This window comes from Achromobacter sp. UMC46, from assembly GCF_014170335.1.
GTDB lineage: Bacteria > Pseudomonadota > Gammaproteobacteria > Burkholderiales > Burkholderiaceae_B > Achromobacter.
Genome location: NZ_LZZS01000042.1, coordinates 55,515 through 110,584 on the forward strand (window position 1 = coordinate 55,515; position 55,070 = coordinate 110,584).

56 protein-coding genes (1 of these 56 only partly in view) are annotated in these 55,070 nt (G+C 64.8%); 22 read left to right on the forward strand and 34 right to left on the reverse strand.

The annotated features are described in order from the left end of the window. Nucleotides 1–458, forward strand: partial view of a MetQ/NlpA family ABC transporter substrate-binding protein gene (locus tag A9973_RS30470; protein WP_183011901.1) — the 3' portion only. Its footprint begins 331 nt before the window's first position; the window shows 458 of its 789 coding nt (coding positions 332–789); its start codon lies off the left edge, out of view; it ends in the stop codon at nt 456–458. A gap of 74 nt (nt 459–532) precedes the next feature. On the opposite strand, the gene A9973_RS30475 is transcribed toward A9973_RS30470, so the two are convergent. The 4 genes from A9973_RS30475 to A9973_RS30490 all read right to left on the reverse strand — a co-directional run bounded on the left by A9973_RS30475 (nt 533) and on the right by A9973_RS30490 (nt 2,952). Next, nucleotides 533–1,027: a peroxiredoxin gene (locus A9973_RS30475; protein ID WP_183011900.1), complete on the reverse strand. Its 495-nt coding sequence runs from the start codon at nt 1,025–1,027 to the stop codon at nt 533–535. Next, nucleotides 1,024–1,764, reverse strand: coding sequence for a BON domain-containing protein (locus A9973_RS30480; protein ID WP_183011899.1), 741 nt, complete (start codon nt 1,762–1,764; stop codon nt 1,024–1,026). Before A9973_RS30480 ends, A9973_RS30475 begins: the two co-directional genes overlap by 4 nt. After that, on the reverse strand, nt 1,761–2,354 hold the full coding sequence (locus tag A9973_RS30485) for a phosphoheptose isomerase (RefSeq protein ID WP_169274276.1): 594 nt from the start codon (nt 2,352–2,354) through the stop codon (nt 1,761–1,763). The genes A9973_RS30480 and A9973_RS30485 overlap by 4 nt, the downstream gene beginning before the upstream one ends. A gap of 115 nt (nt 2,355–2,469) precedes the next feature. Then, nucleotides 2,470–2,952: a YraN family protein gene (locus A9973_RS30490; RefSeq protein WP_183011898.1), complete on the reverse strand. Its 483-nt coding sequence runs from the start codon at nt 2,950–2,952 to the stop codon at nt 2,470–2,472. 65 nt (nt 2,953–3,017) lie between these two features. Between A9973_RS30490 and rsmI the strand changes: the two genes are divergently transcribed. Further along, nucleotides 3,018–3,953, forward strand: coding sequence for a 16S rRNA (cytidine(1402)-2'-O)-methyltransferase (rsmI, locus tag A9973_RS30495; RefSeq protein ID WP_183011897.1), 936 nt, complete (start codon nt 3,018–3,020; stop codon nt 3,951–3,953). A gap of 3 nt (nt 3,954–3,956) precedes the next feature. Then, nucleotides 3,957–4,541 (forward strand): methylated-DNA--[protein]-cysteine S-methyltransferase, encoded by a 585-nt coding sequence (locus A9973_RS30500; RefSeq protein ID WP_183011896.1) that lies wholly within the window; start codon nt 3,957–3,959, stop codon nt 4,539–4,541. Between the two features lie 18 nt (nt 4,542–4,559). On the opposite strand, the gene A9973_RS30505 is transcribed toward A9973_RS30500, so the two are convergent. Both A9973_RS30505 and rapZ read right to left on the reverse strand, forming a co-directional pair. Next, nucleotides 4,560–5,519 carry a septal ring lytic transglycosylase RlpA family protein gene (locus A9973_RS30505; RefSeq protein WP_183011895.1) on the reverse strand — a complete coding sequence of 320 codons (960 nt, stop codon included), beginning with the start codon at nt 5,517–5,519 and terminating at the stop codon, nt 4,560–4,562. Then, nucleotides 5,516–6,388, reverse strand: a complete 873-nt coding sequence (gene rapZ, locus A9973_RS30510) for an RNase adapter RapZ (protein WP_183012271.1) — start codon at nt 6,386–6,388, stop codon at nt 5,516–5,518. Before rapZ ends, A9973_RS30505 begins: the two co-directional genes overlap by 4 nt. Before the next feature lie 184 nt (nt 6,389–6,572). On the opposite strand from rapZ, the gene A9973_RS30515 reads away from it, so the two are divergent. Further along, entirely contained in the window at nt 6,573–7,331 is a 759-nt protein-coding gene (locus A9973_RS30515; RefSeq protein WP_183011894.1) for a c-type cytochrome, read from the forward strand. A 12-nt stretch (nt 7,332–7,343) separates the two neighbouring features. Next, a complete protein-coding gene (locus A9973_RS30520) occupies nt 7,344–8,627 on the forward strand; it encodes a cytochrome c (protein ID WP_183011893.1) in 1,284 nt (427 codons plus the stop codon). 18 nt (nt 8,628–8,645) lie between these two features. Here the strand turns inward: A9973_RS30520 and A9973_RS30525 are convergent, their stop codons facing one another. The 9 genes from A9973_RS30525 to A9973_RS30565 form a co-directional block, all read right to left on the reverse strand. Further along, entirely contained in the window at nt 8,646–10,079 is a 1,434-nt protein-coding gene (locus tag A9973_RS30525; RefSeq protein WP_183011892.1) for a PLP-dependent aminotransferase family protein, read from the reverse strand. A gap of 22 nt (nt 10,080–10,101) precedes the next feature. Continuing rightward, nucleotides 10,102–11,028, reverse strand: coding sequence for an HPr(Ser) kinase/phosphatase (hprK, locus tag A9973_RS30530; protein WP_006216298.1), 927 nt, complete (start codon nt 11,026–11,028; stop codon nt 10,102–10,104). A gap of 20 nt (nt 11,029–11,048) precedes the next feature. Then, nucleotides 11,049–11,504 (reverse strand): PTS sugar transporter subunit IIA, encoded by a 456-nt coding sequence (locus A9973_RS30535; RefSeq protein WP_183011891.1) that lies wholly within the window; start codon nt 11,502–11,504, stop codon nt 11,049–11,051. A gap of 379 nt (nt 11,505–11,883) precedes the next feature. Further along, nucleotides 11,884–12,222 (reverse strand): ribosome hibernation-promoting factor, HPF/YfiA family, encoded by a 339-nt coding sequence (hpf, locus tag A9973_RS30540; protein WP_006216296.1) that lies wholly within the window; start codon nt 12,220–12,222, stop codon nt 11,884–11,886. Nucleotides 12,223–12,443: 221 nt separating this feature from the next. Further along, entirely contained in the window at nt 12,444–13,238 is a 795-nt protein-coding gene (gene lptB / locus A9973_RS30545) for an LPS export ABC transporter ATP-binding protein (protein ID WP_183011890.1), read from the reverse strand. A gap of 33 nt (nt 13,239–13,271) precedes the next feature. Continuing rightward, the gene (gene lptA / locus A9973_RS30550) at nt 13,272–13,922 is read right to left on the reverse strand and encodes a lipopolysaccharide transport periplasmic protein LptA (RefSeq protein WP_183011889.1); all 651 of its coding nucleotides are present in this window, start codon (nt 13,920–13,922) and stop codon (nt 13,272–13,274) included. Beyond that, a complete protein-coding gene (gene lptC, locus A9973_RS30555; RefSeq protein ID WP_183011888.1) occupies nt 13,919–14,551 on the reverse strand; it encodes an LPS export ABC transporter periplasmic protein LptC in 633 nt (210 codons plus the stop codon). The genes lptA and lptC overlap by 4 nt, the downstream gene beginning before the upstream one ends. 37 nt (nt 14,552–14,588) lie before the next feature. Next, a complete protein-coding gene (locus tag A9973_RS30560) occupies nt 14,589–15,197 on the reverse strand; it encodes an HAD family hydrolase (RefSeq protein ID WP_183011887.1) in 609 nt (202 codons plus the stop codon). Continuing rightward, entirely contained in the window at nt 15,194–16,183 is a 990-nt protein-coding gene (locus A9973_RS30565; RefSeq protein ID WP_183011886.1) for an SIS domain-containing protein, read from the reverse strand. The genes A9973_RS30560 and A9973_RS30565 overlap by 4 nt, the downstream gene beginning before the upstream one ends. Nucleotides 16,184–16,287: 104 nt before the next feature. On the opposite strand from A9973_RS30565, the gene purT reads away from it, so the two are divergent. The 8 genes from purT (at nt 16,288) to A9973_RS30605 (ending at nt 25,428) form a co-directional block, all read left to right on the forward strand. Next, entirely contained in the window at nt 16,288–17,505 is a 1,218-nt protein-coding gene (purT, locus tag A9973_RS30570; RefSeq protein ID WP_183011885.1) for a formate-dependent phosphoribosylglycinamide formyltransferase, read from the forward strand. Nucleotides 17,506–17,820: 315 nt separating this feature from the next. Continuing rightward, a complete protein-coding gene (locus A9973_RS30575; RefSeq protein ID WP_105555912.1) occupies nt 17,821–18,366 on the forward strand; it encodes a GbsR/MarR family transcriptional regulator in 546 nt (181 codons plus the stop codon). A 129-nt stretch (nt 18,367–18,495) separates the two neighbouring features. Continuing rightward, nucleotides 18,496–20,067: a cytochrome ubiquinol oxidase subunit I gene (locus tag A9973_RS30580; protein WP_183011884.1), complete on the forward strand. Its 1,572-nt coding sequence runs from the start codon at nt 18,496–18,498 to the stop codon at nt 20,065–20,067. Between the two features lie 13 nt (nt 20,068–20,080). Then, entirely contained in the window at nt 20,081–21,235 is a 1,155-nt protein-coding gene (gene cydB, locus A9973_RS30585) for a cytochrome d ubiquinol oxidase subunit II (protein ID WP_183011883.1), read from the forward strand. A 16-nt stretch (nt 21,236–21,251) separates the two neighbouring features. Further along, nucleotides 21,252–21,377 carry a cytochrome bd-I oxidase subunit CydX gene (gene cydX, locus A9973_RS30590; RefSeq protein WP_105555915.1) on the forward strand — a complete coding sequence of 42 codons (126 nt, stop codon included), beginning with the start codon at nt 21,252–21,254 and terminating at the stop codon, nt 21,375–21,377. A 77-nt stretch (nt 21,378–21,454) separates the two neighbouring features. Continuing rightward, nucleotides 21,455–23,131 carry a thiol reductant ABC exporter subunit CydD gene (gene cydD, locus A9973_RS30595; RefSeq protein WP_255468988.1) on the forward strand — a complete coding sequence of 559 codons (1,677 nt, stop codon included), beginning with the start codon at nt 21,455–21,457 and terminating at the stop codon, nt 23,129–23,131. Further along, a complete protein-coding gene (gene cydC, locus A9973_RS30600; RefSeq protein WP_183011881.1) occupies nt 23,128–24,822 on the forward strand; it encodes a thiol reductant ABC exporter subunit CydC in 1,695 nt (564 codons plus the stop codon). The genes cydD and cydC overlap by 4 nt, the downstream gene beginning before the upstream one ends. A 54-nt stretch (nt 24,823–24,876) precedes the next feature. Next, nucleotides 24,877–25,428: an adenine phosphoribosyltransferase gene (locus tag A9973_RS30605; protein ID WP_183011880.1), complete on the forward strand. Its 552-nt coding sequence runs from the start codon at nt 24,877–24,879 to the stop codon at nt 25,426–25,428. Between the two features lie 31 nt (nt 25,429–25,459). Here A9973_RS30605 and A9973_RS30610 read toward each other — a convergent pair whose 3' ends face one another. Next, nucleotides 25,460–26,350, reverse strand: a complete 891-nt coding sequence (locus A9973_RS30610; RefSeq protein WP_183011879.1) for a LysR family transcriptional regulator — start codon at nt 26,348–26,350, stop codon at nt 25,460–25,462. A 383-nt stretch (nt 26,351–26,733) separates the two neighbouring features. Here A9973_RS30610 and A9973_RS30615 point away from each other — a divergent pair, with 383 nt between their 5' ends. Both A9973_RS30615 and A9973_RS30620 read left to right on the forward strand, forming a co-directional pair. Further along, nucleotides 26,734–27,117: a DUF4148 domain-containing protein gene (locus A9973_RS30615; protein ID WP_183011878.1), complete on the forward strand. Its 384-nt coding sequence runs from the start codon at nt 26,734–26,736 to the stop codon at nt 27,115–27,117. Between the two features lie 447 nt (nt 27,118–27,564). After that, the gene (locus A9973_RS30620; protein ID WP_183011877.1) at nt 27,565–28,677 is read left to right on the forward strand and encodes a porin; all 1,113 of its coding nucleotides are present in this window, start codon (nt 27,565–27,567) and stop codon (nt 28,675–28,677) included. A gap of 179 nt (nt 28,678–28,856) precedes the next feature. Here the strand turns inward: A9973_RS30620 and ilvA are convergent, their stop codons facing one another. After that, nucleotides 28,857–30,431 carry a threonine ammonia-lyase, biosynthetic gene (gene ilvA, locus A9973_RS30625; protein WP_183012270.1) on the reverse strand — a complete coding sequence of 525 codons (1,575 nt, stop codon included), beginning with the start codon at nt 30,429–30,431 and terminating at the stop codon, nt 28,857–28,859. Nucleotides 30,432–30,473: 42 nt separating this feature from the next. Between ilvA and A9973_RS30630 the strand changes: the two genes are divergently transcribed. Continuing rightward, nucleotides 30,474–31,019 (forward strand): YqaA family protein, encoded by a 546-nt coding sequence (locus A9973_RS30630; protein ID WP_183011876.1) that lies wholly within the window; start codon nt 30,474–30,476, stop codon nt 31,017–31,019. Nucleotides 31,020–31,150: 131 nt separating this feature from the next. Beyond that, on the forward strand, nt 31,151–35,110 hold the full coding sequence (locus tag A9973_RS30635) for an FAD/FMN-binding oxidoreductase (protein WP_183011875.1): 3,960 nt from the start codon (nt 31,151–31,153) through the stop codon (nt 35,108–35,110). A gap of 82 nt (nt 35,111–35,192) precedes the next feature. Here the strand turns inward: A9973_RS30635 and A9973_RS30640 are convergent, their stop codons facing one another. Continuing rightward, a complete protein-coding gene (locus tag A9973_RS30640; RefSeq protein ID WP_183011874.1) occupies nt 35,193–36,161 on the reverse strand; it encodes a tripartite tricarboxylate transporter substrate binding protein in 969 nt (322 codons plus the stop codon). A 167-nt stretch (nt 36,162–36,328) separates the two neighbouring features. Further along, nucleotides 36,329–37,048: a YggS family pyridoxal phosphate-dependent enzyme gene (locus A9973_RS30645; RefSeq protein ID WP_183011873.1), complete on the reverse strand. Its 720-nt coding sequence runs from the start codon at nt 37,046–37,048 to the stop codon at nt 36,329–36,331. A gap of 198 nt (nt 37,049–37,246) precedes the next feature. Here A9973_RS30645 and A9973_RS30650 point away from each other — a divergent pair, with 198 nt between their 5' ends. Together A9973_RS30650 and A9973_RS30655 are read left to right on the forward strand one after the other, a co-directional pair. Beyond that, entirely contained in the window at nt 37,247–38,488 is a 1,242-nt protein-coding gene (locus tag A9973_RS30650) for a PLP-dependent aminotransferase family protein (RefSeq protein ID WP_183011872.1), read from the forward strand. Between the two features lie 100 nt (nt 38,489–38,588). Further along, complete coding sequence (locus A9973_RS30655; protein ID WP_183011871.1) at nt 38,589–39,605, forward strand: amino acid ABC transporter substrate-binding protein; 1,017 nt, start codon at nt 38,589–38,591, stop codon at nt 39,603–39,605. Nucleotides 39,606–39,694: 89 nt separating this feature from the next. Here the strand turns inward: A9973_RS30655 and A9973_RS30660 are convergent, their stop codons facing one another. The 3 genes from A9973_RS30660 to dprA all read right to left on the reverse strand — a co-directional run bounded on the left by A9973_RS30660 (nt 39,695) and on the right by dprA (nt 42,297). After that, entirely contained in the window at nt 39,695–40,168 is a 474-nt protein-coding gene (locus tag A9973_RS30660) for a hypothetical protein (protein WP_183011870.1), read from the reverse strand. Beyond that, nucleotides 40,165–41,073, reverse strand: a complete 909-nt coding sequence (locus A9973_RS30665; RefSeq protein ID WP_183011869.1) for a hydroxymethylglutaryl-CoA lyase — start codon at nt 41,071–41,073, stop codon at nt 40,165–40,167. Before A9973_RS30665 ends, A9973_RS30660 begins: the two co-directional genes overlap by 4 nt. Nucleotides 41,074–41,184: 111 nt before the next feature. Then, entirely contained in the window at nt 41,185–42,297 is a 1,113-nt protein-coding gene (gene dprA / locus A9973_RS30670) for a DNA-processing protein DprA (protein WP_183011868.1), read from the reverse strand. Between the two features lie 224 nt (nt 42,298–42,521). Between dprA and def the strand changes: the two genes are divergently transcribed. Continuing rightward, nucleotides 42,522–43,034, forward strand: coding sequence for a peptide deformylase (def, locus tag A9973_RS30675; RefSeq protein ID WP_183011867.1), 513 nt, complete (start codon nt 42,522–42,524; stop codon nt 43,032–43,034). A gap of 31 nt (nt 43,035–43,065) precedes the next feature. Next, the gene (fmt, locus tag A9973_RS30680) at nt 43,066–44,007 is read left to right on the forward strand and encodes a methionyl-tRNA formyltransferase (RefSeq protein ID WP_183011866.1); all 942 of its coding nucleotides are present in this window, start codon (nt 43,066–43,068) and stop codon (nt 44,005–44,007) included. A gap of 4 nt (nt 44,008–44,011) precedes the next feature. On the opposite strand, the gene A9973_RS30685 is transcribed toward fmt, so the two are convergent. Genes A9973_RS30685 through A9973_RS30705 form a run of 5 tightly spaced genes read right to left on the reverse strand, consistent with a single transcriptional unit; the run spans nt 44,012 to nt 47,040 of the window. Further along, nucleotides 44,012–44,530, reverse strand: coding sequence for a class IV adenylate cyclase (locus A9973_RS30685; RefSeq protein WP_183011865.1), 519 nt, complete (start codon nt 44,528–44,530; stop codon nt 44,012–44,014). A gap of 22 nt (nt 44,531–44,552) precedes the next feature. Then, a complete protein-coding gene (locus A9973_RS30690) occupies nt 44,553–45,179 on the reverse strand; it encodes a pyridoxamine 5'-phosphate oxidase family protein (protein WP_183011864.1) in 627 nt (208 codons plus the stop codon). Nucleotides 45,180–45,193: 14 nt separating this feature from the next. Then, nucleotides 45,194–45,820, reverse strand: coding sequence for an HAD hydrolase-like protein (locus A9973_RS30695; RefSeq protein ID WP_183011863.1), 627 nt, complete (start codon nt 45,818–45,820; stop codon nt 45,194–45,196). Nucleotides 45,821–45,850: 30 nt separating this feature from the next. Further along, a complete protein-coding gene (locus A9973_RS30700; protein ID WP_183011862.1) occupies nt 45,851–46,417 on the reverse strand; it encodes a hypothetical protein in 567 nt (188 codons plus the stop codon). A gap of 35 nt (nt 46,418–46,452) precedes the next feature. After that, nucleotides 46,453–47,040, reverse strand: a complete 588-nt coding sequence (locus A9973_RS30705) for a TIGR00730 family Rossman fold protein (protein ID WP_183011861.1) — start codon at nt 47,038–47,040, stop codon at nt 46,453–46,455. Nucleotides 47,041–47,272: 232 nt separating this feature from the next. Between A9973_RS30705 and A9973_RS30710 the strand changes: the two genes are divergently transcribed. Further along, entirely contained in the window at nt 47,273–47,833 is a 561-nt protein-coding gene (locus A9973_RS30710) for a bacterioferritin (RefSeq protein ID WP_183011860.1), read from the forward strand. A gap of 80 nt (nt 47,834–47,913) precedes the next feature. Here A9973_RS30710 and rimO read toward each other — a convergent pair whose 3' ends face one another. The 7 genes from rimO to A9973_RS30745 all read right to left on the reverse strand — a co-directional run bounded on the left by rimO (nt 47,914) and on the right by A9973_RS30745 (nt 54,882). Next, the gene (gene rimO, locus A9973_RS30715) at nt 47,914–49,263 is read right to left on the reverse strand and encodes a 30S ribosomal protein S12 methylthiotransferase RimO (protein WP_183011859.1); all 1,350 of its coding nucleotides are present in this window, start codon (nt 49,261–49,263) and stop codon (nt 47,914–47,916) included. A gap of 301 nt (nt 49,264–49,564) precedes the next feature. Next, complete coding sequence (locus tag A9973_RS30720) at nt 49,565–49,771, reverse strand: antitoxin VbhA family protein (RefSeq protein ID WP_183011858.1); 207 nt, start codon at nt 49,769–49,771, stop codon at nt 49,565–49,567. A 92-nt stretch (nt 49,772–49,863) separates the two neighbouring features. Beyond that, nucleotides 49,864–50,115, reverse strand: a complete 252-nt coding sequence (locus A9973_RS30725; protein WP_183011857.1) for a HigA family addiction module antitoxin — start codon at nt 50,113–50,115, stop codon at nt 49,864–49,866. Between the two features lie 156 nt (nt 50,116–50,271). Then, entirely contained in the window at nt 50,272–51,306 is a 1,035-nt protein-coding gene (locus tag A9973_RS30730; RefSeq protein ID WP_183011856.1) for a hypothetical protein, read from the reverse strand. Between the two features lie 127 nt (nt 51,307–51,433). Next, nucleotides 51,434–53,302 (reverse strand): hypothetical protein, encoded by a 1,869-nt coding sequence (locus A9973_RS30735; RefSeq protein WP_183011855.1) that lies wholly within the window; start codon nt 53,300–53,302, stop codon nt 51,434–51,436. A 163-nt stretch (nt 53,303–53,465) separates the two neighbouring features. Next, nucleotides 53,466–53,960: a hypothetical protein gene (locus A9973_RS30740; protein ID WP_183011854.1), complete on the reverse strand. Its 495-nt coding sequence runs from the start codon at nt 53,958–53,960 to the stop codon at nt 53,466–53,468. Continuing rightward, a complete protein-coding gene (locus A9973_RS30745; RefSeq protein WP_183011853.1) occupies nt 53,953–54,882 on the reverse strand; it encodes a hypothetical protein in 930 nt (309 codons plus the stop codon). Before A9973_RS30745 ends, A9973_RS30740 begins: the two co-directional genes overlap by 8 nt. Nucleotides 54,883–55,070 lie beyond the last annotated feature (188 nt).

A 55,070-nucleotide genomic window follows, 5' to 3' on the forward strand; every position in this document is an offset into this window, starting at 1 on the left:
CCAAGAAGATCAAGAGCCTGTCCGAATTGAAGGACGGCGCCACGGTCGCCATCCCGAACGACCCGTCCAACGGCGGTCGCGCGCTGGTGCTGCTGCAAAAGCAGGGCGTGATCAAGCTGAAGGATCCGTCCAACATCCTCGCGACCGCTGCCGACGTGGTCGAAAATCCCAAGAAGCTGAAATTCCGCGAACTCGAAGCCGCGATGCTGCCGCGTTCACTAGACGACGTGGACCTGGCGCTGATCAACACCAATTACGCGCTGGAAGCCGGCCTGGTGCCGACGAAAGACGCGCTGTTCATCGAAGGCGCCGATTCGCCCTACGCGAACGTCCTGGTCACCCGCTCCGACAACAAGGACGCGCCGGGCATCAAGAAGCTGGTCGAAGCGCTGCACTCGCCCGCCGTGAAGACGTTCATCCAGGAAAAGTACAAAGGCGCCGTGGTGCCCGCGTTCTGAATCCGGCCGGTCTCCGGCCAAGCATGAAAAAACCGCCCATCGGGCGGTTTTTTCATGGGGCGGCGGCGGTGCGTCTAGCCTGCCGCCAGCGCCTTTTCCACGGTGGCGTGGAATTCGGCCACATCGTATTCGCCCAGATAGCGCTTGATGATGTGTCCCTGCTTGTCGATCAGGAAGGCCGTGGGCGTCAGGCGGATGTCGCCGAAGGCGCGGGCAATGTCGCCCTTGGTGTCCAGCGCCACGGGGAAGGGCAGCTTGCGTTGCTCGGCGAAGTTCAGCACGAAGTTGGGCGGGTCGTAGTCCATGGCGACCGCCACGGCCTCGTAGCCCTTGCCCGCGTACTGTTTATAGGCGGCGATGGTTTCCGGCATCTGCTTCACACAGGTCACGCAGCTGGTCGCCCAGAACTTGACCAGCACGACCTTGCCGCGCAGGTCCTGCATCGAGAAGGACTTGCCTTCCAGCGTGGTGAAGGTGACGTCGGGCGCGGTCTGGGCAGGGCGCCAGACGAACCATGCGCCGATGCCGACCGCGACCAGCACGGCCAGGGCTACGATGGCTTTTTTCATTTGATGGGCATGGCCTCTACGCCGTTGCTCGTGCCGGCTGCGTTGTTGCTGGGTGCCGCGCCGGCGCCGCTTTCAATGGGCGCCTTGGTTTCCGTGGATTGGTCCCGGGTGCTGCTGTTGGACAGCCGGATTGCTTCTTCCCGGCTGATGGTCTCGAACAGTTTAACCACCTTGGCGACCCCGCCGACGTCGGCGGTGGCGTTGGCGGCGTAATCGCCCTCGGCCTGGGTGACCTTGCCCATCAGGTAGACGACGCTGTGGTCCGTCGTGAGCGCGATGGTGCCGGACGGCACGTACTTGGTGTTGATCAGCGCCGTCTTCACCTTGGAGGTCAGCCAGGTGTCGTTCGAGCGGGTGCCGAAGGAGGCGATTGGGCCGACGTTCAACTGGTTGACGACCTGTTTGACGTTCTCGATGCCCTGCGCGATGGTGGTGGCCTGGGCCTTGGCTTCTTCGGTGGGCACGTCGCCCGTCAGCAGCAGGTGGCCGCCGTAAGCCATCGCGTTGACCCGGGCGGTGTCGCCCAATTTCTGCGAGATCTGGCTTTGCGCCTTGAAGGCCATGTTCTGGTCTTCAAGCTGGATACCGGATGTGCGGCGGTCCGTGACCACGACTGCCGTGGTGGCGGCGGCGCCGCCTACGATCAGGGGCGCGCAGGCCGTCAGCGAAAGCGCCGCGGTGGACATCGCGGCCGCGAGCATCAGGGGGCGGACGGCGGTTCTGACGTCAGAAATCATTCGGTGTCTCCAAGCAGAAGAGCGTCGATGCCATCGCACAGCGCGTGCAGCAGCAGAATATGGACTTCCTGGACCCGCATCGTGCGGTCGCTGGGAACACATAGATGGACGTCCATCGGCGTAATGAGTTCCCCCATGACGCCGCCGCCCTTGCCGGTCAGGGCAAGAACGTGCATTTCGCGCGCGCTGGCGGCTTCCATGGCGCGGACCACGTTGGGGGAATTGCCGCTGGTGGAGATCGCCACCAGGACGTCGCCGGCCTGGCCGAAGGCGTTGACCTGGCGCTCGTAGATTTCATCGAAGCCGTAGTCGTTGCCGACGGCCGTGAGGATGGCGGTATCCGTATTGAGCGCGATGCCCGCCAGCGGCAGGCGTTCGCGTTCGAAGCGGCCCACCAGTTCGGCGATGAAATGCTGCGCGTCAGCGGCGGATCCGCCGTTGCCGCAAGCCAGAATCTTGCCGTTGTTCGCCAGGGCGCCGAATAGCACGTCCACCGCCACTGCCAGCGGTTCGGCCAGGACGTTCATACTTTGTTCGCACGCAGCCATGGCGTCGCGAAAGTGCGACGTCATACGAGAGGTCATATCCATGGCCGCGATTATCTCACGGGGCGGTCATGCTGTTCTGTCGATCCGTAACGATGCTGCGGCAGGTCGTTACGGCGGCGTCCCGCCGGGGCCGGACCGGGGCGGACGCATGCGCAAATCAAGCCAGCAGGAACGCGCCGCGCAGCCATTGCGGCTGGCCGTCATCGAAGACCACGGCGTCGAAGCGGGCCGCGGGCGGCGTGCCGTGCCAGTGCCGCCGGGCCAGTTCCGGCAGCCATTGCGCCGCGGCGCGGGCCAGCCGGGCCTGCTTGTCGCGGCCGATGCTGGCCGCGGCGCCGCCGTATCGGGTGCGGCCGCGCGCCCGGACTTCCACGAAAACCAGCGTGTCGCCATCGCGCATGGCCAGGTCGATCTCGCCCGCCCGCGTCCACAGGTTGCGCGCCAGCAGCACGAGGCCCTGGGCCAGCAGCAGGCGCAGCGCGGCGTCTTCGTGGAAATCGCCGCGGCGTTGCATGGGCGAACGGCGCACGGGCGTGTCGTCCGGTGACGCGCTCGGCCGGGCGCGGCGGCGGCGCTTGTCCGCGCGGCGCCGGGCCACCAGCGCCAGTTCACAGGCCAGGCGCAGGGTGTCGTCCGTCATGGGGGCTCCGAAAGGGCGGGCATTGGCGGCTACACTGACATGGTTTTCCGTGTCAGTAGGCTGCAATGAATCAAAATGTCTCACCCCCGCCTGCCGGCGATGCCTGGAGCCGCGTTTCCGAACGCGTGGCCGGGCAGCATTGGCCCGCGTCGACCTTGTACGTCGTGGCCACGCCGATCGGCAACCTGGGCGACTTGGGGCTACGGGCCTGGCATGCGCTGCAACGCGCCGATGTGATCGCCGCCGAAGACACGCGGGCCAGCCGCACGTTGCTGGACGCCTGGGGCGTCAGCACGCCGCTCATGGCAGCCCACCGCCACAACGAGGCCGCCGCCGCCCAAGCCATCTGTGAACGCCTGGCGCAAGGCCAGCGCGTGGCGCTGGTGTCGGACGCGGGCGCGCCCGCCGTCAGCGACCCGGGCGCCCGTGTGGTGCGCGCGGTGCGCGAAGCGGGGTTCACCGTCGTGCCCGTGCCCGGTCCCAGCGCCGTCATCACGGCCTTGATGGGCAGCGGCGTCACGACCGACGAAAACCCGGCCTACGCGTTCGCCGGCTTCCCGCCGCCCAAGGCCGTGGCCCGCCAGCGCTGGCTGCGGTCGTGGTGCGCGTTGCCCGCGCCGGTCGTCATGTTCGAATCGCCGCATCGGTTGGCCGCCACCCTGGCCGACCTGCTCGAAGTCTGCGGCCCCGACCGCCAACTGACCGTGGCGCGCGAACTCACCAAGCGCTTTGAAGAGATCGCCACCTTCACGCTGGGCGAGTCCGCAGCCTGGCTGGCGGCCGACTCGCACCGCGAACAGGGCGAATTCGTGCTGATCGCTCACGCGCAAGCTGGACAAGACGTCGACGAGGACGCCGACCCGCGCACGGACGTGCTGCTGGACGCGTTGTTGGAATCGATGTCGGTGCGCGACGCCGCCCGCGTGGCCGCCAAGGTCACGGGCGTGGCGCGCGACGTGTTGTACAACCGGGCGCTGGCCCGCAAGAAGTCGTCGGAGTAAGGCATGGTGTATTCAACGGTCGTGTCGAACAAGCCCGCCGACCCCCTCGAACCGATCACCTATCGCGACATGGCCACGCCGCTGGGCCAGATGCGGCTCGTCGCCAGCCCCAAGGGCCTGCGCGGCGCCTGGTTCACCGACCAGGAACTGCTGCCGTCGGCCGATGGCTGGACGCAGACCGAAACCGACCCCATCCTGGAGCAGGCGCGGCGCGAACTGGAAGAATGGTTCGCGGGCCAGCGCCAGGGGTTCGACGTGCCGCTCGACCCCGTCGGCACGACGTTCCAGCATAAGGTCTGGCACGCGCTCTGCGCGCTGGATTTCGGCAAGCTCGCCAGCTATGGCGATCTGGCGCGCACCGTGGGACGCCCGAAAGGGGCGCAGGCGGTTGGCGGCGCGGTGGGCCGCAATCCGATCATCATCATCATCCCTTGCCACCGTGTGATCGGCGCCGATACGTCGCTGACGGGATTCGGCGGGGGCTTGCCGCGCAAGCAGGCGCTGCTGGCGCACGAAGGCAACCGGTACGTCAGCCGCAACCCGCGCGCGCGCCGCGTCTGCGACGGTCAGGCCGAATTGCCCTGGTAAGCCGTTGGCCCCCTGCGCTTATTGCGTGGCGATGCTCGGCAGGATGCCGATGCGGTCCGATACCCGCTGCACGGCGTTCAAGGCGCTTTGCCGGTCGGGGTAGGGCCCGATCCTGACCCGGTACAGGTTGTTGGATTGCTCTACCTGAGCAGGCGGCGCGCCTGCCGCACCCAACTGCGAATTGATGCGGGCGACCAGCGATTGCGCGTTGGCCGGCTGGCTGAAGGCGCCCACTTGCAGATACACGCTGCCTGCGCCGGCCACCGGGGCCTGGCGTACCGGGGCCGAGCCGGGCGCGGGGCCCGGCAGCGGTTCAGCGGTCAGCGCGACGGGCAGGGCGGCCACCGGCGCCAGAACGGGCATCGAGCCCGTGGCCGATGCGGGTTCCGGCGCCGCGGCCGGCGCGCCTTGCGAGGCCAGGCGGCGGATCTCGGCTTGCGGAATGCTCTCTACGACCACCTGCCCGCTGCCCGGCCCGATGATGCCCAGCTTGTACGCCGCGACGTACGACAGGTCCATGATCCGGTCGCTATGGAACGGCCCGCGGTCGTTCACGCGCACGACGATCGTCTTGCCGTTGACCAGGCTCGTGACGCGCGCATAGCTCGGGATCGGCAGCGTCGTGTGGGCGGCCGTCATGGCGTACATGTCGTAGGACTCGCCGATGGACGTGGAGTTGCCGTGGAATTTCTTGCCATACCAGGACGCCGTGCCGCGCTGCTTGTACGGCTGGCCGCTGGTGTCTGGCACATAGCGCTGGCCGAACACCACGTAGGGCCGGTTGGCGCCGCTGGCGTAGGGTTCGATGCGTGGCACCGCGTCGGGCACCTGGTCCAGGTTGGACGGCGGGTTGGCGTCCGGGCCGTCGTCCTTGTAATAGCCGCCGCCCTTTTTACGTCCACCGCTGGAAGAGCATCCCGCCACGGCAATGGCCAGGAACAGCATCAGGATCAGGTGGAGCGGGCGGGACAGGGTCATGCGGATTCGGCGGGCAATTGGTTGCGGTGGCGCACCAGCAGGGGATCGTGGTCGGCGAAGCGCAGCGCCAATTGTTCGACGACATAGACCGAGCGGTGCTGGCCGCCCGTGCAGCCGATCGCCACGGTCAGGTAGTTGCGGGTGTCTTGCGTGTACTGCGGCAGCCAGCGGTTCAGGAAGCCGGCGATGTCGTCGATCATCTGCCCGACCTGCTCGTACCCGGCCAGCCATGCGGCCACGGGTTCGTCGCGGCCGGTCAGCGGACGCAGGTTGCGGTCGTAATGCGGGTTGGGCAGGCAGCGCACATCGAACACCAGGTCGGCGTCGCCAGGCACGCCGCGCTTGTAGGCGAAGGATTCGAACGTCAGCACCAGCGGCGCGCGGTCCGCCTGGATCAGGTCGCGGACCCAGGCGCGCAGCTGGCCGGGCGTCAGGTCAGACGTGTCGATCACATGCTCTTGCTCGCGCAGCGGCGCCAGCAGTTCGCGCTCCAGCGCGATGCAGTCGGTGAGCGACGGCGGGGTGCCGCCGCGCTGCAGGCGGTCGGTCAGCGGATGGCGGCGGCGGGATTCGGAGTAGCGTTGCACCAGCGTCGAGGTGTTGGCGTCCAGGAAGACCACGCGCAGGCTGGTGCCCATGGCGCGCAGCGCCGTGACCACGTCGGGCAGTTCCGCCAGTTCGCCCGGGGACCGCACGTCGATGGCCACCGCGACGCGCTCCAGGCCGTCATCCCGCGCGTTGGCGATGAATTCGGTCAGGAACCGGACGGGCAGGTTGTCGACGCAGGTGTAGCTGGCATCCTCGAGCATGCGCAGGGCGACCGATTTGCCTGAGCCAGAGATACCGGTGACAAGGACGACTTTCAACATGGACATGATTGTGGCACGCTTTTCCAGGACGATGCCGGCGGGATGGCATCTGATATGGCCGTAAACTGGGAATCTGCGCCTGTACCGTTTCGGTGGCCCTGGCGTAAGCTTGGGCCCGGATACTTGATCGATTCACTTACGCGCCCCGCCGTCATGCGTTTCGGGGGATTGGAATTCGACCTAGATGTTAGCCCTCATTTCGTTTTGTAGTGTTTCACTGCCGCGGTTTGGGGCGATTTTCCGCGTGATGGCGGCAGCCGTTGTTGCCTTTATGGCAACGTCCGCGCTGGCGCAGCCGGCGGCCCAGGACACCTTGCGCCCCGACACCATGGCGGCCCGGGTCGCGGCCTGTACGGCCTGTCATGGGGCGCAGGGCAAGGCCGGCTCTGACGGCTACTACCCGCGCCTGGCGGGCAAGCCGCAGGAATACCTCTATCACCAACTGCTGAATTTCCGCGATGACCGTCGCCAGTACCGCCCCATGGCGCATCTGCTGGCCGGCTTGCCCGACGACTACCTGCGCGAGATGGCCGCGTATTTCTCCGGGCAGCATGTGCCGTATCTGCCGCCAGCGCGTGCGCCGGTATCGGGCGCCACGATGGAAGCCGGGCGCGCGCTGGCCTTGCATGGCGACGCCGCCCGCGGCCTGCCCGCCTGTGCCGCCTGCCACGGCACCGCCCTTGGCGGCCTGATGCCGGCCATTCCCGGCCTGCTGGGTCTGCCCCGCGACTACATCGGATCGCAGATCGGCAGCTGGAAGAACGGGCTGCGTCACGCCGCTGCGCCGGACTGCATGGCGGACATCGCCGACAAGCTCACCCCCGCCGACATCGGCGCCCTGGCGGCGTGGTTGTCGTCGCAGCCGGTCGTCGAGCCCTATGCGCCCGAGGCCGCCGGATCGCTGCGCCTGCCCGCCGAGTGCGGCAGCCAGGCGCAACGCTGACAGGGGGCCCCGATGAAACTGCTGAAGAAGATCCTCTGCGTATTGCTGTTGGCGGTGGTTGCCGCCGTGGGCATCCTGTATTGGCTGGGCACGCGCGACGACGCCAGCACCGGGCCCGCCGCGGCGTCCGCCGATGCCTCCACGCTGATCGAGCGCGGACGCTACCTGGCGCTGGCGGGCAACTGCATGGCCTGCCATACCAGCCGTGGCGGCAAGGCGCTGGCGGGTGGCACGCCGATCCCGACACCGTTCGGCACCGTGTTCGGCCCGAACATCACCCCCGACGACAAAACAGGCATCGGCACCTGGACCGCCGACGACTTCTGGCAGGCGCTGCACAACGGCAAGTCGAAAGACGGCACGCTGCTGTATCCGGCCTTCCCGTACACGGAATACACGCGCGTCACGCGCGCCGACGCCGACGCGCTGTATGCCTATCTGCGCAGCGTGGCGCCCGTCAGCCAGCCCAACCGCCCGCCAGAAATGGAGTTTCCCTACGACCAGCGCGCATTGCTGGCCGCGTGGCGCGCGCTGTACTTCAAACCCGGCGTGCAGGAGACCGACGCCGGGCAGTCGGTGCAATGGAACCGCGGGCGTTATCTGGTCGAAGGCCTGGGGCATTGCGCCGCTTGCCATACGCCGCGCAACAGCTTGGGCGCGACGCGCGCGTCGGAATCATTGACCGGCGGCGTCATCCCGGTGCTGGACTGGTACGCGCCGCCGCTCACCAACGACATGCAGACGGGCATGGGCCGCTGGACGGCGGCCGATATCGCGGCCTTGCTCAAGACGGGCATTTCCGCGCATTCCAGCGCCAGCGGCCCGATGGCCGAAGTGGTGCTGGGCAGCACGCAGCACCTGACGGACGACGACGCGTTGGCGATCGGCGTCTACATCAAGACGCTGCCCGCCACGCCGGCTTCCACGCCGAGGCCGAAGGTGGCGGCGGCGCCGGCCGCGATGGAACTGGGCAGCAAGATCTATGAACAGCAATGCGCGCAATGCCATCAGTCGAAAGGCGAGGGAAGCGGCACGGCCTGGCCCGCGCTGGCCGGCAACCCCACGGTGACGGCGCCGTCGCCGCTCAACGTGATCCGGATGGTGCTGGACGGCGGCTATGCGCCGGCGACGGCCGCCAATCCCCGGCCTCACGGCATGCCGCCGTTCGGGCAGATCTTGAATGACAACGACATCGCCATGCTGGTGTCCTACCTGCGCAACAGTTGGGGCAACGAGGCCGGCGGCGTCACCGCGCTTGAGGTCAAGCGGGCGCGCGCTGCGTCGACGCTGAACTGACGTTGCGCTGATGTCGCGCTAGCGCGGCCGGGTTGCCCGCGAAGAAGCCTGCCGCGCCAGTTCGCCCAGCACGCGAATGGCCGTGTCGTGGGCCGCGTCCCAGGGGTGGCCGTAGTTCAGGCGCAAGGCGCTGGTGAACTGGCCGCTTGCGGAAAATATCGGACCCGGCGCCACGCTGATGCCGCGCGCCAGCGCATCGCGATGCAAGGCCAGCGCATCCACTGCCGCAGGCAACTCCAGCCACAGGAAAAATCCCCCTTGCGGACGCGTCACGCGCGTGCCGGCAGGGAATTCGCGCGCAATCGCATCGGCCATGCGTTCTTGCTGCGATTGCAGCGTTTCGCGCAGCCGGCGCAGATGGCGGTCGTAGCCGCCCTGTTCCAGGTATTCGGCGATCGCGCCCTGCGCGGGGCCGGAGGCGGACAGCGTGGATGTCAGCTTCAAGCGCTGGACGCGCTGCGCGTAGCGGCCGGCCGAAGCCCAGCCGATGCGGTAGCCGGGCGCCAGGCATTTCGAAAACGATGAGCAATGCAGCACCAGCCCCTGCTTGTCGTAGGCCTTGGCGGGTACCGGCCGCGCGGCGCCGAAATATAGTTCGCCGTAGACGTCGTCTTCGATCAGCGGAATGCCGTGGCGCGCCAGCAATTCGACCAACTGCCGCTTCTTGTCGTCCGGCATCAGGCAGCCCAGCGGATTCTGGAATTGCGTCATCAGCCAGCAGGCTTTGGGGGCGTGCCGCTGGATGGCGGCTTCCATGGCGTCCAGATCGATGCCGGTGCGCGGATGCGTCGGCACTTCCAGCGCCTTCAGACCCTGCCTTTCAAGCGCCTGCAACGCGCCGTAGAACGTGGGCGCTTCGACCATCACGGTGTCGCCCGGCTGCGTGACCGCTTGCAGGCACAAGTTCAGTGCTTCCAGCGCGCCGTTGGTCACGACGATATCGCTGGCGGGCACGTTGATGCCGCCGATCAGGTAGCGCAGGGCGATCTGCCGGCGCAGGGCGGGATTGCCGGGGCTCAGGTCTTCGACGGTGTCCAGCGGATCGTGGCGTTTCAGGTGCACGGCCATCGCCTGCGCCAGGCGCGCCAGCGGAAACAGCAGCGGCGAGGGGAACGCGGACCCCAACGGCGTCACATCGCGGTTGCGCACCGAGCCCAGGATATCGAAGATGCGTTCGCTGATCGCGAGTTCGGTGGACTCGCCGCCGGGGCTTGACGGGCCGGGTTCGGGGGGCAGGGATTCGGCCGGGGCGTGCACGTAGTAGCCCGAGCGCGGCTGGGCGCGGATCAGGCCGCGCGCTTCAAGCAGGTAGTACGCCTGGAACACCGTGGAGGGGCTGACGCCTCGGGATGCGCAGGCATCGCGCACGGACGGCAGTTTGTCGCCCACGCGCAGCACGCCGTCCGCGATCGACTTGGCGATTTCGGCGGCCAGGGTTTCGTACAGGCTCACGGTGACGCGTGGCGACGCGCGTTCATTTGCTGCTTTGCAGGATCGCCATGGCTTGGCGTTCCATGAACTCGCCCAGCGTGTCGATGCCGCGCAGCTTGAGTATCGTGTTGCGCACGGCGGCTTCGACCAGGACCGCCAGGTTGCGGCCGGCGGCCACTTGCAGCATCACCTTGCGCACGGGCAGGCCCAGCATGTCTTGCGTGATGTCTTGCAGGGGCAGGCGCTCGAACTTGTCTTGCGCGGTGGCGCGCACCAGATGCACGATCAGCTTCAGGCGCATCTTCCGGCGCACCGAGGTCTCGCCGAAGATGGTGCGGATATCGAGCAAGCCCAGGCCGCGCACTTCCAGCAGGTTCTGCAGCAACTGCGGGCAGTGGCCTTCGATCATGTTGGGGGCGGTGCGCGAGAATTCCACGGCGTCGTCGGCCACCAGGCCGTGTCCGCGCGAAATCAGTTCCAGCGCCAGTTCGCTTTTGCCCAGGCCGGATTCGCCGGTGATCAGCACGCCCAGGCCCAGCACGTCCAGGAAGACGCCGTGCACGGTGGTGGTGGGCGCAAGCTTCTTGCCCAGGTAGATGCGCAGCAGGTCGATCAACTGGGCCGCGGCCACCGGCGTGGACAGCAGCGGCACCTGGTGCTGGTCGCATTGGTCGACCAGGTCTTGCGGCGGCGTCAGCCCGTCGGCCAGCAGAATGGCCGGCACGCCGCCAATCAGCAGCTCGTCCATGTGGTGCATGCGGCGGCGCAGGTCGAACCGCGTGTAGTACGCCAGTTCTTCCTGCCCGAACACCTGGATGCGCGACGGGTGGATCAGGTTCAAGTGGCCGACGAGGTCGGCGGCCGCCATGCCGTCATCGGGAATTGCGCGGTCCGCGGCGCCTTGGCCAGAGATCCAGTTGAAGGGGATTTTGTCGGCGTTGTCGTCGACGAGTTCCTGCACCGTGAGCATGGCAGCGTTTCCGCGGAGGGTCAGAGTTGGCCGGTCGTGAGCATCTTGTGGACGATGGCCGGGTCGGCCTCCGTGGCCAGGGCCTCGCGCAATGCCTTGTTGGACATGAGTTGAGCGAGTTCGGCCAGGATGTCCAGGTGCTGCTGGGTGGCCGTTTCCGGCACCAGCAGGCAGAGCAGCATCGACACCGGTTGCCCGTCGGGCGCGTCGAAGGTGATGGGCTGGGCCAGGCGGATGAATGCCGCCAGCGCCTGCTCCAACCCCTTCACGCGGCCGTGGGGAACGGCAACGCCCTGCCCAAGGGCAGTGGAGCCTAGACGTTCCCGGGCAAACAGGCTGTCGAACACGAGCGCGCGTGCCAAGCCATGGTTGTTTTCAAAAAGAAGGCCAGCTTGTTCGAACGCACGTTTCTTGCTCGTTGCGAGCATTTCGAGCACGACGTTGCCGGCGGGTAGGATGCGCGACAAATGATTCATCGGATCATTATATGGTTATATGACGCAGTGCAATAAATTGGCCTCGCGCCGCGCCCATTGTGTGGGCGGACGACAGCACGGCAAGAGCGACAGCATAGACTGATCGCGCCGCATTGTGGGCATTCCGGGGGCCAACGCCGCCTTCAAAAGCCGTTTGGGCGCGAAAAGCCGGGAAATCCACGACGCAACGACGCTTCTCCGGCGAAACCGGAAATTCAGGGACAAAGCTTGGGGTGGGGGTGATGCCAGGAGGGGGGCAGTGCGGGGAGTTTGCCGATGCCCCGGCTGGACTGACGTCTAGCGGGACACCGGGACTTAGGCAGGATTTTTACAATCGCTGTTTAGCTTGATCGCCCAGGGCGAGTGGTCATGAAGCGCATTACTGCTGGGGTGGCGAGAGGCTCGCCGCTTGCCGCTTCACGGACTCCGCTGAGTGACTTCGTACCTTGTCCTTGTGCTTGATGACCTGACGGTCGACTTTGTCAGCAAGAAGGTCTATGGCTGCATAGAGGTTTTCATCGGTTGCTTCACAATGAATGTCCTTACCGCTTAGACGCATGGTGATTTCGGCTCTATGCCGCAGGGGCTCTACTGAGAGCATGACCTGGGTATCGATGACGTGATCGAAATGCCGCAGCACTCGCGCCAATTTGTTCATGACATATTCCCGGATTGCCGGGGTGACGTCGAGGTGACGACCGCAGATGCTCAGGTTCATAGTGTGCTCTCCTTCTAAAAGAGAAAAATGGGTGCGCAAAATGCGCGATGAGGTCGTTAGGCGTTCTCCTTGATTGGGTGGCTTCGTTAAGTACTAGTGTATAGACTCGGGCCGATAAAACAAGCTGACCTAGCGCAAGAACATGGCATTTTTATGGCGGAGTCCCTGGGGCGTATCCCCCCTTGCCCGCAGGGGGCTAGGGGTCTTCCCCAAGGTGCCTGTTACATGCGGAAGTGCTCGCCCAGATAGACGCGGCGCACGGCCGGATCGCCCACGATTTCGTCGGGGTGGCCGTCGGTCAGCACCTTGCCCTCGCTGATGATGTAGGCGCGGTCGCAGATGCCCAGCGTTTCGCGCACGTTGTGGTCGGTGATCAGCACGCCGATGCCGCGGCCCTTCAGGAAGCGGACGATGCGCTGGATTTCGATGACGGCGATGGGGTCCACGCCGGCGAAGGGCTCGTCCAGCAGGATGAAGCGCGGGCTGGTGGCCAGCGCGCGCGCGATTTCCACGCGGCGGCGTTCGCCGCCCGACAGCGAAATCGCGGCATTGCTGCGGATGTGGCCGATCTGGAGCTCTTCCAGCAAGGACTCCATCTGCTCGTTGATCTTGGGCGTGGACAGCGGGCGTCCGTCCGCGCCGACCTGCAGTTCCAGCACGGCGCGGATGTTCTGCTCGACCGTCAGGCGGCGGAACACGGAGGCGTCCTGCGGCAGGTACGACAGGCCCATGCGCGCGCGCTTGTGGATCGGCATCGCCGTGATGACGGAGCCGTCGATTTCGATGCGGCCGGCGTCCGCGGGCACCAGGCCCACGATCATGTAGAAACTGGTGGTCTTGCCGGCGCCGTTGGGGCCCAGCAGGCCGACGACTTCGCCGCTGACCACGGACAGGGACACGTCCTGCACCACGGTCCGGCCGTTATAGGTCTTGCGCAAACCGGTTGCGCGCAGGCTGCCCTGCTTGACCCCCGAGGGGGTGGAGGTCACGGGTGTCGGCACAGAGGGTTGGTTCATCGTGGCTGCGAGTGGTGTGGCATGGGGGGCGGGTTAACGCCCTTTCTTGGCGGCTTGCTGCTTGCGGCATTCGGCGACTGCCGCATCCGACTTGGCGCGCGGTTCCGCGACCGAGCGGACCCGTCCGCCGGCGGCGGCGGAATTGGGGCCGCCCTGGGCTTCGTAGGTGCCGGTTTTCTCGTTGTAGCGTACCCGTTCGCCGCGAATCGTGTCGAACGGTTTGCCACAGACGTAACGGACCACCACGGCTTGGCCGATCAGGTCGAAGGTGCTCTTGGTGCCGTCGTATTCGGCGCGCAGGCCCTTGCCTTCGATCAGTTCGAACGTGTCGGGGCGTTCCTGGCGGATGGTCACGACCTTGCCTTTGGTGGCGGTGGCCGTGCCGTACTGGCCGCCCTGGGCGTCCTCGTGCATTTCCAGCGTATCGGAGGTCAGCGTCATCAGGCCGCGCGTCATGTTGACGTTGCCCGTGAAGACGCTTTGTTTTTTCACGTCGTCATAGTGCAGAGTGTCCGACAGGATCAGCGTGCTGGGCTCCTCGGCGGGGGTCGCCGCCTTGCTGGCGCCGGCCGCGGGCTTGGGCGCGGCGTCCTGCGCGTGCGCCGGCGCAAGCACCGAAGCCGTCAGCAGGACCGCGCCGAGCAGGCGGGTCGTCGGGGCAAGGAGAATCCGGAGGTCGGTCATGGTTTCTTCTGGTCAGAGTTGTTGGCGGGTATCTCGGTCTGGCGCTGTTGCTTGCCTTCGGAACCGGCGATCTCGACGTCCGTTGACGCGAATACCTGCAATTGGCGTGTTTTGTTGTTGTAGTGCATGCCCTTGCCGTTCATGCGCGAACGGCCCTTGATCACTTCGGCGGGCAGGTCGGTGAACACCACGTCTTCGTCGGGCATGATGATCAGTTGCTGGCTGCGCACGTCCAGCACGTCGTTGTTGGCGTCGGGCTGGCGATGCACGTGGGCGTCGCCGTTCATGACGATGCGCTTGCCGCCTTGCTCCATCACGGCGGTCTTCGAGACGCCCACCGTGATCGGGTTGGCTTCGCGCTGGCCCACCGCGCGTGGCGAGGTGATGTGATAGGAGTCGTCGTCCGGAAAGTGTTCGGCGTATTCGCCTTCCAGCCGGTTGATCGGGCGCCCCGTGGGATCGGTGCGCAGCATCACGAAGTCGCGCGACCACGCGTCCATCTCGTGGGTGATGCGGCGCGGCGGGTCCACCTGGATGGCGCGCTGCGCGTAATCGGCCGCCCACCACGAACTGGTGACCAGCACCAGCAGGAGGAACAGCGCGATCAGTGAAGGGAAGCGTTCTTTCATCAGATTCGCCGCAAAGGCGTGTGCGTATTCAAAAGGGTCATTGGATGGCGCCGGGGCCCAGCAAGCCGGGCGCCGCCAGGAACGCGCCCAGGCGTCCCTGCGAGGCCAGCAGCAGGTCGCAGCATTCGCGCACCGCGCCGTTGCCGCCCGATTGCGTCGAGATCCAATGCGCCGCCTGGCTGACATAGCCGGGCGCGTTCGGCACGCTGACGGCGAAGCCCGCGCGCTGCATGGCCGGCAGGTCGATGACGTCATCGCCCATATAGCCGGTCTGGTTCAGTTGGACACCGTTGCGCTGCGCAAGTTCTGCCAGGGCCGAACCCTTGTCGCGCACGCCCTGCATGACTTCCGCGATGCCCAGTTCCGCGGCGCGGCGCGCCACGATGGGGCCGGAGCGGCCCGTCATCAGCGCCACCTTCAGCCCGCCTTCCATCAGCAGGCGCAGGCCGTGGCCGTCCAGCGCATTGAAGCGCTTCTGCAGTTCGCCGTTTTCGCCGTAGTAGAGGCTGCCGTCGGTCAGCACGCCGTCGACGTCGAATACCATCAGGCGCACGGCCGCGGCGCGCTCGCGCACGGGGGCGGGGATTCGGGCAAGGACCAGCGCTTCGGCCGGGTGAGTCACGGAAGCAGGAAGATTCATAGTCATACCACTTTAGCGGCCATCAGATCGTGCATGTGCAAGGCGCCGAGCAGCGCGCCGTCATTGTCCAGCACCAGCATATGGTTGAGCCGTTGTTCGTCCATCTGCTGGGCGGCCTCGACGGCAAGCGCGTCGGGGTTGATGCTGCGTGGCGACCGGGTCATGCCCGCCTCCACGGTCAGACTGCGGATATCGCCGTGCCGGGCGATCAGGCGGCGCAAGTCGCCGTCGGTGAAGATGCCCAGCGGGCGGCGCTGCGCGTCGGTCACGACCGTCATGCCCATGCCTTTGGCGGACATGACTTCCAGCGCCTGAGACACCGGGGTACCCGCCAGCACGATCGGCAGGGCGTTGCCCTGGCGCATCACGTCGCGCACGTGGGTCAGCAGGCGGCGGCCAAGGGCGCCGCCCGGATGCGACCGCGCGAAATCCTGCGGGCCGAAGCCGCGGGCTTCCAGGCAGGCGACGGCGAGGGCGTCGCCCAGGGCCAGCGCAGCCGTGGTGCTGGCGGTGGGCGCCAGGTTCAGCGGGCAGGCCTCCTGGGCCACGCTGCCGTCCAGGTGCACGTCGGCCAGCAAGGCCAGTTCCGATTGCGGATTGCCGGTCATGGCCACCAGCTTGGCGCCCATGCGGCGCGCCACGGGCAGGATCGTCAGGAGTTCCTGGCCCGCGCCCGAATACGAGATGGCGATGACGACATCGTCCTGCGTGATCATGCCCAGGTCGCCATGGACGGCTTCCGCGGCGTGCACGAAGAAGGCGGGCGTGCCGGTCGAGGCGAACGTCGCCGCGATCTTGCGGGCGATATGGCCGGTCTTGCCGATGCCGGTGACGACCACGCGGCCACGACACGCCAGCAGCAGGGCGACGACCTGGGTGAAGGCGTCGTCCAGCCGGGCGGACAGGTCCAGCAGACCCTGACTTTCGATTTGCAGCGTTCTCCGCGCAGATGCCAGCGCGGTATCGGACGATGTAGTGGGATGATCAGTCATGCAGGGATTTTAATATCAGTATGCGGGTTTGCCCCCAGCAGGGGCGTATGGCATCCTGGCGGCTGTTTTCAACGGCTTTCAATCCTTCTATCCAGGCCCGCTCCATGTCCAGCATTTCCAGCCCCGTCCTTGGCACGCCCCTGTCCCCCCTGGCCACCCGAGTCATGCTGCTCGGATCCGGCGAATTGGGTAAAGAGGTCATCATTGCCCTGCAGAGGCTGGGCGTGGAAGTCATCGCGGTGGACCGGTACGCCGATGCGCCCGGCCATCAGGTGGCGCACCGGGCGCATGTGGTCTCGATGACCGACGCGGACGCCCTGAAGAAGATCATCGAACAGGAACGGCCGCACGTTATTGTCCCCGAAATCGAGGCTATTGCCACCAGTTTGCTGGTGGAGCTGGAAGCGGCCGGCGTGGCGCGCGTCACCCCGACCGCCCGCGCAGCCCAATTGACCATGAACCGCGAGGGCATCCGCCGCCTGGCGGCCGAGACCCTGGGCCTGCCCACGTCCCCCTACAAATTCGTTGATTCCGAGGCGGAATTGCGCGCCGCCATCGACGGCGGCATCGGCTACCCCTGCGTCATCAAGCCAGTCATGTCCTCGTCGGGCAAAGGCCAGTCGGTGATCAAAAGCGCGGACGATGTGGCGCAATCCTGGCGCTACGCCCAGGAAGGCGGCCGCGTGGGCGGCGGCCGGGCCATCGTCGAAGGCTTCATCCGCTTCGACTACGAAATCACGCTGTTGACCGTCCGCGCCCGCGGCGCCGACGGCCAAGTCGAGACCCGCTATTGCGAGCCCATCGGCCACAAGCAGGTCGACGGCGACTACGTCGAAAGCTGGCAGCCACACCCCATGTCGCCCGCCGCGCTGGACCGCGCCCGGGAAATCGCCCTGGCCGTCACGGCCGATCTGGGCGGGCTGGGCATCTTCGGCGTCGAGCTCTTCGTGGCCGGCGACCAGGTCTGGTTCTCTGAAGTCAGCCCGCGCCCGCACGATACGGGGATGGTCACCATGATCACCCAGGCTCAGAACGAATTCGAACTGCACGCCCGCGCGCTGCTGGGGCTGCCGGTGGATACCCGCTTGCGTCAGCCGGGCGCCAGCAGCGTCGTCTACGGCGGGGTGGATGCCGCCGCCGTGTCGTTCCACAACGTGGCCGAGGCGCTGGCCGAACCCGGCACCGACATCCGCCTGTTCGGCAAGCCGGAATCCTTCGTCAAGCGCCGCATGGGCGTGGGTCTGGCCGTGGCCGACGACGTGGCCACCGCCCGGGCCAAGGCCAAGCGCGTGTCCGCCGCGGTCTCGGTCAAGGCCGGCTGACACTGTCGGACAAATCCGTCCCTTTTTGATTTCCGCCGGGGCGCGCGCCCTTTCGCAGCCACCCGCCTCACGGCCGGTGGCTGTTTGCATTGGGGCAGCCGTCTCCGGCCACCTCAGGCGCGCACGGTGTCGGGTCAGTCGTTGCGCCCCGTGAGGGCGAGACTTGCGCCATTGCCCCTACCGGCAGTATGGTTTGCGCTTTCGCACAGTTTGTTCGATAATTTCAGGAATTACTGAAAGCGGTGTAACTGTATATATCAACCCAACGGGTATATCAGCCAAGCCACGCTCCTGACCCGCTGGCGCCGATAACTCATGGTTCTCACTCCTCAAAACGAACGTTTCGTGCTGCATTTCGGCGAAATGGGCAGCCGTTGGGGCGTGAACCGCACCGTCGGCCAGATCTACGCCTTGCTGTTCCTGCACCCCGATCCGCTGAATGCCGACGATATCGCCGAGACCTTGGGGTTTTCGCGTTCGAACGTCAGCCTGGGGCTGAAAGAGCTGCAGTCCTGGCGGCTGGTCAAGCTGATCCATCAAGTTGGCGACCGCCGCGACTACTTCGAGACGCCCAAAGACGTCTGGGAGATCTTCCGCATCCTGATGGAAGAAAAGCGCAAACGCGAAATCAACCCCACGCTCACCCTGCTGCGCGACACCCTGCTGGAGACCCCGTCGGGGCCCAACGACGCCTACGCGCAACAGCGCATGACCGAAATGCTGGAGCTCATCGAACTGTCTTCCGGATGGTTCGATGAGGTTCAACGCCTGCCCCCGGAGACGGTGCAAAAGCTCATGCGACTGGGTTCGCAAGTGCAGAAAGTGCTGGGCTTCGCCGGCAAATTGCGGGGCAAGGGCTAAGTTGCCCATGCGCCCCGATTTTTCAGGAAACCTCTATGAAGTTGTTTGCAACGCCCGTAACATGGCGCGAGAGACGGCCTGGGAACCATGCCGGTTGCCGCGGCATCTCGACTGCTTGGGAGCGCCCCAATGATTGATCTCGACGTCGTGAATCTGTCGCGATTCCAGTTTGCCGCGACCGCGCTTTACCACTTCCTGTTCGTCCCTCTCACGCTTGGCCTGTCGTTCATCCTGGCCATCATGGAAAGCGTGTACGTCATGACCGGCCGCCCCATCTGGAAGCGGATGACCATGTTCTGGGGCACCCTTTTCGGCATCAACTTCGCACTCGGCGTCGCCACCGGCGTGGTGATGGAGTTCCAGTTCGGTATGAACTGGTCCTACTACAGTCACTATGTGGGCGACATCTTCGGCGCGCCGCTTGCGCTGGAAGGGCTGATGGCCTTCTTCCTGGAAGCCACCTTCGTCGGCCTGTTCTTCTTCGGCTGGAACCGCATGTCCAAGGTCAGCCACCTTGTGGTGACCTGGCTGGTGGCGTTCGGCACGAACTTCTCGGCCCTGTGGATCCTGATCGCCAACGGCTGGATGCAGAATCCGGTCGGCGCGATCTTCAACCCCGACACCATGCGCATGGAGATGACCGACTTCGCGGCGGTGATCTTCAACCCGGTGGCGCAGGCCAAGTTCGTGCACACGGTCAGCGCGGGCTACGTGGCCGGCGCCATGTTCGTGATGTCGATCAGCGCCTGGTACCTGCTGAAAGGCCGCCACACCGACCTGGCCAAGCGTTCGATGGCGGTGGCCGCCAGCTTCGGCCTGGCGGGCGCGTTGTCCGTCGTGGTGCTGGGCGACGAAAGCGGCTACCTGACCACGGAACATCAGAAGATGAAGATCGCGGCGATGGAGTCCATGTGGCACACCGAGCCGGCGCCCGCGTCTTTCAACCTGATCGCGATCCCCAACCAGGCAGAGCGCAAGAACGACTTCGCCATCGAGATCCCGTACGTCATGGGGATCATCGGCACGCGTTCGCTGACCACGCCGCTGCTGGGCATCGACGACCTGATCCTGCGCGCCGAGAACCGCATCCGCGACGGCATGGTGGCGTACGAGGCCTTGCAGAAGATCCGCGCCAATCCCAAGGACGTGGACGCGCGCATGACCTTCGACAAGACCTGGCCCGATCTGGGCTACGCCTTGCTGGTCAAACGCTACCAGGAAGACATGAGCAAGGTCACCGAAGCCGACATCAAGAAGGCCGCAGTGGACACCGTGCCCAATGTGGCGCCGCTGTTCTGGGCGTTCCGCATCATGGTGGCGGTGGGCATGTACCTGATCCTGTTCTTCGGCGTGGCCTTCTGGCTGGCCTCCCGCGGGCGCCTGGATAGCCGGCGTGGCCTGCTCAAGGTGGCGCTATGGAGCCTGCCGCTGCCGTGGGTCGCCATTGAAAGCGGCTGGTTCGTGGCCGAATATGGCCGCCAGCCCTGGGTGATCGAAGGCGTGCTGCCGACGTACTACGCCGCCTCGGGCCTGACGATCGCCGATCTGGCCATCAGCCTGGCTATCTTCCTGGTGCTGTACACGGTCCTCTTGATCATCGGCGTGAAGGTGATGCTGCACGCCATCAAGGCGGGTCCGAAATCCGATGGGCCGGTGGCGGGCAACGCCGCCGATCCTGTGCGCGCCGCCGTGCGCGCCTGAGGGGGAGAAGCAGATGGATACCCTTATTCCTTTTGACTATGGCACCTTGCGCGTGATCTGGTGGGGGCTGCTGGGCGCCTTGCTGATCGGCTTCGCCGTCATGGACGGTTTCGACCTGGGCGTAGCCGCCTTGCTGCCCGTCGTGGCCAAGACCGACGCCGAGCGCCGCGTGGTGATCAACGTGGTCGGCCCGGTGTGGGAAGGCAACCAGGTCTGGCTGATCACGGCCGGCGGCGCGATCTTCGCCGCGTGGCCGTTGTTGTACGCCGCGTCGTTCTCCGGGTTCTACCTGGCGATGATGCTGGCGCTGATCGCGCTGATCCTGCGCCCCGTGGGCTTCAAGTACCGCAGCAAGATGGAAGGCACCCGCTGGCGCAACAGCTGGGACGGCGTGCTGTGCTTTTCGGGCGTGGTGGCTTCGCTGGTGTTCGGCGTGGCGGTCGGCAACATCATCCTGGGCGTGCCGTTCACATTCCAGGGCTCGGCGCTGCGCATGGTGTACGAAGGCCATTTCTACCAGCTGTTCACGCCGTTTGCCCTGCTGTGCGGCGTGCTGAGCGTGGTGATGCTGGCCATGCACGGCGCGGTGCTGCTGGCCTGGCGCACGGAAGACCCGATTTCGTCGCGGGCCCGCAATTGGGGGCGATTGCTGGCGTTGGTAACGGTGGCGCTGTTTGTCGCGGGCGGCTTTTGGGTGGCGGGCGGCATCAGCGGGCACGTCATCACCAGCGCGGTCGACATGCAAGGGCCGTCGGACCCCATGCTCAAGTCCGTGAGCGTGCAGGCCGGCGCCTGGATGGCCAACTACGCGAAATGGCCGTTGATGTGGATCGCGCCGGCGCTGGGCGTGGCGGGCGCCGTGCTGGTGCTGCTGCTGTTGAGCGTGCGCGCCCATGTCCTGTCGTTCCTGGCTTCCGCGGTGTCGATCGCCGGCGTCATCCTGACGGTGGGCTTCTCGCTGTTCCCGTTCCTGATGCCGTCGTCGACCAATCCCCAAGCCGGCCTGACCGTCTGGGACGCCTCGTCCAGCCATCTGACGCTGTGGATCATGGTGATCGCGGTGGTCATCTTCCTGCCGATCGTGACGCTCTACACCGCCTGGGTGTATCGCGTCATGCGCGGCAAGGTCACCCATGATTCCGTGGGCGACACGCCCAACTCTTACTGATTAAGGAGCCTCCACCATGTGGTATTTCTCGTGGATACTCGGCTTGGGCCTGGCGTGTGCGTTCGCTATCCTCAATGCGATGTGGTTCGAGCTGCGTGAAGGGCATTCGCATGACCCGCGCGCCAGCCGTGGCGACGAGTGAGCGGCGGCGCTAGCACCCTCGAGCACGATCCTTCGGCCAGTCTGCAGAAACCGCCGCGCGAACAGTCGCGGTGGTTGATGGCGCTTGCCAGGGCGGCGAGGGTTCCGCTGATTTTCGCGGGGGCTGCCCCGCTGGTCAGCGGCGCCTTGTTGGTCGTGCAGGCCTGGTTGCTGGCCAGCGTGCTGGACGCGGCCATCGTCCGCCAGGCGCCGCGCCAGGAATTGCTGGCCGGCATCCTGGGCATCGCCGGGCTGATGCTGCTGCGCGCGTGCATCATCTGGGCGGGGGAACGTGCGGGGGCGGACGCGGCCGAACGCATCAAGCGCCATGTGCGCCAGACCCTGTTCGCCCGGCTGGTGGCGAAAGGCCCGTACTGGAGCCGCGGCAAGGCGTCGGGCGAATTGGCCAGCGCGGTCGTGGACCAGGTCGAGGCGCTGGACGGCTTTTTCGCCAAGTACTTGCCTGCGATGGCTGCCGCCGCGATGCTGCCGGTGGCATTTTCCGTGCTGCTGCTGCCAGTGGACGTGGTCGCGGGCCTGGTGCTGCTGATCACCGCCCCGCTGATTCCGCTGTTCATGGCGCTGGTGGGGTGGGGCGCGCAAGGCGCCAGCCGTCGGCACCTGCGCGCTTTCGCCCGCTTGTCCGGCTTCTTCGCCGACCGGCTGCGCGGGCTGTCCACGCTGAAGCTCTATGGCCGTGCCGAAGCCGAGGCCGCGTCCGTCGTGGCCGCCAGCGACGCGCTGCGCCAGCGCACGATGTCGGTGCTGCGCATCGCGTTCCTGTCGTCCGCGGTGCTGGAGTTTTTTGCCGCGCTGGGCGTGGCGGGCGTGGCCGTATATATCGGCCTGACCTATCTTGGATTTCTGGACGTGCGCTGGTCGCCTTTAACCTTGCAGGCGGGCCTGTTCTGTCTGCTGATGGCGCCCGAGGTCTATGCGCCGCTGCGCCAGTTCGCCGCGCACTATCACGACCGCGCCACGGCGCTGGCGGCCGTGACGCAGATCGCCGTGCTGTTCGATGGCCTGCCGCAAGACGACGCCGGCAAGGCACATCCGGCCGCGCACGGAACCGCGCTGCCGGCCGCGCCCGGATTGGGCGCGCGCGTCGACGTTCAGGGCTTGCGGGTGACGGCGCCCGGGCGCGGGCAAACCGTGCTGGCCGACGCCGAGCTGCAGCTGGCGCCGGGCGAGCAGGTGGCGTTGATGGGCCCAAGCGGCATCGGCAAGTCCACGCTGATCGAAGCGCTTGCCCGGCTGCGGCCCTTTGAAGGCGACGTCCGCATCGACGGCGTGCCGCTGGCCGGTTGGGACGAAGCCGCCTTGCGCGGGCGCGTGGCGCTGATCGGGCAGAAGCCGCAATTGCTGGCGGGGTCGATCGCCGACAACATCCGGCTCGGACGCCCGGGCGCGTCCGATGCCGATTTGCGCGAAGCCGCCCGCCGCGCCTGTGTGCTGGAGTTTTCGGACGCGTTGCCGCACGGCCTGGACACGCTGCTAGGCAGCCGGGGCCATGGCCTGTCGGGCGGCCAGGCGCAGCGCGTGGCGTTGGCCCGCCTGTTCTTGCGCGATCCCGGCCTGATCCTGCTGGACGAACCCACGGCGCATCTGGACGAGGCGACGCAGGACCGGGTGTTGGACGAAATCCTGGCGTTCTCCGCGGGCCGCACTTTGCTGCTGGCGACCCATGCGCCGACAGTCGCGGCCCGGCTTGGCCGCGTGCTGCGGGTGGCGCGCGAGAAAGTGGAAGAAGCATGAAGAACCTGTTGTTGCTCGTGCCCTTGTACGCGCGCCGTAAAAGCGGGCTTTTGCTCGCATTGTTCTGCGCGCTGGCGACTGTCGCGGCAGGCGTCGGCCTGCTGGGCGTGTCCGGCTGGTTCCTGACGGGCGCGGCCTTGGCGGGGGCGGGCGGGGTCTTCAACCTGTTCGCGCCGTCCGCGCTCGTGCGGGGCTTGTCCTTTCTGCGCATCGTGTCGCGCTATGCCGACCGCGTCGTGGGCCATTCGGCCACGCTGCGCTTGCTGGCGGATCTGCGCGCCACGGTGTTCGGGGCGCTGATCCGGCTGACGCCGCGCCAGTTGGCGAAGTACCGCAGCGGCGATCTGGTGGCGCGCATGACGGGCGACGTCGACGCGCTGGATACCGTCTTCCTGTTCGTGTTGGCGCCTTTGGCGACCGCCATCCTGGGGGGCGCCGTGCTGACGGCGGTGCTGGGCATGTGGGTGCCTGCCGCCGCGCTGGCGTTTGCGCTGGCGTTGCTGACTGCCTGTGTCCTGGTGCCCGGGTGGCTGCTGCGCGCGGCGCGCAAACCGGGGGCGGCCGCCCAGGAAAGCGCGGCCGGGCTGCGCGCGGCCACGCTGGATGCGGTGGACGGCCACGCGGACATGGTGGCGTTGCATGCGCAGGCGCCGACCGCCGCGCATTTCGAACGGCTGTGCGAAGCCAGCGCGCTGGCGCGCCGCAGCCAGGCCCGGGTGGCGGCGCGCGGGCAGTGGTTCCTGCAAGTCGCGGCCGGCCTGTCGGTGTTGGCCTTGCTGTGGTTCGGTTTGGGGACGCATGAGGCCGGGCAGATCGAAGGCCCCGTGCTGGTGGGCTTGCTGCTGGCGGTGATCGGCATTTTCGAGGTGGCAGGGCCGATCATGCGCGGCGCATCCCGCATGGGATCGGCGATGTCGGCGGCGGCGCGGATCCGGGAAGTGACCCAAGCGCAGCCGGACATGCAGGACGCGCCCGCCCCGCGCGCCTTGTCGTCAGCGGGCGTGCTGGAGCTGGACGGGGTGGTGTTCCGCTATCCGGCCCGCGCGCAAGGCGTTTGCCCGGCGGTGCTGGACGGCATCGACCTGCGGGTGGAACCGGGTGAGCGCATCGCCATCGTGGGGGCAAGCGGGCAGGGCAAGTCCACGCTGCTGCACCTGATCCTGCGCCTGGAAGATCCGCAATCGGGGCAGGTGCGATTCGGTGGTTGCGACGCGCGCGATTGCGCGCAGGCGGATTGGCACCGGCGCATCGCATTGCTGTCGCAGGACGCGCCCGTCTTCCTGGGCACCTTGCGCACGAATCTGCTGATCGGGGATCCCGGCGCGAATGATGCGGCCCTGTGGGGCGCGCTGGACGCGGCGAGGCTGGGGGATTTCGTGCGCGGCCTGCCCGACGGGCTGGATACCTGGGCGGGCGAGACCGGCTCGCAACTGTCGGCGGGGCAGGCGCGCCGCCTGTGCCTGGCGCGGGCGCTGCTGTCGCCGGCCGCGGTGATTGTGCTGGACGAACCGACCGCCGGGCTGGACGCTGCCGCGCAAACCGACTTCTTCAACGATCTGGCGCGCGCGGTGCGGGGACGCACCGTGGTGCTGGCGACGCACGCGGCGTTGCCCCCCGGGGCGGTCGACCGCTGCTACGAATTGCGCAACGCGCAATTACATGACTTGTCACCGGCGGCAATCCTGGCTTAAGCGCGGTGGCAAGGTTATAGTTCGCCTTGCTTCAATTCTTCAGGGCCGCCTTCCATGCAGACCGACAACGCCGAGTACATCCGGCGCACCATCCGCAGCGTTCCGGACTGGCCCCAACCGGGTGTCGTGTTCCGTGACATCACGCCGGTTCTGCAAGATCCGCGCGCGTTCCGGGTGCTGATCGATCTGTTCGTCTACCGCTACATGCGCCAGCGCCTGGATCTGGTGGCGGGCGTGGATGCGCGCGGCTTCATCGTCGGCAGCGTGCTGGCCTATGAACTGAATCTGGGTTTCGTGCCTGTGCGCAAGAAAGGCAAGCTGCCCTTTCGCACGGTGGCCGAGGAATACTCGCTTGAGTACGGCAACGCCGCGGTCGAGATGCACACGGATTCCGTGCGCACCGGCCAGCGCGTGTTACTGGTCGACGACCTGATCGCCACGGGCGGCACCATGCTGGCCGCCATCAAGCTGCTTCAGCGCCTGGGCGCGAACGTGGTCGAAGCGGCCGCGATCATCGATTTGCCCGACCTGGGCGGTTCGGCCAAGGTGGCTGCCACCGGTACGCCGCTCTACACGGTCTGTCAGTACGGCGACGCCACGCCATAACCTGGGCCGCGGCCAAGCCGCGGCGCCCTGATCACGAATCCGCCAGGCGCGGCTGGATGAAATCCAGGAATGCCTTGGTCTTGGCGGGCAGCATGCGCGACGGCAGCAGCGCGAACAGCGGCAGGGGCGTCAGGCTCCAGTCGGGCAGCACCCGCACCAGCCCCGCCTGCTTGATGGCGCGTTCCATCGCATCGAACACCAGCAGCGGCGTAATGCCCAGGCCCTGGCCGGCCAGGCGCCCCAGCATGCCCACATTGTTCGCCGACAAGCGGCCGGACACCTGCACGCGTTCCACCTTGTCGCCCGAATGGAGCATCCAGAAGGATGACTCTTCGCGCATGGTCGGCCGCAGGCATTCGTGGTGCGTCAGATCGCCGGGCACGCGCGGTTCGCCGTGGCGGGCCAGGTAGTCGGGCGAGGCGTACAGCTGGTGGGCCATCAGCACGATCTTGCGCGAGATCAGGCTGGAATCGGGCTGTTGCCCGAAGCGCAGGATCAGGTCGAACGGATTGCTGATGGGATCGATCGGACGCATGCTCAAATCGAAATCGCATTCGATGTCGGGATGCTGCTCGCGGAATTCGCTGATGACGGCCGGCAGGAACAACTGGGCCAGGCTGGTCGGCAGCGAAATGCGCAGGCGGCCCTTGGGCTGCACTGCCATGTCCAGCAACTGGTCGTGCGCAATGCGCGCTTCTTCCACGATGTGCCGGCAGCGTTCAAAGTAGATGGCGCCCGCTTCGGTCAGGTCGATCTTGCGCGTGCTGCGGTTCAAGAGGCGCATGCCCACGCTGCGTTCCAGTTCGCTGACCCGGCGAGAGAGCGTGGAGGTTGGAATATTCAAGGCTTCCGCGGCGTGGCTGAAGTTCTTGCGCTTGGCGACTTCGACGAAGAGCGCGATGTCGTTAAGCTGGATATCCATATGGCCCTCTAGACTCAAAATTCCATTTCTGGCAGATTTGTATGATAAATGGAATTATTGTCCCGCCAGTAGAAATGTCTATTTATCCACAAGGAACATCCCGTTCCCCATGTGGCGGACGCGTATCCCGTTGCCCAGCTTGCTTTCGGCTGAATGACCGCAAGGCCTGCTATGCCTGAGTCTGCGGGCGAACTGCGCAGAAATTGGGCAGATAGCGCCGGATACATCGTGCAATTGTCCCATCCGTGAAAAGATGTTCACCAAAATAAGGGTTTTTACTAGGCGCCAATCACCAGATACTTCGTCCCAGCAATCAAACAGTCACATCGCACCTGCCAGCCTGGCAGAAGACGCTGTGCAAGGTTTAGGATGGAGTCATCACAATGAAAGCCCTAGCAACCGCACTTATGGTCACCGCAACCCTGGTTGGCATGTCCGCCGCTCACGCCGATGGCAAGACGCGTGAACAGGTTCAGCAAGAACTGCAAGCCGCCAAGGCCGCAGGACAGGTCACGTTCGGCGAACTGGACTATCCGCCCGCCACTGCGACCCAGACCAGCCTGACGCACGATCAAGTCCAGCAGGAACTGCAAAGCGCCAAGGCCGCTGGCCAGGTCACAACCGCCGAGCTGGATTACCCGCCCCGCGCCGCCGTGTCGCAATCCGGTGGCAAGACCCGCGAGCAGGTCCGCCAGGAATTGGCCGAAGCCAAGGCCCGCGGCGAATACACCTTCGGTGAACTGGATTACCCGCCCAAGGGCAAGTAATTCCCAAGGCCGGATGCCCGGCCCCGGATGGTCACGAGAAACCCCTTGAGACGCCGAGGGGTTTTTTTATTGCCTGTCCGTTGCGCGGACGGCCGCGCAGTGTGGCGTATTTGCCGCAAAACTAGGCGCATGCGCGAACAAGTGTTGTCGGTGAATCCGGCGCGGCGAATGCGCCGGACGCGCGGTAATCCCGATTTGCGAGCAATGATTCATATTTGTTTTCAAGGCGTTAACGCCGGTTTCCTGGCCTTGCGGCATGTCAGGTGCGCGTCATTATCCCAACCATGGAAAGTAGTTCGTCGAAATCCGTGTTACTTCGGGTTGCCGCAAGCCGGACACTAGATTCAGTGCAGACGCCGCCTGCTTGTTCGCAGCGGCACGCAAAGGCCCCGTCGTTCGGACGGTGCGCTTGCGGTTGCCTTTTATCTCGCCATTTTGGGGACTTACATGAAGAAGACGCTATTGGCCGTCGCGTTGCTGGCAGGCTCTGCCGGCGCCGCGCAAGCCGCAGACTCCGTCACGCTGTACGGCTTGATCGACGCCGGTATCGGGTACGAGCAAGTGAAGTTCAATGGGGTGTCGCAAAGCCGCGTCGGCGGCGTGCAGGGCGTGAGCAGCGGTTCGCGCTTTGGCCTGCGCGGCACGGAAGACCTGGGCGATGGCTTGCGCGCCGTGTTCACGTTGGAAGGCGGCTTCGGCCCCATGAACGGCAAGTCGCTGCAGAGCGGCCGCCTGTTCGGCCGTCAAGCGACCGTCGGCCTGGACAGCGATTCCTGGGGCCGTCTTGAATTCGGCCGCCAGACGAACCTGGCGTCGAAGTACTTCGGTTCGATCGACCCGTTCTCGATCAGCTACAACACCGCCAACATGGGCACCACGTTTGGCAGCGCCAACACGATGCGCCTGGACAACATGGTCCTGTACCAGACCCCGAGCCTGAGCGGCTTCAAGGCGGGCGTGGGCTATTCGTTCAGCGCCGACGACAGCGTCAGCGACACGACGCAGACCGGTTTCGCCACGGGCGACAACAACCGCGTGCTGACCGCCGGTGTGCAATACGTCAACGGCCCGCTGAACCTGGCCCTGGCCTACGACCGCTTCGACCCGACGAACAAGCGTGTCGGCGGCCAGGACTCGGCCCGTATCCAGGAATACATCATTGGCGGTTCGTACGACTTTGAAGTCGTGAAGCTGGCGGCCGCGTTCGGCCAGACCCGCGACGGCTGGTTCGTCGGCCAGAACATGGGCACCACGCCCGACGGCATGAACAACCTGGGTTCGTTCAAGCTGGCTGACGGTTTCCGCGCCAATTCCTACATGATCGGCGCCACCGTGCCCCTGGGCCGCCACGCCGTGTTCGGTTCCTGGCAGCGCGCGACCCCGGGCAACGACAAGCTGACGGGCGACGACGCCACGTTCAACGTGTACAGCCTGGGCTATACCTACGACTTCACCAAGCGCACCAACCTGTACGCGTACGCCTCCTACGGCGACAACTACGCGTTCCAGCACGATGCGCGCGATACCGCAGTCGCCATGGGTATTCGCCACCGTTTCTAAGCGGCCAAAGCGCCCGACCGGACCTTGCTGAATGCGCGGCTCATCTCCGTGAGCCGCCGAGTGACAGCGAACCCCCCCCTACTTGGGTCCGGCCGGACGCGTTTGACGGTCAGAAGGGAAGGGCCTCCGGAAGGAGGCCCTCTCGCATTGGGGCGGCAGTTTGGCGCTTGGCGCCGGCGCTACAGGAACAGCTTGTAGGCCGGGTTGTCGGTCTCGTTCCAATGCGGATAGCCGAGTTCGGCCACGAACGTGCGGAATTGCTTCTTGTCCGCCGCCGGCACCTGGATGCCGATCAGGATGCGGCCATAGTCGGCGCCCTGGTTGCGGTAGTGGAACAGGCTGATGTTCCAATCCGGATTCATCGCATTCAAGAAACGCATCAGCGCACCCGGACGCTCCGGGAACTCGAAGCGGTACAGCAGTTCGTCGCGCGCCAGCGCCGAGCGCCCGCCCACCATGTGTCGCAGGTGGGTCTTGGCCATTTCATCATGCGTGAGGTCCAGCGTGTCGAACCCGTGGCGGCGGAAATTCGCGGCGATCTTGTCCGGCTCGGCGGCGGACGACACCTGGATGCCGACAAAGACATGCGCGCGGTCCGCATCCGAGATGCGGTAGTTGAATTCCGTGACGCTGCGTTCGCCGACCAGTTCACAGAAGCGGCGGAAGCTGCCGCGCTGCTCGGGCATGGTCACGGCGAAGACGGCTTCGCGCATCTCGCCCACTTCGGCGCGTTCGGCCACGAAGCGCAGCCGGTCGAAGTTCATGTTCGCCCCGCAGGCGATGGCGACAAGCGTCTTGCCCTTCAGGTGGTGTTCGGCCGCATACTGTTTGGCGCCGGCCACGGCCATGGCGCCTGCCGGTTCCAGCACGCTGCGCGTGTCCTGGAAGACGTCCTTGATGGCGGCGCAGATCGAATCGGTGTCGACGACCACGAAGTCGTCGACGTACTTGCGGGTCAGCTTGAACGTTTCGGCGCCCACCATCTTGACGGCGGTGCCGTCAGAGAACAGGCCCACATCGCTCAGTTGCACGCGGCGGCCGGCGCGCACGCTGCGCAGCATGGCGTCGGAGTCCTCGGTCTGCACGCCGATGATCTTGATCTCGGGCCGCAGCTGCTTGATATAGGCGGCCACGCCGGAGATCAGGCCGCCGCCGCCGATGGCGACGAAGATGGCGTCGATCGGGCCGGGGTGCTGACGCAGGATCTCCATGCCCACCGTGCCCTGGCCGGCGATCACGTCGGGGTCGTCGAAGGGGTGGACGAAGGTCAGCTTTTCTTTCTTTTCCAGGATCTGGGCGTGGGCGAAGGCGTCGGTGAAGCTCTCGCCCGCCAGCACGACCTCGCCGCCCAGCCGGCGCACCGCGTCGATCTTCACCTGCGGGCTGGTCGTGGGCATGACGATGACGGCGCGGCAGCCCAGCCGGCTGGCGGCCAGCGCCACGCCCTGGGCATGGTTGCCGGCCGATGCCGCGATGACGCCGCGGTTGCGCACGGCGGGCGCCAGGTTGGCCATCTTGTTGTACGCCCCGCGCAGCTTGAAGCTGAAGACGGCCTGGGTGTCCTCGCGCTTGAGCAGGACGGTGTTCGAGATCCGCTGGGACAGCTGGGGCGCGATCTCCAGCGGCGACTCGACCGCGACGTCGTAAACCTTCGAGGTCAGGATGCGTTTCAGGTAATCAGTGGACATGGACTGCGGCGGGACAAGAGTGGAGACGTGGGCACGATTATTGCAGGGAAAGCCGCAAGGCCGGATTCCCGGCCGTTATTCTCTTGCGCGCGGCTACACTCGCTCATCATGGAAGAAAGCCTCTTGTCCGCTGTTCACTGGCTCCTGGGGATGCTGGCGCTGCCCTCGGTGGGCCTGTCGGCCATCTTCACGGTGTCGCTCGTGTCCGCCACCCTGCTGCCGCTGGGCTCCGAGCCGGCGGTGTTCGGCTACATCAAGTTGTCGCCGGACATGTTCTGGCCGGCCATCCTGGTGGCCACCGCCGGCAATACCGTGGGCGGCGCAATCAGCTATTGGATGGGTTGGGGCGCCGAACGCGCGATGCAGCGCTGGAAGGAAGGACATACCCCCACGCCGCACCCGCACCCCGGCGCGACCGAAACCGGCCGTATGCGCGGGCGCTGGAATGAGCGCGCCCACGACTGGATCCACCGCATGGGGCCGCCGGCGCTGCTGCTGTCGTGGCTGCCGGCGGTGGGCGACCCGCTGTGCGCGGTGGCGGGATGGCTGCGGCTGTCCTTCTGGCCCTGCGTGCTCTATATGGCCATCGGCAAATTCCTGCGCTATCTGGTGATGACCGCCAGCCTGCTGTGGTTCTTTCCCGGTCAGGTCTGACGCTGACTCGAAGCTTAAACAGGGACGGATAATCCTTGTTTCCGTCCGTTTTCGGCCGGTTTCCTGGGGGTATTCGGGGTCAAGTCCGCCCGATGGCATAAAATAATTTTTTATGGGCCCCTCTTGCCGCCATGAACGCCCCACTCGCTAGCCACATCTTGAACGGGGCGATGCCGCCCGCAGCACCCGCGCGATTGCGCGAAATCCCCTACAACTACACGTCGTTTTCCGACCGCGAGATTGTCGGCCGGCTGCTGGGCGATGACGCCTGGAGCCTGCTGGGCGACCTGCGCGGCGAACGCCGTACCGGCCGCTCCGCCCGGATGCTGTACGAAGTGCTGGGCGACATCTGGGTCGTGCGCCGCAATCCGTACCTGCAGGACGACCTGCTGGACAATCCCAAGCGCCGCAAGCAGCTCATCGACGCCTTGCACCACCGCCTGGGCGAAATCGACCGCCGCCGCGAACCGGGCACGCCCACCGAAGACGGCCACGATCCGCGTCGCGACGAGAAGGTCGTCGGCCTGCTGGCCCGCGCCCGGTCCGCCATCGCCGCCTTCGAGGGCGAGTTCGACCAGACCACCATGATGCGCAAGCAGGCGCAGAAGGTGCTGGGCCGCATCACGGCGCGCGACAACATCAAGTTCGACGGCCTGTCGCGCGTGTCGCACGTCACGGACGCGACCGACTGGCGCGTGGAATACCCCTTCGTGGTGCTGACGCCGGATTCCGAAGACGAGATCGCCGCGCTGGTCACGGCCTGTATCGAGCTGGGCCTGACCATCGTCCCGCGCGGGGGCGGCACCGGCTATACCGGCGGGGCCATCCCGCTGACGTGGAAGTCGGCCGTCATCAACACTGAAAAATTCGACAAGCTGGGCAAGGTCGAGTCCTGTATTTTGCCCGGGCTCACCGAGCCCGTGGCCGTCATCCATGCCGGCGCCGGCGTGGTGACCAAGCGGGTGTCGGAAGCGGCTGAGGCCGCCGGCTTCGTGTTCGCCGTGGACCCGACCTCGGCCGAAGCGTCCTGTGTGGGCGGCAACATCGCCATGAACGCGGGCGGCAAGAAGGCCGTGCTGTGGGGCACCGCGCTGGACAACCTGGCCTGGTGGCGCATGGTCGACCCGGACGGCAACTGGCTGGAAGTCAGCCGCCTGGAACACAACATGGGCAAGATCCATGATGTGGAGCTGGCCCGCTTCGAGCTCAAGTGGTTCGACGGCAAAGGCAAGCCCGGCGAGCGTCTGCTGAAGACGGAAATGCTGGAAATCAAAGGCCGCGTGTTCCGCAAGGAAGGGCTGGGCAAGGACGTCACGGACAAGTTCCTGGCCGGCCTGCCGGGCATCCAGAAGGAAGGCTGCGACGGCCTGATCACGTCCGCGCGCTGGGTGCTGCACCGCATGCCGCGCCATACGCGCACGGTCTGCATGGAGTTCTTCGGACAGGCGCGTGACGCGATCCCGTCGATCGTCGAGGTCAAGGGCTACCTGGACGGCGAGGGCCGCGCGCGCGGCGCCATCCTGGCCGGGCTGGAGCATCTGGACGAACGCTATCTGCGCGCGGTGGGCTACGCCACCAAGAGCAAGCGCGGCGTGCTGCCCAAGATGGTCCTGATCGGCGACATCGTCGGCGACGACGACGACGCGGTGGCGGCTGCCGCCAGCGAAGTCGTGCGTCTGGCCAACACGCGCCACGGCGAAGGCTTCGTGGCCGTCAGCCCCGAGGCGCGCAAGAAGTTCTGGCTGGATCGCTCGCGCACCGCCGCGATCGCGCGTCATACCAACGCCTTCAAGATCAATGAAGACGTCGTGATCCCGCTGCCCCGCATGGGCGAATACACGGACCACATCGAACGCATCAATATCGAACTGTCCACCCGCAACAAGCTGAAGCTGCTGGGCGCGCTGGACGCGTATCTGTGCACGCCGCTGCCCGTGGGCAAGGCGGACGACGCGGACATCGACGGCACCCGCGCCGAAGTGCTGGCCGAGCGCACGCGCCAGGCGTTGGAACTGCTGGGCGCCACGCGCCAGCGCTGGCAGTGGCTGCTGGACAACCTGGACCTGCCGCTGGCCGAGGCCTTGCCGCAACTGCAAGGGCTGGGCCTGGGCGACGTGCATGCCGCGCTGACCGAGCGCCTGGCCGCGCAGCCCGGCGCCCGCGTGTTCGACATCGTGCAGGACCGCACGATCCGCGTGTCCTGGAAGGTCGAAGTGCTGCCCGGCCTGCAACGCGCGTTTTCGGGCGCCGCCTACAAGAAGATCGTCGACGAGCTGGTCGCCATCCATGGCCGCGTGTTGAAGAGCCGCGTGTTCGTCGCGCTGCACATGCACGCCGGCGACGGCAATGTGCACACCAACATCCCGGTCAACTCGGACGATTACGAGATGCTGCAGGAGGCCCACCAGGCCGTCGACCGCATCATGCAGATCGCCCGCGACCTGGACGGCGTGATCTCGGGCGAACACGGCATCGGCCTGACCAAGTACGAATTCCTGACCGAAGCCGAACTGGCGCCGTTCCAGGACTACAAGCGCCGCGTCGATCCCAACGGCCACTTCAACGCCGGCAAGCTGATGCCGGGTGCCGATCTGCGCCACGCCTGGACGCCCAGCTTCAACCTGATGGGCCACGAGTCGCTGATCATGCAGCAAAGCGACATCGGCGCCATCTCGGACTCCATCAAGGACTGCCTGCGCTGTGGCAAGTGCAAGCCCGTGTGCGCCACGCACGTGCCGCGCGCGAACCTGCTGTATTCGCCGCGCAACAAGATCCTGGCCACGTCCCTGCTGGTGGAGGCCTTCCTGTACGAAGAGCAGACCCGCCGCGGCGTCAGCCTGAAGCACTGGGAAGAATTCGAAGACGTCGCCGACCACTGCACCGTCTGCCACAAGTGCTACAACCCCTGTCCGGTGGATATCGATTTCGGCGACGTGTCGATGAACATGCGCGCCGTGCTGCGACGCATGGGCCGCAAGTCGTTCAACCCGGGCACGGCCAGCGCCATGTTCTTCCTGAACGCCAAGGATCCGGCCACCATCAACGCCACGCGCAAGGCGATGGTGGGCGTGGGCTACAAGGTCCAGCGCGCGGCGCACGACCTGTTTTCGGGCCTGGTGAAGAAGCAGACTGCCAAGCCGCCGGCCACCGTCGGCAAGCCGCCGCTGCGCGAGCAGATCGTGCACTTCGTGAACAAAAAGATGCCGGGCGGGCTGCCCAAGCAGGCCGCGCGCAAGCTGCTGGACATCGAAGACGCGAACTACGTGCCGATCATCCGCGATCCCAAGGGGACAACGGCCGATACGGAAGCGGTGTTCTACTTCCCGGGCTGCGGCTCCGAGCGCCTGTTCTCGCAGGTCGGCCTGGCCACGCAGGCCATGCTGTGGCATGCGGGCGTGCAGACCGTGCTGCCGCCGGGCTACCTGTGCTGCGGCTATCCCCAGCGCGGCAACGGCATGACGGACAAGGCCGAACAGATCATCACCGACAACCGGGTGCTGTTCCACCGGGTCGCCAATACGCTGAACTACCTGGACATCAAGACGGTGGTGGTCAGCTGCGGCACCTGCTATGACCAGCTGTCCGGTTATGAATTCGACAAGATCTTCCCGGGTTGCCGCCTGATCGACATCCACGAGTACCTGCTTGAAAAGGGCATCAAGCTGGAAGGCGCCAAGGGCGTGCGCTACATGTACCACGATCCCTGCCACACGCCGATGAAGCTGCAGGAGCCCATGAAGACGGTGCGCGCCCTGGTGGGCGACGACGCCATCAAGAGCGACCGCTGCTGCGGCGAATCGGGCACCCTGGCGGTCAGCCGGCCGGACATCTCCACGCAGGTCCGCTTCCGCAAGCAGGAAGAGTTGCTGAAGGGCGACGCCGCGCTGCGCAGCGACGGTTTCACGGGTGACGTGAAGGTGCTGACTTCCTGTCCGTCGTGCCTGCAAGGCTTGTCGCGCTATGAAGGCGACACCGGCATGGACGCGGACTACATCGTGGTCGAAATGGCGCGCCACATCCTGGGCGAAGGCTGGATGGAAGACTACGTGAAGCGCGCGAACGCGGGCGGGATCGAGCGGGTGCTGGTGTAAGCCGCGGGTCTCAACGCGACTCGCGCAAAAAAAAACCGCGGCCAAGTGCATCTGGCCGCGGTTTTTTTTACGTCTTGCCGGATCACTCCAGCTTGATGTTCGCCTTCTTGATGACGTCGGCCCAGGCGCTGCGCTCCTGCTCGGCGTAGGCCTTGAAGTCCTGCGCGGACATCGGCATCGGGATCACGCCCATGTCCAGCATCTTCTGCGACACGGCCGGGGTCTTGAGGGTGGCGTCCAGGTCGGCCGACAGCTTCTTGACCACCGCTTCCGGCAGGCTGGCGGGGCCGACCAGGCCTTGCCACGCGTAGGCCGTGAAGTTGGCCACGCCTTGCTCGGCCATCGTCGGCGTGTCGGGCAGCACGGACACGCGCTCGGGCGTGGCGGCCGCCAGGACGCGCAGCTTGCCGGCCTTGACGTTGGGCAGGCCCGAGGCCAGGTCGATGAACATCACGTCCACCTGTCCGCCCAGCAGGTCCTGGATGGCGGGGGCGGCGCCCTTGTAGGGCACGTGCAGCAGGTTGGCGCCCGTGCGCTGCTTGAAGAGCTCCAGCGCCAGGTGATGGGGCGAACCCGCGCCGGCGGAAGCCGCCGTCAGCTTGCCCGGTTCCTTCTTGGCGGCGGCCAGCACGTCGTCGACCGTCTTGTACGGCGAATTGACGTTCACGGCCAGCAGCAGCGGGAACTTGGCGATGCCGCCGATATAGGTGAACTTGGCCGGGTCGTAGGACAGCTTGGCGTACAGCGACGAGTTGAACGCCAAGGTGCCGGAGTCGGCCGTGCCGACCAGGTAGCCGGTGGGTTCGGCTTGCGAGATGGCGGTGGCGCCGATGATGGTGGCGGCGCCAGGGCGGTTTTCAACAACGATGGTCTGGCCCAGGGGCTTTTCCAGGCCGCTGGCGACCGTGCGGGCGACGACGTCGGTGCCGCCGCCGGCCGGGTAGGGCACGATCCAGCGGATCGGCTGCGTGGGCCAGGATTGGGCGGAAGCGGTGGCGGCGGCCAGCGACAGGGCGGCCAGCGCCAATAGGCGCCGTGCGGGGTTCTGCATGGGGTGTCTCCTCGTGCGGGGTCTGTATTGAGCGCGACGCCTGTGGCGGTCGAGTCATGCGCCGTCAGTCTGCGTCGCTATTTTTTGCGACGCTATTATGCCTCGCGCGCCCGTCGAAAAGGGGCCTTGCGGCCCCCCGGTTTTCCCGCACGGCACCACGCCGCCGGCTACTGCGGATCGGGGTAGGTGCGCGCGCCGAAGATCGCCGTGCCGATGCGCACTTCGGTCGATCCTTCCTCGATCGCCAGCTCGAAATCGCCGCTCATCCCCATCGACAGGCGGTCCAGCGAGACCCCTTCGATGTCCTCGGCCCGCAGGTGGTCGCGCAGTTCGCGCAGCGCGCGGAAGCAGGCGCGGACTTCCTCGGGGTACGGGGAATTCACGGCCAGCGTCATCAAACCCTTTACTCGCAGGGTCGGAAATTCCGCGGCGATGCGGCGCAGGAAGGCGGGCACGTCTTCGGCGGCCATGCCGAATTTGCTGGGCTCGGCCGACGTCTTCACCTGCACCAGCACGTCCAGCGTGCGGCCTTCATTCAGCAGCCGGCGGTGCAGGGCTTCGGCCAGGTCGGGCCGATCCAGCGACTGGACCTCGGTCGCGTCGCGGGCGGCATCCTTCGATTTGTTGGTCTGCAGGTGCCCGATCAGCACCCATTCCAGGCCCTGGCCGGCCAGGGCGGCGGCCTTCTGGCGGATCTCCTGGGTCTTGTTCTCGCCGAATCGGGTCAGGCCCAGCGCCATGGCTTCGCGGATCGCGTCCACGTCGAACGTCTTGCTGACGGGCAGCAGGACGACGCTGTCGGGCGCGCGCCCGGCGCGCGCGCAGGCCTGGGCGATGCGTTGCTGGATCTGGGCAAGGCGCCCGGCCATGGTGTCTACGACGGTCATGCAGCTCTCTTGCAGGAACAGGATGTCCCATAGTGTAGGACTGCGCAGGATCGTTTCGCCACACTGGCCGCTTTCGCCGTTGACCCTGCGTAATCGGCAGGCTTAGAATTTACAGGGATTTGTTTATATTTCAATGTTCTATGCCGCCTATGCCGCCCCTCGGGCGACACGGTCTCCCACCTTTCCAGTTCCCCCGCCATGTCCAGCGCTGCGCCAGAATACGCCTTTGCCACGCCTTTCCTGAATCCCCCCGCTTCCCCCATCCGATCGCTCATGCCCTACGCCATGCGGCCGGGCACGATTTCGCTGGCGGGCGGCTATCCCGCGCAAGAGCTTTTCGATGTGGACGGCCTGTCGATCGCGTCGACCCAGGTGCTGGCCCGTCTGGGCGCCTGCCTGCAGTATTCCAATATCGACGGGCAGGCCAGCCTGCGCAACGAACTGGCGCGACTGTCCGCCGCGCGAGGCCTGCAGTGCAACGCTGACACCGAATTGATGGTGACGGGCGGATCGCAGCAGGCGCTGGCCCTGCTGACCCGCGTGATGCTGCAACCCGGCGACCACGCCATCATCGAATCGCCCGCCTTCCCGAATTCCGTCCAGGCGCTGCGCTACACGGGCGCCACGGTGCACACCGTGCCCTCGGGCCCCGACGGCATCGATGTGGACGCGCTGGATGAACTGGCCGCCCGTATCAAGCCGAAGATGGTCTGCGTGGTCGCGTCGTTCTCCAACCCTTGCGGCGCGACCCTGACGCGCCAGCGCCGCCTGCGGTTGCTGGAGTTGGCGGTGAAGCACCGCTTCCTGATCGTCGAAGACGACCCCTACAGCGAACTGCGTTTTGCCGGCGAAGCCGTGCCGCCCATCGCGGCCCTGGCCGAAGGCGAAGCGCGCCACTGGGCCGTGTATCTGGCCAGCATGTCCAAGACGATGGCGCCCGCGTTGCGCATCGGCTGGCTGGTCGCCCCGCCCGAGATCCGCCGCCGCTGCGTCGGCGCGAAGGCGGCCGACGACATGGCCTCTTCCGCCTGGATCCAGGAAGTGGTCGCGCAATACCTGGCCAACGGCCGCTACGAAGAGCATGTGCCGCGCATCCGCGCCGCGTACGGCCTGCGCTGCGACGCGATGGCCGATTCGCTGGCCCGTGAACTCAACGGCCGCATCCGCTTCAGCAAGCCCGAAGGCGGCATGTTCTTCTGGGCGCGCCTGACGGGCGACGTCGACGCCACCCGCCTGTTGCCGTACGCCATCGAGCACGAAGTGGTCTACGTGCCCGGCAAGGCGTTCTACGCCAATGCGGACCAGGCCGACCTGTTCGCCATGCGCATGTCGTTCGCCACCATGAACGAAAGCCAGATCGCCGAGGGCATGGTCCGGCTGGGCCGCGCGCTGGAGGCCTGCGAAGCCAACGAGCCCGTGTCGATCTCGCTGGCGGCCTGATATACCTAAATAAGCGCTTGTTATTTGGCGCGGGCGCTTCATGTCTATAAGCTTCTTGCCTCGGCGCGTTCCCGCGCCCGGCAAAACAGGAATCCAGGTCATGAACATTGCAAAAGGGTTGGCGGGCGCGGCGCTCTTGATGGCGGCGGCGCAAGGCGCGCAGGCGGCGACACTGGACGTCGTGCGTCAGCGCGGCGCAGTGGCTTGCGGCACGACCACGGGCTTCGCGGGTTTCTCGGCGCCCGATGCGCAAGGAAAATGGCAAGGGCTGGACGTGGACCTGTGCCGCGCGATCGCCGCGGCCGTCTTCGGCGACGCCGACAAGATCAAGGTGGTGCCGTTGAATTCGCAGCAGCGCTTCACTGCGCTGCAATCCGGCGAAGTCGACGTGCTGACGCGCAACACCACCGTGACGCAGCAGCGCGATACCGCTTTAGGCATCATCCACGCCGGCATCAACTTCTACGACGGCCAGGGTTTCCTGGTGCCGAAGTCGCTGGGCGTGAAGAGCGCCAAAGAGATCAACGGCGCCACGATCTGCCTGCAGACCGGCACGTCCAACGAGAACACGCTGGCCGACTGGGCGCGCGCCAACAACGTGACGTACAAGCCGGTGGTGATCGAGACGTTCAACGAAGTGGTCAACGCGTTCGCCGCAGGCCGCTGCGACGTCTTTTCCACGGACGCGTCCGGCCTGGCTTCGATCCGGATCTCGAAGCTGCAGAATCCAGACGATTACGTCGTGCTGCCCGAGATCATCTCCAAAGAGCCGCTGGGCCCCTTCGTGCGCCAGGGCGACGATGCCTGGCTGAACATCGTGCGCTGGTCGCTGTCGGCGATGATCGAAGCAGAAGAATACGGCGTGACGTCCAAGAACGTGGACGAGCAGGCCAAGGGCGCCAACCCCAACATCAAGCGCATCCTGGGCGTCACGCCCGGTGGCGGCGCGAACCTGGGGCTGGACGAGAAGTGGGCCTACAACATCGTCAAGCAGGTGGGCAACTACGGTGAGAGCTTCGAGCGCAACGTAGGGCAGGGCAGCCCGCTGAAGATCAAGCGCGGTCTGAATGCGCAGTGGACGCAAGGCGGTTTGATGTATGCGTTGCCGATCCGTTGATCGACCGACGCGCCTGACGAAAAAAGTCCTGGAATTGAACTGACCCCCGAAAGTTGGACATGGATCCAACCTTCGGGGCTTTTTTTTGCCTATCCGCGCCGGTACACCTGCGCAATCTTTACGAAGGCGCTGCGCAATTCGCGCGTGCCTCCCTGGAGGATCACCGGCCGTCCCCGGTGGGTGAACACCACCAGCCGTTTCGAGAACAGCATGGGCACGAAGCGCGCGTAGCGCACGTCTTCCCAGGCGACTTCGCGGCGCGTGAACCAGGTCTGGCGCAGGCCGCGTTCATCGATGGTGGTGATCGACGTCTGCATGTGCCAGGACACGAACAGCAGGCCCACGAAGCACAGCACCACCACGACCGCCAGCAGGGTATCGAACGGCTGCGCGGGCGCGCGGATGGCCGTCGTCACCACCTGCACGCCCAGTATGGCCAGGATTACCCAGGCCAGGATGCGCACCCAGTCGGGCCATGCCTGGCCCGACAGCGGCAGCGGGCCGATCTCGCGCAGCAGCGCCGCGCGGTCTTCCGCGTCGGGGGCGGTGCCAGGCGTGGTCATGCGGCCCGTTTGGCGGCGATGGCGTTGCCTGCCCGGCTGGAACCCTTGCGGTTCAGGTGGGCCGACATCCATTGGCCGATGTCGACTACGGCGTCGAAGTCCACGCCGGTGTCGATGTCCAGGCCGCGCAGCATGTACAGCACGTCTTCGGTCGCGACGTTGCCGGTGGCGCCCTTGGCGTAGGGGCAGCCGCCCAGGCCGGCGACCGACGTGTGGAAGATTGAGATGCCGGTTTCCAGCGCGGCCAGGATGTTGGCCAGCGCCTGGCCGTAGGTGTCATGGAAGTGGCCGGACACGCGGGCGGGATCGACCACGCGCGTGACCGCCGCCATCACGTCGCGCACGCGCTGCGGCGTGCCCACGCCGATGGTGTCGGCCACGTCGATCTCGTCGACCTGCATCGCCAGGTAGCGCTGGGCCACGTCGACGACCGACTCCACCGGGACGTCGCCCTGATAGGGGCAGCCCAGCGCGCAGCTGATGCTGCCGCGCACGCGGATGCCGGCTTCGCGCGCGGCCTGGACGACAGGCTCGAAGCGGGCGATGGACTCGGCGATGGAACAGTTGATGTTCTTTTGGGAGAACGCTTCGCTGGCGGCGCCGAAGATCACGATCTCGTCCGCGCCGGCGGCCAGCGCGCCTTCAAAACCCTTCATGTTCGGCGTCAGCACCGAATAGATCGTGCCGGGGCGGCGTTCGATGCGCGCCATCACGTCGGCGCCGTCGGCCATCTGCGGCACCCACTTGGGCGACACGAACGAGGCGGCTTCCACATTGGGGAAGCCCGCCGCGGCCAGGCGGTTGACCAGTTCCACCTTGACGTCGGTGGGCACGAATTCCTTTTCATTCTGCAGACCGTCGCGAGGCGACACCTCGACGATCTTCACGCGGGAGGGCAAAGCCATGTCTCTTCCTGGTTCGGTATTGGGTGACGCGGCGCGCAAGTCTGCGGCGCTTGCGCCAATATTAGCGCCATCGCGCGGCACCCCGCTTGCGCCGGGGCGGGGAATGCGGCCCTACTTCAGGCGCTGGTAACGGCCGTCATCCAGGCGGGCGACGCGGCCCTGCAATTCCAGTTCGACCAGTTGCGCTTGCAGGTCGCCGGTGTCCAGCGTCAGGCGCGCCTGCAGGGTGTCCAGGTGCAGCGGGTCGAAGCCCAGCGCGTCCAGCACGGGATGGTCGGGCAACGGAGCTTCGGGTCGGGGCGTGCCGCGTGCGGCAGGGATCGGGCCGGCGCCCAGTTCGTCCGTGATGTCGGCCGCGGTTTCCACCAATTTCGCGCCCTGGCGGATCAGCGCATGGCAACCGCGCGACAACGGCGAATGGATGGAACCGGGGATGGCGAAGACCTCGCGTCCGCTTTCGCCGGCCAGCCGCGCCGTAATGAGCGAGCCGCTTTGCCTGGCCGCTTCGACCACCAGCACGCCGCGCGCCAGGCCGGCCACGATGCGGTTGCGTTTGGGGAAGTGCGGGGGCAGGGCGCCCGTGCCCAGCGGAAACTCGGAGACCAGCGCGCCCTGCGCGGCGATGCGGTGCGCCAGATCGCGGTGGCGGGCGGGGTAGATGCGGTCGATGCCGGTGCCCATGACGGCGACCGTGCCCGCGCCGTCCGGGCCGGCGTCCAGCGCGCCTTCATGCGCCGCCGCGTCGATGCCCAGCGCCAGGCCACTGACGACGCGCCAGCCGTGCGCGGCCAGATGACGGGCGAAGGCGCGGGCGTTTTCCTGGCCGCCGGGCGTGGCGTTGCGCGCGCCCACGACGGCCAGCGACGGTCCCTGCAGATACGCCGGGTCGCCGGCCACATACAGCAGGATGGGCGGATCGGCGATGGTCAGCAGGCTTTGCGGATAGGTGGGGTCGGCCAGCGTCAGGATGTGCCGGCCGGGGGCGCTGACCCATTCCAGCGCGCTCTCCACCTGGGCCGCCATGTCTTCAGGCATGGGCGCGGCCAGTTGCCGCGCCAGCCCCTCGGGAACATGGCGGATCAGCGCCGTGGCCCGCTGCGCGTAGATCTGCTCGGGCAGGCCGAGCGCGCCCAGCAGCATGCAGGCGGTGGCGGAACCGATATTGGGTTCCAGGGACAGCCGCAGCCAGGCGGCCAGTTCGTCGGAAGAATGCGTAAGCGGCATGGAGCAGGCGCGTAAGGCGTCAAGAGGTGCATGAGTGTCGCATGCGGGGCCGGGCCGTCCGCCCAAGCGGGACAGAACTGCCACGCCGGGTGTGCGGAGCCAGCTCAAATAAATGGGGACGCAGCAATGCCCGCAATGCTCGACTTAGCTGAAAACTATTAGAAATCAAGACTCTAATGAATTAAACTCTTAGCTAAGCATCAATCACTGGCGATACCCCTTCAATGGCTTTACTTCCTATCCTTCGCTATCCGGACCCGCGCTTGCACAAAAAGGCCAAGCCGGTAGCCGAAGTCGACGACCGCATCCGTCAACTGGTGCGCGACATGGCCGAGACCATGTATGACGCGCCGGGTGTCGGCTTGGCCGCGACCCAGGTCGACGTGCACGAGCGCGTCGTCGTGATCGACGTGTCCGAGGACAGCAATGAACTGCTGACCCTGATCAATCCCGAGATCACCTGGCGCAGCGACGACCACAAGATCTACGAAGAAGGCTGTCTGTCCGTGCCCGGCGTCTACGACGAGGTCGAACGCGCCTCGCGCATCCGCTGCAAGGCGCTGGACATCGACGGCAAGCCGTTCGAATTCGAAGCCGACGGCCTGCTGGCCGTGTGCGTGCAGCACGAGCTTGACCACCTGGAAGGCAAGGTCTTCGTCGAATACCTGTCCAACCTGAAGCAGAACCGCATCAAGACCAAGCTGAAGAAGGCCGAGCGCGAAGCGCTGCGCGACTAATTCCCGATTTCCCCTTTCTGGTCTTTCCCCCATGCGCCTAGTCTTTGCCGGCACGCCGGAGTTCGCCCGTATCGCCTTCGACGCCTTGCGGGCCGCGGGCCACGACATCGCCCTCGTCATGACGCAGCCCGACCGCCCCGCCGGGCGGGGGCTGAAGCTCTCGCCCAGCCCGGTCAAGCAGGCCGCGCTGGATGCGGGCATCCCGGTCGCCCAGCCGCGCAGCCTGCGCCTGGACGGCCGCTATCCCGACGAAGCCGCCGAGGCCCGCGCGCTGCTTGAACGGGTGGCGCCCGACGTCATGGTGGTGGCGGCCTACGGCCTGATCCTGCCGCAATGGGTGCTGGACTTGCCGCGCCTGGGTTGCCTGAACATCCACGCCAGCCTGCTGCCGCGCTGGCGTGGCGCGGCGCCCATCCAGCGCGCCATCGAAGCCGGCGATTCGCAGACGGGCGTGACGATCATGCAGATGGATCAGGGCCTGGATACCGGGGACATGCTGTTGGAACGCGTGGTGCCGATCACGGGTGAGACCAACGCGGCGCAATTGCACGACGCGTTGGCGCTGGCGGGCGGCGAGGCCATTGTCGAAGCCCTGGCGGCGTTGGCCCAAGGCGGCCTGACGCCCGTGAAGCAGCCGGAAGCCGGTGTGACCTACGCGGCCAAGCTGGACAAGGCCGAAGCGGCGTTGGACTGCACCCGGGCGGCTGAACTGCTGGAGCGCCGCGTGCGCGCCTTCAATCCCGTGCCCGGCGCCAGCATCCGCCTGCCCGGCTTGCCCGACCCGGTGAAGGTCTGGCGCGCGCAGGCGCTGGCGTCGTCGACGCCGGCCGAACCCGGCAGCGTGCTGCGCGCCGACGCGTCGGGAATCGATATCGCCACGGGCCACGGCGTGCTGCGCCTGCTTGAATTGCAGAAAGCCGGCGGCAAGCGCCAGCCGGTGGATGTGTTCGTGCGCGGCTGGCAGCCGGCTTGAGCCCTTACGGCTGACGGCCGGCCAGCAAGTCCAGGTAGGCGCCGCGCAGCAGCTGCGTGGGCGCCACGCCCAGGCCCTGCATCAAGGTGCGGGCTTCCTCCATGCCGGCTTCGGCGCTTTCGCCGTCGCGCAGTACCACTTCCAGCTCCAGGAATTCCCCCAGCCCTTCGACCCGGTCCAGATGGATGCGGGTGCGTCCGGCCATGAACACCGTGCGTTGCTTTTTCACGCGGCCGATCGCGCCGTAGGCGTGCGTGAGCGCGTCGCGCAGGGTGCCGGGCGAATCAGTCGGCGAGATGACGTAGAAGCTTTCCTTCGGCCCCGTATCGTCGGCGCGCTGATAGAAGATCAGTTCACCCTTGCCGTCGGCGAACACACGCAGTTTCAGCCGGCCGTGGGTGCAGGTGAAGAAGGTATCGTCCTGCGAGAAGGACTCGGGCTCCTGCCCGGATAGTGCGGCGGCCAGGGGTTCGATGGCGGCCAGGCTGTCGACCTGCGCCTTGATTTCCACGTTGCGGGCCATGCGGGGCGTCCTTCGGTCGGGATCAGTACAGGGTGCCGGCCACGCGTGCGGGCAGGTCGCGGTCGTAGGTGGCGCCGTCGAACGTGCCGGCGGTCAGGTCAGACAGGATGCGGCCGACGCTGGGCAGCGTGCTGCGTTCCACCTGCGTCGCCGGGTCCCACAGGCGCGAGCGCAAGAGCGCGCGCGAGCACTGGAAGTACACCGTCAGCACGTCCACGATCAGCACGGAGCGCGGCAGCTTGCCGTCCATTTCGAAGCGCGCCAGCAGCGCGGGTTCCACGCTGATGCGCGCCGTGCCGTTCACGCGCAGGGTCTCGCCCACGCCCGGCACCAGGAACAGCAGCGCCACGCGGGGATCGTCCAGGATGTTCAGCAGGCTGTCGATGCGGTTGTTGCCGCGGCGGTCGGGCAGCAGCAGCGTCTTTTCATCTTCGACCACGACGAAGCCGGCGGGGTCGCCGCGTGGCGAGGCGTCCAGCCGGCCCGGGCCCGAGGTGGCCAGCACCGCGAACGGCGCGGCTTCGATGAACGCGCGATAGTGCGGATGCACGTGATCCACTTCCTTCTTCAGCGAAGCTTCTCCGGGCGAGCCATACAGCGCCTGCAAGGCGGCGGCGTCGGTGATGAGATGGGCGGGATCGGTGTGCATGGCGGAGTCCGGGTTCAGTCCAGGATGGCGGGCAAATCGGCGACGGAGAGGAAAATCTCGTTGGGGCCGCGTTCGCGCAGGGCGTCTACATGGTTATAACCCCAGGCGACGGAAGCCACATGCACGCCTGCCTTGCGGGCGGCGTCGATGTCGCGCATTTCATCGCCCACCAGCAGGAAACGCTCGGGGGCGACCTCGTGCCGGCGCATCAGGCGGTCGATCTTGGCGGCCTTGCCGAACAGGTCGGTGCCGCATTCGTAGTCGTCGAACAGCGCGGCGGCGTCCGGGCCCAGCACGCGCTGCACGTTTTCGATGGAGTTCGAGCTGATCACGGCCAGCCGCAGCCCGCCCGCCTTCAAGCGCGCGAGCACCTCGGGGATGCCGTCGAACAGATGCACGCTGGGATCGATGTCCTGCATCAAGGTGCGCACGTGCGACATGATCGCCGGCAGCTTCCACAGCGGGATCCCCAGGTACTTCAGGATGTCCGAGGCTTCGCGGTGGCGCAGGTTTTCGCGTTCCGACAAGTCGATCTTGCGGAAGCCGTACTTGTCGGCCACGGTGTTCAGGATGGAGTTGAACCAGGGCATGGTGTCCGCCAGGGTTCCGTCAAAATCAAAAGCTGCGATGTCGTATTTCAAGTAGGGATCCAGTAGACGGCCAAGAGAGGGCTACAGGCCGTTGGGGTGAAGCAGGTAGTGGACGACGGGCGCCAGGGCTTCAAGCGGCGGCGCGCTGGCCACCACGCGGGCGGCGTTCGTCCAGGGATAGTCCAGCGCCAGCAGCCAGCCGAAGACGGCGGCCATGTCGCCCGGGGGCAGCGTCACCATGGTTTCGATCGTGATGGTCAGGTCCGTGGCGCGGTAGGGGTCGGCCTGGAACTTCCAGTCGTAGCGGCCGCAGCCCACGCGCACGTTGCCGGTGGCCTTCTCGGTCATGGCCACGATCCAGTCGCATTGGTAGTCGGGCAGACAGGCGCCCGCCGCCGGCCGCGACAGGTAGAACGTGTAGACGTTGTCGTAGGTCTGGCCGAACTTGCGCACCAGCGTGTCGGCGATCGCCGCCAGGCCATGCGATTCGGGCGGGAAGGCGATGGCCTGCGTGCGCAGCGCCATTTTCAGCACGGCGTCGTCCGCGAAGGCGCGCGCCATGTAGTGCGGGCGATTCTCGTCCTTGGCGTGGAAATAGTCGCGCAGTACGGACTCGGTGCAGGAAGGGGACAACGAATCGAGGATCATTGCGTAAGCTTCCGTGTCGTCATGAAAGGGCGGCTTCAGGCCTTGATGGGTTCGAACCACTTCGAGACGTTGGGCGCCTCGTAAATGGCGTAGCGGTCCAGCAGCACGGCGGGGTCTTCTTCCACCACCAGCATGTCGCGGTGCTGGGGGCGGATGAACGATTCGTCGACGGCATGGTCCACGAACTGCACTAGCGCGTCGTAGTATCCCGCGATGTTCAGCAGGCCGCAGGGCTTCTGGTGCATGTTCAACTGCGCCCAGGTCCAGACTTCGAAGAACTCCTCCAGCGTGCCGGCGCCGCCGGGCAACGCGATGAATCCGTCGGCCTTCTCGATCATCATGGCCTTGCGCTCGTGCATATTCTGCACCAGATGCAGTTCGGTCAGGCCGCGGTGCGCCTGTTCCTTCTTTTGCAGCAGTTCGGGAATCACGCCGATCACACGGCCGCCGCCGGCCAGCACTTCATTGGCAATGACACCCATGATGCCGACCACCGATCCGCCATACACCAGGCCCAGGTCCCGCTTGACCAGTTCGCGCGCCAGCACGCGGGCCTGCTCGATGTAGTCCGGACGCGAGCCCGGATTCGAGCCGCAATACACGCAAATGTTCTTCAGAGTCATAGAAAGTCGGAGATTGCCTGTCCCGTTACAGATTGCGTCACGGGCTTTTCGGGAAGCCGATAGTTTACGCAAGGTTTGGCGAGGGGTTCCCGCAGCCCGGGCCGCATGGCTAATCGGGGGCAGGAGCAATGTTTGGACACAGCAAGATCGCGCATGATCGGTAGACTGGGTTGTTCGGTACGACTGGAAATCCAGCGTCGTCGTGCTTTCACTAACCCGAGGAGCTAACGATATGGAACACGCAACCCAAAACGCCCAGAAGGCAAACCGTCCTTTCGACATGGACGTGAAGGCCATCCGTGCCAAGGCGCGCCAGGACATTGAATCGGGGGCGGTCACGGACAGCTACCGCGCGGACCGGCAGACGGTGTTGAAGCTGCTGAATGAAGCGTTGGCCACCGAGATCGTCTGTGTGCTGCGCTATAAGCGCCACTTCTTCATGGCCCGCGGCCTGAATGCCGAACCGGTGGCGGCGGAGTTCGCCGAACACGCCATGCAAGAGCAAGAGCACGCGGACCGCCTGGCCGAACGCATCGTGCAATTGGGGGGCGAACCGAACTTGTCGCCCAAGGGCCTGCTGGAGCGCAGTCATTCGGAATACGTCGAAGGCGCCACGCTGGAAGAGATGATCAAGGAAAACCTGATCGCCGAGCGCATCGCCATCGACAGCTACCGGCAGATGATCGACTACCTTGGCGAACAGGACTCCACCACGCGTCGCATGCTGGAAGAGATCCTGGCGGTGGAAGAGGAGCACGCCGACGACATGTCGGACCTTCTGGTCAAGCCGTAAGCAAGACGGCATAAAAAAGCCCGGCCTCGCAAGGCCGGGCTTTTTCGTCGCGGCGGCGGTCAACGCGCCGCCCGCGTCGATCAGAGGGCGTCGCCCCACAGGTCGTACTCGTCCGAATCGGTGACGCGCACGCGCACGATATCGCCCGCCTTCAGCGGCTTGTCCGAACTGACGTAGACACAGCCGTCGATCTCGGGCGCGTCGGCGCTGCTGCGGCCCACGGCGCCGTCTTCGTCCACTTCGTCGATCAGCACGTCGATTTCGCGGCCGACCTTGCGGGCCAGGCGCGCGGTCGAGATGCCCTGCTGCAATTCCATGAAACGTTCCCAACGGTCTTGCTTCACGTCGTCGGGCACGGGATTGTCCAGCAGGTTCGCGGGCGCGCCTTCCACCGGCGAATACTGGAAACAGCCCACGCGGTCCAGCTGCGCTTCCTGCATCCAGTCCAGCAAGTACTGGAAGTCTTCTTCGGTTTCGCCGGGGAAGCCGACGATGAACGTCGAACGGATGGTCAGGTCGGGGCAGATCTCGCGCCAGCGCTTGATGCGCGCCAGGGTCTTGTCTTCGAACGCCGGGCGCTTCATGGCCTTCAGGATGCGCGGGCTGGCGTGCTGGAACGGGATGTCCAGGTACGGCAGGATCTTGCCTTCCGCCATCAGCGGGATCACTTCGTCCACATGCGGGTACGGGTACACGTAGTGCAGGCGCGTCCAGACGCCCATTTCGGACAAGGCCACGCAGAGCTCGGTCATGCGGGTCTTGACGGGCCGGCCGTTCCAGAAGCCGCTGCGGTATTTCACGTCCACGCCGTAGGCGCTGGTGTCTTGCGAGATCACCAGCATTTCCTTCACGCCGGCCTTGACCAGGCGCTCGGCTTCGCTCAGCACGTCGCCCACCGGGCGGCTGACCAGGTCGCCGCGCATCGACGGGATGATGCAGAAGCTGCAGCGGTGATTGCAGCCTTCCGAGATCTTCAGGTAAGCGTAGTGGCGCGGCGTGAGCTTGACGCCCTGCGGGGGCACCAGGTCCAGATAGGGGTTGTGGTCCTTCTTGGGCGGGGCGGCGTCATGCACGGCGCGCACCACCTCTTCATATTGCTGGGGGCCGGTCACCGACAGCACGCTGGGGTGCACTTGGCGGATCACCGATTCCTCGACGCCCATGCAGCCCGTGACGATGACTTTGCCGTTCTCGGCCAGCGCTTCGCCAATGGCTTCCAGCGATTCCGCCTTGGCGCTGTCGATGAAGCCACAGGTGTTGACGACGACGACGTCCGCGTCGTTGTATTCGGGCGTGACTTCGTACCCTTCGGTGCGCAGTTGCGTCAGGATGCGTTCGGAGTCGACCAGGGCTTTGGGACATCCAAGGCTAACGAATCCCACGCGCGGAGTATGGTCTTTAGAGTCTGTTGATTTAGAAGAGCTTTTCATGATGGTTCCGGACGTGGCCTTGGTGGGGCGAGGAAAGTGCCCAAGGAGACAAAGCCGGCGTTGATTTTAGCGTGTCGTGGAATTCGGACGTCAGGTTGGTGCCCGTATGCAGGCATCTAAGGGGCGCAATGCCTATGACGAAGAGACTGCGGTGACTTTCGAGGTGCGCGAGAACGCGATAGCTGAACTGCTGGTACAGCAGCTTTCTCAAGGACCTTTGTCATGCAATAAAGGTCGGCAATTGCCCAGAATCACTAGGTGCTTGGTCCAGTACCGGTCAGTTGGCTGCATTGCCAAATGCTTACGTTGCAGATTTGGAGCAAAATTCGTCGAATGCTGTGCGCTGGCGCGCATCTTGGATCACGCGGTCAATTTGGAGTTCTCCGGCGGCGACTCGATAGAGTAATTCCACCGTCCTAGTATTGGGTTCCAAGCCGGCCAGTCGTTGGTTAGCAATGACGTTATTGATCGTGCGCAGGCGCTCGTTCCGGCCAAATGTATTGGGCATAGAGGATCTCCGCAAGGGTGCGCGCCATTTCAGGGTTAGAGGCGTGTCCTAATCCAAACTCGCTACGCGGAGGTAAACGGCCTCACGGGCGGCTACGCACGCTGCTGGGCTTGCCACAAATCATAGTTGGCCTGCATGGCGGCCCATGCCTCGGCGGTGCCTGCTCCGACCTGCTCCAGTCGAACCGCGAGATCTGGGCTGATATTGGCTTTGCCATTGAGCACTCGGGACAATATAGTCAGCGGCAAAGCTAATCGATTAGCTGCTTCAGTCACCGACAACCCTAGGTGTGCAAAAACGTCTTCTCGAAGGATTTCGCCCGGATGCGGCGGGTTGTGCATCATATTGGTTCCTGGGGGATACTGGCGCTACCATCTCCCGTTTGAAACATTTTGAGGATTAGTGTCGCAGTTCTATGCCATCCACGAATTTTCATGAGATCAGCACTGTGAGGCTCGCCAGTTTCAGAGAAAGCGGGGCGGTTCACTTTAAGGTGACGGCTAATCATCGCGCATCATCTTTTCGTGCACGTAATTGTGATATCCACAAAGTCCGCCATTAAACTGGTCTTCCTGTCGCAGTGCCTCTCCGCAAACGTCGCATTCCGCATAATCGAGCTCTGCTCGACACCATAAGCATTGTTGCTCGCCAATAACGAAAGTGTCGCGCTGGCATTCATTGCAGGTCTCGACACCAGGTTCCCCACCGTCGCGAGGATCATAGTCATGCGCGTCCTCGAGGTTCTTTATCATCAACGGCCCGATCAGATCGGATTGGCCGCAGGCGACGCAGACATACCTGAACGTTTCATCGTAGCTTTCAACACTTATACCTTCTTCGATATCTTCTGCATGAGGACGTAGCAATGACGAGCTACAAGCCTCACATTGGCATTTCTCAAGCCAGGGCTGCATCAGATCTGGCACGCCGGCCTGATTCCAGGCATCAACGCACTCCGCTCTGGTATCCATGAAGAATTTATGATGCTCAAGCATGATCGGCCATGCCGCGCCCAAGAGCTCTGCAGGCTGCTCATTCATCTGCGTCTGAACAAAATCACGCAATATCGGAAAAAGCTCGGCAACGAAATCTGCAACCTCGCCAAGCGTATTTGCTGGGTGCAAATGTTCGAGGTGATTGCGGCATTCCTGCAGCTTTTCTATCGTGGTCCAATCCATTTCGATGTCGAAACCTTCGAATCGCTTTTTTATCGTGGCCACGTCAATAGTCGTACGTTTGAACTTCCCAACGGGCTGCCATTCAACGCCGCCATTGCCATCGGCCTGGGGTAAGACCTCAGGTGGGTTAAAAATGAGGGTTGCAGCATCCTCTGGATCATCGACTGATGTCGCAATCTTGTATTTAAATAGAAGTAGAACTCCCGCAAACAAATTGCGTATGGCTGATAGGGCACGAGCAGGATCGCCATTTTGTTCAGGCGAAAGGCGGCCTCGCTGGAAGTCCTCAATTCCAAGGCGAATTGACGTCAGCGCGTTTTCCTTCAACTTTTCAGCGTCCAATGCTGGCATAGCCATTTCACATGATCCTGTGTTAAGTCCGCGCAGGAGGGGGCTTCCTAGTTTAAGCCTGGTACTATTTTAAATTACCGCTTCGAGCCGGCGCCGATCAAGGGGCCGCAACATACGAGACAGATGTATGGCGCTAATCGCTGACCTGGAGTTTCTGAATGACCCGGCCGTCAATTTCTGCAAGCTGATGGTCGAGGCTTTGTAGATGACTTTTTAAGCGCGTTTTATCTTCGCTTGTGAAAAGGATCACCTGTTGGCCAAACTTGGCCGATTGAGCGACGCGCTTCAGCAACTCAAGGAAGCTGACATCGTGCGTGGACTGCTGCCTTGGCTCGTCGAAGACAAGCAAGCCGGGGTGATGCGTGGACGCAGTGCGGGCCACTTCCAACATGCCGTACTGGTAGGCCCAGATGGTGCGGATGAGATCGCTCGCAGAGATCGTCGTTTGCATCTCGAAGCCCTCAATTTCAGGGCGATAGGTTAAGGGGGAGAGAGTGACTTCTGTGATCGGAAAGCTCCTGAAATCGTAGTCCTGCAACTGTTTCTGAATCGAGACTCCCCAACTTTCCAACTTGCGATGGTCAGTCGGAGAGAGGTCGTCTTTTGGGAGATTCCCAATTTCTGTTTGTACGGTCTGCCACTCCTCAGACAACGATGCAAACGTCGCCGAGGCGCGTAGAAAAGCGCTGTAGAAGTGAGCATCTTGTTTCAGGTCGCGTTCGAGCTCGACACGTTCATAGACTGCCGCAATGGAAGGGCTGTTGCCACTGGATGTGAGTGTCCGCCGAAGGTACTGAATGCGCTCGCGCGCGTTTGCTATATCTGCACGTGCCGCGTGCACTTGCTGCTGACGCGCTGCGACGACACGTTTGCTTTGCTCTAGCACGCCCGTGAACGTGCGATTTTGTTCTTGCAAAAACTCAATATTCTCATCTAGGGACATCACTATCTGGTGCGGTGCAAGCGGCACCAGCGCGTCGAGCACGGATTGATGACACACCGGGCATGAGCCCTGGTCGAGCTCGGATCCCTGACGGGAACCCAGTTGTCTGAGCGTCCGGGAATCCTTGTTTTGCTGGATGTCCTCTTTGATCGCGGTGAGACGCTGTTGAACGCGGGCAACTTCTTGTTCTTCAGCGGCTAACGCATCGATCAGCCTAGACAGGACGGCTTGCTGATTCGCCACGAACGTTTCGAGCTCTGCGAGCTCCTGCCGCACAGTCTCCGAGTCGGACGATGATTCTGGAATACTCTGTGCTTCCAAGACGGCCTTCTTCTCGGTGCGTTGTCTTATACGTTCCGAAAGGCTGATCCAGTGCTTTGACTGGGGCACATTGATCGTCGGAGGGACCGTCGGCGGCCACTGGGTCAACGGTTCGGCCGGGAGGGCGTTGACGATCCCACCAGCGGCCGAGGCAAGTTCTTTAAGCTGCCGAACCTGAGCCGACCATCGTGCCTCGAGTTGAGCTCTACGCATTTGCAGAATCTGCCGGTCTAGCGCAATCTTGTGGGCATCCAGACCCATTAGAAATTCGACTGCTCGCTTGTGAACATCGCGGATGCGGAATTGGCTAGGGACCGGCGGCTGAATGCTCGACCAGCCTCGAGTCTGCTCGGTCATCACAAATGGGAGTATGCACTGAAGGTACAGTGGGACTTCATTTCCTTCATAGTTCTGGACTATAGGCAATTCCCAACCAAGGAACTGGGCGAGATACCAATGAAATCCGACGGTGCGCACAGCCCCTCCCGAACGGTTCACGAAATAGTCGCGGGAGTTATAGTCGGCTGGTTGGGTTAACGCAGGACCTTCGTGCACGGTAATGAGATTTTTATCCCGCGTTCCTTTTACCGTGCGTTGAACGGTAATGCGCTTGCCTGAGTCATTCTCAATTTCGAGCCATATCTCGGACTCAAGCACCGCATGCGAATGTCGACCTCCATCGAGCTTTGTCGTCATAGCCGGTGTCAACGGGAGCTCTTGCTGCGAGGTGGTGAGCATTGCCTCCATGCCAAGCACGACCAATATGGCGCGTGCGCACGTAGACTTTCCCATTGAATTGTCTGCCCAGACAACAACTAGGCCGTCGGAAAAATTCAATGTCGTCCCGTATGGGCCGTCCGTGGTACTAATGTTGATCTTTAGCTGTCGAAGGCGCATGCCTCTATTTCCTGATTCCGAAGATGTTTTCCACCAGCGTCTCCGACGCTTTCTGCTTTATGGCGCCGATCAACCGTTTTTCATTTATATAGACGTCGGGCGTGTTTAAGACGTCTGCCGCGAACGCTCTCCCCTGTTGAGTAAGTTCAATTCGCGAGCCGTCTACACGCTGGACGAGATTCTCGCCGAGGGCAAAGTCGATCGCACGGTTGAATGCGGGGTCAAAACGAACGACCAGCGCGTCAGGGCGGAGCTGCTGTGATATCAGCGCCATAAGGTTCTCGTGGTTTTCTTCGGAGCGCATCGCCCAGTTCAATACATGCAGCCTAGTGAGGCTGGAGCGTTGCTGCCGACAACACTGTGCGAGCAACAGCATTAGCAGCCCAATGCGCCACGTGGGCCGTAAGTCGCCGGGAAGTGCAATAGGACGTCGGCCGAAAACGAACTCGACATTTAGCTCGGAGATGTCGAAGACATTCTCGATGTCATGTTCAGTCATGGGCCGGACTCGGGAAGTCGAGCGGGCAACGCATCAACCAATCAGCCACCGCTTCAGTAGCAAGATGTTGAGCGCTGAAAGTATGGAGTTCGCCTGCTTCTGCTTGGAGGTCATTTTTGAAGTCCGCGACCACCTCATTTAAGCGTGCATTTGCGGCGATTCCATCGAGACAACTCAATGCGAGAAACTCTTCGCGATGGGATTTGGTTGCAATAACCTTCTCGTACACATCAGGATATTTTCTCAGTTGCTCCAGTAGCTCTTGTCCCATCAAATACCATTTCAGAATGCGGCCGACGAATGCATCGAGTTGTGCTTCATTCTTGATCATGGGTAGCCGTGCGAGCTTTGTCTTGAGGACGTCGACCAACTTGTCGTTGGAAGTGCTCCAGGCATCGACTTCCTCTTCTGTGATTGGCGATTGATTGAACCTCAAGCCCTGTGGTGCCGTGCTCAGTAACTGTTCGCGCGCCACGGAATAACTTGACTCCTGTACCACCATTACACGAAAAGTCGTGTCGACATAGGGCAAAGCAGCACTAAGAATCTCTTTTGTCTTCTTGGCGGCGTGTGCAACGATTTCCTTGCTGTCAAATAATGGGACGAACAGGATCCAGCGTTTGATTTTCAGTGAAGGCCGAAATAGACGTTGGAGTACGTTTTTGTTCTGGATGAACTTCGTCAAATCCTCGGTCATCTTGTCGCGCTGCTTGTCGTAGCGCTCCTGTACGCTAATTGGCTCGTCGCACCCGTAGCACTGAAAGGCTAGGCTGTTGGCAATGCAGAAGCCCTCGATGCCTGCATCTCCGCGATCTTTAGATGGGACTCTTTGATATTCCGTCGGCCCGTAGTGGTGTGATAACAGACGATTCGCCCATTCTTCCCAGTCGGTACCTACGAGGCGCGCTACCGATGCAGTCATTTCACCCCCATTTTTCCACCTCTATGGGCTCGCTAGCCAGCTGGCTATAGGCATTTCCTATGCTTCGCAGTTCAATAGTGGTGGGCTGTTACAACGCCTTACTATACCTGAGGTCGTCGTGAGTGTGCGTGAGGGACATTGCAGAGCAATCGAATCGCGGGAGCCGGAATATTCGTACAGGTCAAAAC

Bases quoted from the DNA above. Each gene is read 5' to 3' on its own strand.
- A9973_RS30475 (WP_183011900.1), bottom strand. From the start codon at position 1,027: ATGAAAAAAGCCATCGTAGCCCTGGCCGTGCTGGTCGCGGTCGGCATC.
- A9973_RS30480 (WP_183011899.1), bottom strand. From the start codon at position 1,764: ATGATTTCTGACGTCAGAACCGCCGTCCGCCCCCTGATGCTCGCGGCC.
- A9973_RS30485 (WP_169274276.1), bottom strand. From the start codon at position 2,354: ATGGATATGACCTCTCGTATGACGTCGCACTTTCGCGACGCCATGGCT.
- A9973_RS30490 (WP_183011898.1), bottom strand. From the start codon at position 2,952: ATGACGGACGACACCCTGCGCCTGGCCTGTGAACTGGCGCTGGTGGCC.
- rsmI (WP_183011897.1), top strand. From the start codon at position 3,018: ATGAATCAAAATGTCTCACCCCCGCCTGCCGGCGATGCCTGGAGCCGC.
- A9973_RS30500 (WP_183011896.1), top strand. From the start codon at position 3,957: ATGGTGTATTCAACGGTCGTGTCGAACAAGCCCGCCGACCCCCTCGAA.
- A9973_RS30505 (WP_183011895.1), bottom strand. From the start codon at position 5,519: ATGACCCTGTCCCGCCCGCTCCACCTGATCCTGATGCTGTTCCTGGCC.
- rapZ (WP_183012271.1), bottom strand. From the start codon at position 6,388: ATGTTGAAAGTCGTCCTTGTCACCGGTATCTCTGGCTCAGGCAAATCG.
- A9973_RS30515 (WP_183011894.1), top strand. From the start codon at position 6,573: ATGTTAGCCCTCATTTCGTTTTGTAGTGTTTCACTGCCGCGGTTTGGG.
- A9973_RS30520 (WP_183011893.1), top strand. From the start codon at position 7,344: ATGAAACTGCTGAAGAAGATCCTCTGCGTATTGCTGTTGGCGGTGGTT.
- hprK (WP_006216298.1), bottom strand. From the start codon at position 11,028: ATGCTCACGGTGCAGGAACTCGTCGACGACAACGCCGACAAAATCCCC.
- A9973_RS30535 (WP_183011891.1), bottom strand. From the start codon at position 11,504: ATGAATCATTTGTCGCGCATCCTACCCGCCGGCAACGTCGTGCTCGAA.
- hpf (WP_006216296.1), bottom strand. From the start codon at position 12,222: ATGAACCTGAGCATCTGCGGTCGTCACCTCGACGTCACCCCGGCAATC.
- lptB (WP_183011890.1), bottom strand. From the start codon at position 13,238: ATGAACCAACCCTCTGTGCCGACACCCGTGACCTCCACCCCCTCGGGG.
- lptA (WP_183011889.1), bottom strand. From the start codon at position 13,922: ATGACCGACCTCCGGATTCTCCTTGCCCCGACGACCCGCCTGCTCGGC.
- lptC (WP_183011888.1), bottom strand. From the start codon at position 14,551: ATGAAAGAACGCTTCCCTTCACTGATCGCGCTGTTCCTCCTGCTGGTG.
- A9973_RS30560 (WP_183011887.1), bottom strand. From the start codon at position 15,197: ATGACTATGAATCTTCCTGCTTCCGTGACTCACCCGGCCGAAGCGCTG.
- A9973_RS30565 (WP_183011886.1), bottom strand. From the start codon at position 16,183: ATGACTGATCATCCCACTACATCGTCCGATACCGCGCTGGCATCTGCG.
- purT (WP_183011885.1), top strand. From the start codon at position 16,288: ATGTCCAGCATTTCCAGCCCCGTCCTTGGCACGCCCCTGTCCCCCCTG.
- A9973_RS30575 (WP_105555912.1), top strand. From the start codon at position 17,821: ATGGTTCTCACTCCTCAAAACGAACGTTTCGTGCTGCATTTCGGCGAA.
- A9973_RS30580 (WP_183011884.1), top strand. From the start codon at position 18,496: ATGATTGATCTCGACGTCGTGAATCTGTCGCGATTCCAGTTTGCCGCG.
- cydB (WP_183011883.1), top strand. From the start codon at position 20,081: ATGGATACCCTTATTCCTTTTGACTATGGCACCTTGCGCGTGATCTGG.
- cydX (WP_105555915.1), top strand. From the start codon at position 21,252: ATGTGGTATTTCTCGTGGATACTCGGCTTGGGCCTGGCGTGTGCGTTC.
- cydD (WP_255468988.1), top strand. From the start codon at position 21,455: ATGGCGCTTGCCAGGGCGGCGAGGGTTCCGCTGATTTTCGCGGGGGCT.
- cydC (WP_183011881.1), top strand. From the start codon at position 23,128: ATGAAGAACCTGTTGTTGCTCGTGCCCTTGTACGCGCGCCGTAAAAGC.
- A9973_RS30605 (WP_183011880.1), top strand. From the start codon at position 24,877: ATGCAGACCGACAACGCCGAGTACATCCGGCGCACCATCCGCAGCGTT.
- A9973_RS30610 (WP_183011879.1), bottom strand. From the start codon at position 26,350: ATGGATATCCAGCTTAACGACATCGCGCTCTTCGTCGAAGTCGCCAAG.
- A9973_RS30615 (WP_183011878.1), top strand. From the start codon at position 26,734: ATGAAAGCCCTAGCAACCGCACTTATGGTCACCGCAACCCTGGTTGGC.
- A9973_RS30620 (WP_183011877.1), top strand. From the start codon at position 27,565: ATGAAGAAGACGCTATTGGCCGTCGCGTTGCTGGCAGGCTCTGCCGGC.
- A9973_RS30630 (WP_183011876.1), top strand. From the start codon at position 30,474: ATGGAAGAAAGCCTCTTGTCCGCTGTTCACTGGCTCCTGGGGATGCTG.
- A9973_RS30635 (WP_183011875.1), top strand. From the start codon at position 31,151: ATGAACGCCCCACTCGCTAGCCACATCTTGAACGGGGCGATGCCGCCC.
- A9973_RS30640 (WP_183011874.1), bottom strand. From the start codon at position 36,161: ATGCAGAACCCCGCACGGCGCCTATTGGCGCTGGCCGCCCTGTCGCTG.
- A9973_RS30645 (WP_183011873.1), bottom strand. From the start codon at position 37,048: ATGACCGTCGTAGACACCATGGCCGGGCGCCTTGCCCAGATCCAGCAA.
- A9973_RS30650 (WP_183011872.1), top strand. From the start codon at position 37,247: ATGTCCAGCGCTGCGCCAGAATACGCCTTTGCCACGCCTTTCCTGAAT.
- A9973_RS30655 (WP_183011871.1), top strand. From the start codon at position 38,589: ATGAACATTGCAAAAGGGTTGGCGGGCGCGGCGCTCTTGATGGCGGCG.
- A9973_RS30660 (WP_183011870.1), bottom strand. From the start codon at position 40,168: ATGACCACGCCTGGCACCGCCCCCGACGCGGAAGACCGCGCGGCGCTG.
- A9973_RS30665 (WP_183011869.1), bottom strand. From the start codon at position 41,073: ATGGCTTTGCCCTCCCGCGTGAAGATCGTCGAGGTGTCGCCTCGCGAC.
- dprA (WP_183011868.1), bottom strand. From the start codon at position 42,297: ATGCCGCTTACGCATTCTTCCGACGAACTGGCCGCCTGGCTGCGGCTG.
- def (WP_183011867.1), top strand. From the start codon at position 42,522: ATGGCTTTACTTCCTATCCTTCGCTATCCGGACCCGCGCTTGCACAAA.
- fmt (WP_183011866.1), top strand. From the start codon at position 43,066: ATGCGCCTAGTCTTTGCCGGCACGCCGGAGTTCGCCCGTATCGCCTTC.
- A9973_RS30685 (WP_183011865.1), bottom strand. From the start codon at position 44,530: ATGGCCCGCAACGTGGAAATCAAGGCGCAGGTCGACAGCCTGGCCGCC.
- A9973_RS30690 (WP_183011864.1), bottom strand. From the start codon at position 45,179: ATGCACACCGATCCCGCCCATCTCATCACCGACGCCGCCGCCTTGCAG.
- A9973_RS30700 (WP_183011862.1), bottom strand. From the start codon at position 46,417: ATGATCCTCGATTCGTTGTCCCCTTCCTGCACCGAGTCCGTACTGCGC.
- A9973_RS30705 (WP_183011861.1), bottom strand. From the start codon at position 47,040: ATGACTCTGAAGAACATTTGCGTGTATTGCGGCTCGAATCCGGGCTCG.
- A9973_RS30710 (WP_183011860.1), top strand. From the start codon at position 47,273: ATGGAACACGCAACCCAAAACGCCCAGAAGGCAAACCGTCCTTTCGAC.
- rimO (WP_183011859.1), bottom strand. From the start codon at position 49,263: ATGAAAAGCTCTTCTAAATCAACAGACTCTAAAGACCATACTCCGCGC.
- A9973_RS30720 (WP_183011858.1), bottom strand. From the start codon at position 49,771: ATGCCCAATACATTTGGCCGGAACGAGCGCCTGCGCACGATCAATAAC.
- A9973_RS30725 (WP_183011857.1), bottom strand. From the start codon at position 50,115: ATGATGCACAACCCGCCGCATCCGGGCGAAATCCTTCGAGAAGACGTT.
- A9973_RS30730 (WP_183011856.1), bottom strand. From the start codon at position 51,306: ATGGCTATGCCAGCATTGGACGCTGAAAAGTTGAAGGAAAACGCGCTG.
- A9973_RS30735 (WP_183011855.1), bottom strand. From the start codon at position 53,302: ATGCTCACCACCTCGCAGCAAGAGCTCCCGTTGACACCGGCTATGACG.
- A9973_RS30740 (WP_183011854.1), bottom strand. From the start codon at position 53,960: ATGACTGAACATGACATCGAGAATGTCTTCGACATCTCCGAGCTAAAT.
- A9973_RS30745 (WP_183011853.1), bottom strand. From the start codon at position 54,882: ATGACTGCATCGGTAGCGCGCCTCGTAGGTACCGACTGGGAAGAATGG.